The organism is Cohnella rhizoplanae, assembly GCF_948329515.1.
Taxonomy (GTDB): domain Bacteria; phylum Bacillota; class Bacilli; order Paenibacillales; family Paenibacillaceae; genus Cohnella; species Cohnella rhizoplanae.
On sequence record NZ_CAOJCN010000003.1, the window covers coordinates 288,357 to 345,041 of the forward strand.

Consider the following 56,685-nt stretch of genomic DNA (forward strand, 5'->3'; position numbering starts at 1 on the left):
ATCGACCGGCACGCCGCGAAGCTGATCGAAGCTTACGACGTGCGGACGCCGGATATTCATAACAAGACCCGTTCGCTCTCCGGCGGCAACCAGCAGAAGGCGATCATCGCGCGCGAGATGGAACGCGACCCGCAGCTGCTCATCGCCGTACAGCCGACTCGCGGACTCGACATCGGCGCGATCTCGTTCGTTCACGACCGGCTCCTGCAGGCGAGAGCGGAGGGGAAGGCCGTCCTGCTGATCTCCTACGAGCTGGACGAGCTTCACCGCCTGTCGGACCGCATCCAGGTTATCTTCGACGGGCGGATCATGGGCGAGGTCGATCCCGACAAGGCAGAGGACGACGAGATCGGCCTCATGATGGCGGGCAAAATGCAGGCTGGCAAAGGAGCGTCGGCATGAATAAAGCGGCTGAAATATTCAATAAACCGTCCACTTACATCCCGTTCATCGCGATCGTGCTCGGTCTGTTGTGCGGCGGGATCGTCATGTGGATCGGAGGCTACGACCCGCTCGAGGCTTACGGCGCGCTCTGGCAGACGGTGTTCGGCACCAAGTACGACTTCGGCGAGACGATCGTCGCCATCACGCCGATCCTGTTCACCGGCCTGGCGGTCGGTTTTGCCTTCCGCGCGGGCATCTTCAACATCGGTGCGGACGGCCAGTATATCATCGGCATGACGGCAGCCACCTTTATCGGGCTCAAGGTGCATCTGCCCGCGTTCATCCACGCGCCGCTGGCGCTGATCGTGGGCATGCTATGCGGCGCGCTGTGGGGCGCGTTGGTAGGCTGGCTCAAGGCTTACCGCGGCGTGAACGAGGTCATCTCGGCGATCATGCTGAACTGGATCGCGCTGTATTTGTCCAACTATATCCTCAGCGATTTTCTCGTCAAGAAGGGCGAGCAGAAGACGCCGAACATCGACGAGTCCGCCTCGCTGTCCATCGGCTGGCTCAAAGACTTCATGGAGGGCGCGCGGATGGACTGGGGCATCTGGATCGGCCTGCTGTGCGTCGCGATCTTCTACGTGCTGCTGTGGCGCACGAAGCAGGGCTACGAGCTGCGCGCCGTCGGACACAACGCCGACGCGGCCAAGGCGGCCGGCATCAACATCAAGGCCAGCTTCATCAAGACGATGATGATCTCCGGCGCGTTCGCCGGGCTCGGCGGCGTCTTCTCGGTCCTCGGCGTGTTCCACTACCAGGTCGTTCAGGCGGCATCGGCGGGCTACGGCTTCGACGGCATCGCGGTCGCGCTGCTCGGCGGCAACCATCCGGTAGGCATCCTGCTGGGCGCGATCCTGTTCGGCGGGCTCACCTACGGCTCGGCGGGCATGAACTTCGAAGCCGACGTGCCGTCCGAGATCGTCCGGATCGTCATCGGCAGCATCATTTTCTTCGTCGCCTCCCACGGCCTGATCCGCACCGTGATTCAGCCGTTGTTCAAAAAGCGCAAATCGCGCGAGCGGAAAGGGGCTGACATGAATGGGAACGTTGGCTGATCTGATCAGTTCTACGCTTGTATTCTCCGTCGCGCTGATCTTCGCCGCGCTCGGCGGCGTATTCAGCGAACGCTCGGGCGTATTCAACATCGGCCTCGAAGGCATGATGACGGCAGGCGCGTTCGGCGCGGCCATCGCCAGCTTCTATATGGAGACCGACGGCGGCGCGACGACCTCCTCTCCATGGGTAGGTCTGATCGCGGGCGTGGCGTGCGGCCTCGTGTTCGCGCTGCTGCACGCCTACGCGACCGTGTCGCTCAAGGCGGACCAGACGATCGTCGGCGTCGTCATCAACATTCTGGCCGTCGCCGTCACGCTGTATCTCGTCAAGATCATCTTCGAAGGCGCGGGCGACACGGCGCAGCTGCAGCAGGTATTCGCCAAGTGGCCGATCCCGCTCCTGTCCGACATTCCGTTCCTCGGGAGAGCCTTTTTCAACAGCTATCCGACGACGTATATCGCGTATATTCTCGTGCCGGTCAGCTCCTACCTGCTGTTCAGGACGCCGTTCGGACTGCGCCTGCGGTCGGTGGGCGAGCATCCGGGCGCAGCCGACACGGTCGGCATCAACGTCACCAAGTACCGCTATATCGGCGTGCTGATCAGCGGCGCGCTAGCCGGACTCGGCGGCGCTACGATCACGCTCACGACGACGAGCAATTTCTCGCACAGCACGATCTCGGGCCAAGGCTTCATCGCGATCGCGGCGCTGATCTTCGGCAGGTGGAATCCGTACGGCGTATTCGGCGCCGCCTTCTTCTTCGGCATGGCGCAGGCGCTGCGGAATTTCCTGACGCGGTTCGAGTTCTCCCAGTCGATCCCGACCGAGTTCCTGTACATGCTGCCTTACATTCTGACGCTGATCGTGCTCGCGGGCGCGGTAGGCAAGTCGGTTCGCGGTCCGGCGGCGGCAGGGGAAGCTTACGACCCTTCCAAGCGCTAGCGCTTGCGCCCTGCGCGGCGAATTCAATCCCATAACCGGCATCCGGCCGAACGCCGCCTGTATCCCTTAGGATCAGGCGGCGTTTCTGCGTCGCCGACAGCATGCAGACTGCCCCGTTGTGACATGTCCCCGCGATATCGGGTATAATCGGCATTAGCGATCGCCGATCGCAGGCGCAGCCGTACAGCCGCATCGGCAAACCTTTTGAATCGAAGCTAGGAGCGTACGCCCATATGATTAACCGCAAGGTCACCCCCTCGGAGAGCGGCAAGCGACTGCACCGTTATCTTCGCAACATGCTGCCGAATCTGCCGCTCGGCCAGATCTACAAGATGATCGACTCGGGCAAGGTCAGAGTGAACGGCAAGCGCAAAAAGCAGGACTACGAGATGGCCGCCGGAGACGAGCTGGCGATCTATATGGAGGAAGCGCAGTACAGCGAGGCGTCGATCGGCCAGCAGAAGACGAAGTACGTCGGGGTGAACGCCGATATCCACGTCGTATTCGAGGACGATCAGCTCCTCGTCGTCCTGAAGCCGGTCGGCATGCTCACGCATCCGGATCAGACCGATCAGCGGGACACGCTCATTAACCGGGTGCATGCCTACCTGTACCGCAAGGGTCAGCTGGACAGCCCGATGTTCATGCCGGCGACCGCGAACCGGCTCGACCGCAACACGAGCGGGCTCGTGCTCGTCGGCAAGACGGCGGGGATGCTGCACCAGCTCAATCAATGGATTCAGAAGCACGAACTGCAGAAGTATTACGTGACGATCGTCGAAGGCAAGCTCGAGGGCGAGGGGGAGCTGACGGACGAGCTCGTGCGCGACGAGAAAAGCAATCGCACGCGCGTCGCGACGGGCGAGAGCAAGCCCGAGGAGAAACGGCTGTCCGCGACGACGCGCTACCGCGCGCTGTCCCAAGGGGATGGCTATAGCCTCGTCGAGATCGAGCTCGTCAGCGGGCGCACGCATCAGATCCGCACGCACTTCCTGAGCATCGGCCACCCGCTGCTAGGCGACGTGAAGTACGGCGGACGGATCTACGCGGGCATCAACCATCAGCTGCTCCATGCCTGGCGGATCGTGCTGCCCGACGGGAGAGAGTTCCGGGCGCCGGCTCCGCCGGTTCTGAAGCGTACGGCGGACCAACTGCGGCTGGAGGGCCTCTAAGGCCTTGGACGAACGAGAGCTGCTGATGCTCGTCCAGGCCGACCAAGAGATGATGGCGGCGCTGCGAGCCGCCCGCTCGCTGCGCTTGCCCGACTGGTGGATCGCCGCCGGCTTCGTGCGGAGCAAGCTATGGGACGCCCTGACCGGCGCCGCGAGGCCTACGCATCCCCCGGATGTCGACGTGATCTACTTCGACGCGTCCGATCTCGACGAGTCCCGCGAGAAAAAGTACGAGGCAGCGCTCCGCCGGTTCATGCCGGAGGTGCCTTGGTCGGTCAAAAATCAGGCGCGCATGCATGTCGTTAACGGCCGTGGGCCTTACCGGTCGTCAATGGACGCCGTCGCGAACTACCCGGAGACCGCGACCTCGCTCGCGCTGACGCTGGACCGCGCCGGTATGCCGAGGCTCGGCGCGCCGCACGGGCTGACAGACGCCGTGGCCCTGCGGATCCGCCCGACGCCTGCCTTCGCGGCCGATCCCGTGCTTAAGGCCATCTATCAGCGGAGAATCGAGGCCAAGCGTTGGGATCGAATATGGCCGGGCGTGCGTTATGAGGAATAAAAAGGGTACAGCCCCTTCGAAATATCAAGGGCGCTGTACCTTTTTGTTTGCGGAGTTCTTGCGTTCATTGCTGTTAGAACAGAAACTTCTCCGGATCGGACCCGAACCGTTGGTCGCGGTTCAGGTCGTCGATGAGCGCCATCTCGTCCTCGCTCAACTCGAAGTCGAACACGTTCGCGTTCTCGGCGATCCTCGCCGGCGTCACCGACTTCGGTATCGTCACGACGCCGTGCTGGATATCCCACCGGAGCACGACCTGCGCAGGCGATTTGCCGTGCTTGGCGCCGATCGTGCGCAGCGCTTCATGATCCAGGTTGCCCTGCATGAGCGGGCTCCACGCCTCGAGCTGAATGCGGTTCTCGCGGCAATAGGCGAGCAGTTCGCGCTGGGCCAGCAGCGGATGGTATTCGACTTGGTTGACCATCGGGACGAGATCGCTGACGCGCTTGAGCGCCTCCAGATGCCGGACGTTGAAGTTGCTGACGCCGATCGCTTTGACGCGTCCGTCCGCATACAGCTTTTCGAACGCGCGCCACGTATCCGTGAACTTGTCCTTGCCCGGCCAATGAATGAGCAGCAGGTCGACATCGTCGATTCCCAGACGTTCCAGCGATTCATCGTAGGCGGCGAGCGCCCGATCGTAGCCCTGGTCGTCGTTCCAGATCTTAGTGGTCACGAATATCTCGGACCGCGGCACACGGGATTCGCGAAGCGCCCGGCCGACGCCGATCTCGTTTTTATAGATCGCGGCGGTGTCGATGCTGCGGTAGCCTGCGTCCAGCGCGGCGCGCACGGCGGAGACGACCTGCTCGTCGTTGTCCATTTTCCAGACGCCGAGTCCGAGCCAGGGCATGCGTACGCCGTTGTGCAGCGTGGCGCAGGATTGAAGGGAATGGGTCATTTGGGATGGCCTCCAGTCATTGATGTTGTAATTCGGTCGCAGCCGAAAACGAACAGGTAGCGTTCTTGTCAGATCAGCAGATCGAGCCATTCCTCCGGCGTGATCGCGCCGAAATAATAGGTCAGGTCGACGCCTTCGAACGCGGCGGCGAGCGACTCGCGGTCGTAGCGCAACCCTTGCAGCATCTCGGCGATGTCGCCGATCTCTCCGCGGCCGAAGAAGTCGCCGTAGACGGCGGCCTCCGAAATCCGCCCCTCCTGCACGTTCATCCGGATATCGTAGGTGCCGGACGCGAGGCGCTTGCGCTGCTGGACGTTGAATGCCGGCGACAGGCCGTAGTTCCAGTCCCAGCTCCGGTAACGTTCGTCGGCAAGCTTGCGCACCGCTTCCCAGTCCGCTTCCGTCAGTGTGTACTCGGGAATCTCGGAGGCGCCGCCGAAGATCGACGAGAGGATGCGGCTCCGGAAGTCCTCGATCGTCATCGGCTCGGACAGGAACTCCGAGATGTTGGCGACGCGCGCGCGGATGGACTTGGTCGCCTTGGACTCGAACTTGAGCGGATTGGGCTTCAGCGCCGCGGATACGTCCTCCATATGAGAGTCGAACAGCAGCGTGCCGTGGCAGAACATCCGGCCGCCCGTCGCGAACATCGCGTTGCCCGATATTTTGCGTTCGCCTACCTGAATATCGTTGCGGCCGGACAGCTCCGCCTCGACGCCCATGTCCCGCAGCGCCTTGACGACCGGCTCCGTGAACTTGCGGAAGTTGTGGAACGAGTTGCCGTCGTCCCTAGTGATGAAGCTGAAGTTCAGATTGCCCAGGTCATGGTACACGGCGCCCCCGCCGGACAGCCTGCGCACCACGTCGATGCCGTGCGTCTCGGTGTACGCCGAGTTGACTTCCTCCGCGGTGTTCTGGTTTTTTCCGATGATGATGGACGGCCTGTTGATATAGAAAAGAAGGATGGGCTCGTCCCCGGACAGCTTGCGAAGGGCGTATTCCTCCAGCGCCAGATTCAGGGCGGGATCGTTGTCTCCGCCGTTGTCGATAAATAGCAAAGCCGTCTGCCTCCTTACGTTTGTGCGTCTCGTTCATTTTATTCCATTTGAGACTTGCGGACAAACTCGCTTTGGTTCATATTGAATTCATAATTGAAGGATAGGGTAGGGGTATCTTTTTGTTCAAAATCCATAAACCCCGGAAACGGAGAGGATGACGTCCATGTTAAAGCTGTTCAGACTGCTCGCGCCTTACCGGGCTCTCGTTATCCTGGTCATGGCGCTGATCCTGCTGCAGTCGCTGTCCGAGCTGTACCTGCCGACCCTGATGGCTGACATCGTCGACGAAGGCATCGTCAGGCGCGGCGGCGATACCGCTTACATCATGCGCATCGGCGGCTTCATGCTCGCCGTGGCGCTCGTCGGCACCGGAGTATCGATTCTGGCAAGCTATTACTCGTCGCGCATCTCCGCGGGCTTCGGCCGGCTCGTCCGCGGCCGGATATTCTCCCGCGTCGAACAGTATTCGCTTCAGGAGTTCGACAAGATCGGCACCGCGTCACTGATCACCCGCACGACCAACGATATCAACCAGGTACAGCAGGTGCTCATGATGATGCTGCGGATGATGGTTATGGCGCCGATGATGAGCATCGGCGGCATCATCATGGCCGTATCCAAGGACGCCCGGCTGTCGCTCGTGCTCGTGGTGGCGGTTCCCGTGCTCGTGCTGACGATCGTTCTGGTCGCTCGCAAGGGCATCCCGCTTTTCCGCGTGATCCAGAAAAAGCTCGACAAGCTAAACCTGGTGCTGCGCGAAGGATTAACGGGCATCCGCGTCGTACGCTCCTTCGGTCGCATCGGGCACGAGCAGGCGCGGTTCGTCGAGGCGAACCGCGACCTGACCGACACGTCGGTCAAGGTCAATCAGATCATGGCCGTTCTGTGGCCGCTCATGATGCTCATCATGAACTTCTCCAGCGTCGCGATCATCTGGTTCGGCGGCCTGCGGGTCAGCCACGGGCATATGGAGGTCGGCGACCTGATGGCGTTTCTACAGTACGCGATGCAGATCATGTTCTCGATGCTCATGCTGTCCATGATGTTCGTCATGGTGCCTCGCGCGTCCGCGTCCGCGGTCCGGATCAACGAGGTGCTCGACATGTCTCCCGTCGTGAACGACGCGCCCCACGCGCTCGCGGGCCGGAGCGGATCGAAGGGCGTCGTCGAATTCGACGACGTGACGTTCAGCTACCCCGGCGCGGAGCAGCCGGCGCTTAAGAACGTCAGCTTCCGCGCGGAGCCGGGCGAGGTGACCGCTATCATCGGCGGCACGGGCTCGGGCAAGTCGACGCTCGTGAACCTGATTCCCCGCTTCTACGACGTGGACTCCGGCAGCGTCCGGGTCGGCGGGACGGACGTGAGGGAGCGTACGCAGGCCGAGCTTCGGGCGCAGATCGGTCTGGTGCCGCAGAAGGCGGTGCTCTTCACCGGATCGATCGCGGACAATATCCGCTACGGCAAGGAAGACGCGACCGACGAGGAGCTGCTTCACGCGGCGGAGGTGGCCCAGGCAGCGGACTTCATCTCGGGGATGGAAGGCGGCTTCTCCGCGCACATCGCGCAGGGCGGCACCAACGTGTCCGGCGGGCAGAAGCAGCGTCTGTCAATCGCCCGCGCGCTCGTAAGGCGGCCGGATATATACATTTTCGACGACAGCTTCTCCGCGCTCGATTTCAAGACGGACGCCAAGCTGCGAGACGCGCTGAAGGGCGAGACGACCGAAGCGACCGTATTGATCGTCGCGCAGCGCGTGAGCACGGTCATGGACGCCGACCGGATCGTCGTGCTCGACGACGGCGAGATCACGGCCATAGGCACGCACAAGGAACTGCTGCAGACCAGCGAGATCTATAAGGAAATCGTATCGTCGCAGCTGTCGGAGGAGGAGATCGCATGAGCAAGCAACCTAGCGCAGGCAGAGGGTCGCCGCCGGGCCAGGGCGGCGGCGGTCCCGGTCCCTTCGGCGGCCATCCCGGCGGCAGGCCGGGCATGCCGGTCCAGAAAGCCAAGGACTTCAAGGGTACTTTCCGCAGACTCGTCGGCTATCTGAAGCCGTTCCGCTTCACGCTCATTACCGTGTTCGCGGCGGCGATCGCGAGCACGATATTTTCCATCCTGAGCCCCAAGATTCTCGGACACGCGACGACCAAGCTGTTCACGGGCGTCATGGGGAAGATGAACGGGGATCCGAACGCCAAGATCGACTGGCACGGCATAGAGATGATCATTTTTTGGCTGATCGGACTGTATGTGTTGAGCGCCGTATTCAGCTATATTCAGCAATATCTGATGGCGGGCGTCGCCCAGCGTACCGTATACAAGCTGCGCAACGACGTGAACGAGAAGCTCTCCCGGCTGCCGCTCAAGTTCTTCGATTCGCGCACGCACGGGGAGATCCTGAGCCGCGTCGTCAACGACGTGGACAATATCAGCAACACGCTGCAGCAGAGCCTGACGCAGCTGATCACGTCCGTCGTCACGATCATAGGCGTCATCGTCATGATGCTCACGATCAGCCCGCTGCTGACGGTCATCGTCCTTCTCACGCTGCCGCTCAGCTTCTATGTCATTAAGATCATCGCGGGCAAATCGCAGGGCTACTTCATCGGCCAGCAGAAAAATCTCGGCGAGCTGAACGGCCATGTCGAAGAGATGTATACCGGACACCAGGTCGTCAAGGCATACGGGCACGAGCGGAAGGCGGTCGAGCAGTTCGGCACGATCAACGACCGACTCTACGAGGCCGGCTGGCGCGCGCAGTTCGTATCCGGCATCATGATGCCGCTCATGAGCTTCATCGGCAATATCGGCTATGTCGCGATCAGCGTCGTGGGCGGCGTGCTCGTCACGCGGCAGTCGATCAACATTGGGGATATTCAAGCATTCATCCAGTACGCGCGCCAGTTCACGATGCCAATCACCCAGACCGCCAACATCGCCAACATCATCCAATCGACGATCGCCTCCGCGGAGCGGGTGTTCGAGCTGCTGGACGAGAAGGAAGAGATCCCCGAGGAAAAGCGGGAGCTCGATCCGTCCCGCGTAGAGGGGCATGTCGCGTTCAAGCGCGTGGACTTCAGCTACAAGGAAGATACGCCGCTAATCGCCGATATGAACATCGACGTCCAAGCCGGCCAGACCGTCGCGATCGTCGGTCCGACGGGCGCGGGCAAGACGACGATGGTCAATCTGCTCATGCGCTTTTATGAAGTGAACGGCGGGACGATCACGGTGGACGGAACGGACATCGCGAGCCTGAAGCGCGGCAACCTGCGCAGTCTGTTCGGCATGGTGCTGCAGGATACGTGGCTGTTCGGCGGAACGATCCGCGACAATATCGCCTACGGACGCGCCGGCGCGTCCGAGGCGGAGGTGGTGGACGCGGCGAAGGCGGCGTTCGCGGACCACTTCATCCGCACGCTGCCCGACGGCTACGACACCGTGCTCAACGAAGAAGCCTCCAACCTGTCGCAGGGTCAGAAGCAGCTGCTCACGATCGCGCGGGCGATCCTCGCCGATCCGGCCATCCTGATCCTGGACGAGGCGACGAGCAGCGTCGACACGCGCACCGAGGCCAACATCCAGAAAGCCATGAACCGGCTCATGGAAGGACGCACGAGCTTCGTCATCGCGCACCGGCTGTCCACGATCCGGGAAGCCGACCTGATCCTCGTAATGAACCAGGGCTCCGTGATCGAGCAGGGCACGCACGAAGCGCTGCTCGCGCAGAACGGATTTTACGCGGATCTGTACAACAGCCAGTTCTCGGGCGGCAGGCTCGCTTCGGACGCAGGCTGATCGGAGGGCTATTTCAGATCTCAACTTGTTCACGATGCATTCATCTGACCGTGGTACCTTGCTGGTAGGACACGGGAGGAGATGAAGGGCCGATGAACAAAAAATGGACGATGCTCGCGGGGGCGGCGCTCTCGGTGGCTCTGCTCGCAGGCTGCGGCTCCAAGGCGGGGAATAACGATGCCGGGGCCGCACCTGCGCAGGCTGCGGCAGCCGAACAATCGGGAGCGGGAGGCGCTGGCGATCAGGCCGGCGCGGCGGGTACGGGCGTCGGCCGCGGCGGCATGCAAGCGATGGGGACGCTTGGCAAGATCAAGAGCGTGAGCGGCGGCACGATTACGATCTACAAGTCTGCGTTCCAGCCGGGCCAGGGCGGCGGACGCCAGGGCGGCAACCGGCAGAGCGCAGGCGGGCAAGCGGACGGCCAAGCCGGGGGACAAGATAGTGGACAAACCGGCGGTCAAGCCAGCGGGCAAGCCGGCGGTCAAGGGAGGCAGGACGGCCAGCGAGCTGATATGGCGAACCTGTTCACCGAGGAGACGGAAGAGATCAAGGTGACGGACGCGACCAAGATTTACAAATCCGAGACCGCGGACGGCGAGCGGACCGAGACCGAGATCGCGCTCGGCGATCTGAAGGCGGACGACGTCATCACCGTGACGCTCAAGGAAGGCACGCAAGAGGCGGAATCGATCCGGCTCGGCGGATTCGGCGGCGGCGGGTTCGGCGGCATGCGCGGCGGTCAGGGTCAGGGTCTGGAGCAGGGTCAAGGTCAAGAGCAGGAGTAGCGGCAGTCGGGCGGCCAGCAGACCGGAAGCAGCTCAACTACCGGAGCCTGACGTGCATATGGACGGCGATGTTCGCCTTAGATGGAGAGAATAAACCGCATTTCCGTTTATAATGGCGGAAATGCGGTTTATTTGCGTTTGTTTAAGTTTATTTATGTGGCCTACATAACTTTAACTTGTCCGATGATGGTGATAAACTGTTTTCATCGGCGTTTCGAATCGCTTGGGAGGAGAGCTTGGATATGACGAAAAAGCTGTTGGAGGAACTGTCCCGCGAAAAAATCGTGGCGATTATCCGGGGAATCGACGAAGCCGGCGGCGACCGTACGGCCAAGGCGCTGGCGGACGGGGGCATCGTTTTCCTGGAAGTTACGCTGAACACGGACGGCGCGCTGGGGATGATCTCCCGCTTCCGCGCCGATTATGCGGGCAAGCTACGCATCGGAGCCGGCACGGTGCTCGATATCGGCCAGGCCAAGGAAGCGGTCGCGGCGGGAGCCGAGTATCTGATCTCGCCCAACTTGGACGAAGAGATCGTGTATTACGGCGCAGAGAACGGCATCGAGGTATGGCCGGGCACGATGACGCCGACCGAGATCGTCCGGGCCTACAAGGCAGGCGCATCGGCAGTCAAGGTGTTTCCTTTCGCATCGCTCGGGGCGGGATATCTCAAGGAGATTCGGGCGCCGCTTAACCATATTCCGATGATCGCGACGGGCGGCGTGAACCTGGGCAACATCCGGTCCGTTTTCGAAGCGGGAGCGGTGGCGGTCGGCCTGGGCGGCAATCTCGTGGACAAGCAGCTCATCGCTGAAGGCAAATTCGACGAGCTGACTGCGCGCGCGCGCGCGTTCACGGACGCGGTCCGCGAGGGAGCCCAAGCATGAGCGGCAGTTGGGCAGACGTCGTTACGATCGGCGAGAGCATGGTGCTGATGCAGCCGATCCACGACGGACCGCTGGCGTACGCGCCGCTGTTCACGCGCTCCGTCGCGGGCGCCGAGTCGAACGTATCGATCGGGTTGTCACGCATGGGCTTGAAGGTCCGGTGGATTAGCCGGCTCGGCAGAGACCCGTTCGGCGACCTGATTCTCTCGACGCTTGCAGGCGAGGGCGTCGACACGAGCCTCGCAGAGCGGGACGACAGCCATCCGACGGCGGTTTATTTCAAGGAATTCAAGGGCTACGGCGATCCGAACGTTTACTACTACCGCCGCGGCTCCGCGGCCAGCATGCTGACGCAGGAGCATGTCCGTCCCGAGTGGTTCGCGAACGCCGGGCATCTGCACGTGACGGGCATTACGCCTGCGCTCAGCGACGGCGCCGAGGATGCGATCCGCGCCGCGATGATTGCCGCCAAGAAAGAGGGGCTGTCCGTATCCTTCGATCCGAACCTGCGCCGCAAGCTCTGGTCGGAAGAAAAGGCGCGTCGGACGCTGCTGTCTCTCATCCCGCTATGCGACGTGTTCATGCCGGGCATCGAGGAGGCCGAGTTCCTGCTCGGAGCGAAGAGCGAGGCCGAGTACGGCGCGGACTTCCTGGGCATGGGGCCCAAGACAGTCGTGCTTAAACTGGGCGAGCAGGGCTCGATCGCCTTTTCCGCGCAGGCGGCCGTCATGGCCGAACCGCATGTCGTGAAGCGCGTGATCGATACGGTCGGCGCCGGCGACGCGTTCGCAGCGGGCTTCCTCTCCGCATGGCTAGAGAACGATCGGCAGAGCGAGAGCGACTACCTGAAGGCTGCGCTCGAGCGCGCCAACCTGCTAGGCGCGCTCGCCACGCAGTTCAAGGGCGACTGGGAAGGCATGCCCCGCCGTGAGGAGATGCTGCGTCTGCTCAGCGGCGGCAGCGAAGTAACGCGCTGATCCCGAATTCGGGAAGGGCGACAGCAGACCTCGATACCCGGCACGAAATAGCGATGCTCTACATCGCTATTTCCCCAGACCACGGCTCACGACTCGTAATAGCGATGTGCGACATCGCTATTCTCCCAGACCTTGGCTCACGACTCGAAATAACGATGCGCGGCATCACTATTTTCCCAAACCTCGGCTTGCGGCACGAAATAGCGATGCGCGACATCGCTATTTCCCCAAACCTCGGCTTGCGGTACGAAATAGCGATGCGCGGCATCGCTATTTCCCCAAACCTTGGCTCGCGGCACGAAATAGCGATGCGCGACATCGTTATTCCCGCACGCTGGCTCGCAACACAATTTGAAGCTTTGCGACAACGTTGCCTCTACATATCTACCAGCCAGCGTATTCACACGCTATTCAACCCTTGCGCGGTATCCCCATGACTCAGGTTCGGTTTTATCCTGAGCGAGAGGGATGCCGCTTTTATTCATACAGCTGCCTGAACTTGTCGGGCGTCAATCCGGCCTTGCGCCGGAACGTAGCGACGAAGTGACTGGCATCGCGGAAGCCCGCAAGGCTCGCGATCCTGGACACGGTCTCTTGCGGGCGCCCGATGAGCATCTCCTTGGCTTTGCGGATGCGCAGATCGATCAGATAGTTGTAAGGCGATTGACCGAATGCGCGGCGGAACAGCTCGTTCATCGTACTGGCGGGCATGCCGAGCACCTCTCGCATCTCGGTCAGGCCGGCGTCGGGATCCGGATAACGGCGTTCCATCCATTCGATGAGCGGACGCAGCTTCTCCGACGCGCGAGCCGCCGAGTCCTGCCTCCCCGATCGGCCATGACGCCGGAGCGTGAGCAGGAAGCGATACGCGTCGGCGGACGCCTCCAGCCCGAACAGATCGTCGTCCGCCTCGATGCGGTCCAGCATTCCCTGGAGGTAGCCGTCCGGCGGAGAGGCCGTCTCCCAGCGGATCGGCGCCGGCTCGATCAGCCCGAGCGCCAGCAGCATCGTCCCTGCTGCGGCTCCGCCGAACGTCAGGTAAGCCGTTTCCCACAAGTCCGTCACCGGTTCGTAGACATGCGGCACGCCGGGCGCGATCATCATGCCGGAGCCCGCAGGGAGGCTATGCCTTCGGCCGTCCACAATAAATGCGCCTTCTCCGCTCAGCGTCTGAAGCCAGTGGTAATAGGGATATCCGGTCGACCTGGCGATCCTGCCGGCTTCTCGTACCGTGCCGATCGTCTCCACGTAGAGCGGGAGCTGTCCCGCCTGACCGGAGGGGATCGCGAATCGTCTGTAAGGCTTCATGTCGCCCGCACCTCCGTTGTTTTATTATATCGATCCGGGCGATGATTATATTTTACGGGCCGTTAGGCTGCGTTAAGATGAAGATATAATTATAGGATAAGGATGTGCGTGCGCATGATCAACGATAAGCTGCCGAAGATCTGGTACGGAGGAGACTATAATCCGGAGCAGTGGGACGCGGAAACCTGGGCCGAGGACGACCGGATGTTCAAGCTGGCGGGCATCGACGTGGCGACCGTCAACGTTTTCTCCTGGGCGCTCATCCAACCCGACGAAGATACGTACGACTTCGCTTGGTTGGACGAGACGATCGACCGCTTGTATAACAATGGCGTATACGTCTGCCTCGCGACCGGCACGGGCGCGCATCCCGCCTGGATGGCGCGCAAGTATCCCGAGGTGACGCGCGTCGATTACCAAGGGCGCAAGCGCAAGTTCGGCGGCCGGCACAACTCCAATCCGCACAGCCCGGTATACCGCCGCTTCGCCCAGGCGCTCGCGGGCAAGCTTGCCGAGCGATACAAAGACCATCCGGCCGTGCTGATCTGGCACGTGTCCAACGAATACGGCGGCTACGATTACAGCGAACAATCCGAGGCGGCTTTCCGCGTCTGGCTGAGGGAGCGCTACGGCTCGCTGGACGCGTTGAACCAAGCATGGAACACGCGCTTTTGGGGTCATACTTTCTACGACTGGGAAGAGATCGTACTGCCCAACGCGCTTAGCGAGGAGTGGGACGGCAACCGGACGAACTTCCAGGGTATCTCGCTCGACTTTCGCCGCTTCATGTCGGACAGCCTGCTCGAATGCTACAAGCTCGAATACGACGAGATCAAGAAGCATACGCCGCATTTGCCGATTACGACGAATCTGATGGGGCTGTATCCAGAGCTCGATTATTTCAAATGGGCGCCTTATCTCGACGTCATCTCGTGGGATAACTATCCGTCGCTCGATACGCCGGTCAGCCTGACCGCGATGACGCACGATCTGATGCGCGGCCTGCGGCAGGGTCAGCCGTTCATGCTGATGGAGCAGACGCCGAGCCAGCAGAATTGGCAGCCGGTCAATACGCTCAAGCGACCGGGCGTCATGCGGCTGTGGAGCTACCAGGCGGTCGCGCGAGGCGCGGACACCGTGATGTTCTTCCAGCTTCGCCGTTCGGTGGGCGCATGCGAGAAATATCACGGCGCGGTCATCGAACACGTCGGCCATGAGCATACGCGCGTATTCCGCGAATGCGCGGAGCTCGGAGCGGAGCTGGGCCAGCTCGGCGACCGGCTGCTGGGCGCTCGCAGCGGCGCCAGCGTAGCGATCTTGTTCGACTGGGAGAATCGTTGGGCGATCGATCTGTCGAGCGGTCCTACCGTGCATTTGAAGTACGTCGACGAGGTTCACAAATACTACGACGCGCTGTTCAAACAGCATATCCCGGTCGACATGATCGGCGTGGAGGACGATCTCGGCCCGTATGACGTCGTCATCGCGCCGGTGCTTTACATGGTCAAGCCTGGCTTCGCCAAGCGCGCTGAAGCGTATACGGCCGCTGGCGGCACGTTCGTCACGACCTTCTTCAGCGGCATCGTCAACGAAAACGACAGGGTCACGCTGGGCGGGTATCCGGGCGAGCTGCGCAAGCTGCTCGGCGTATGGGCGGAGGAGATCGACGCGCTGTTCCCGGACATGACCAATTCCATCGTGGTCAAGGACGACGGTCAGGGCCGACTGGCTGGCCGTTATTCTTGCGGCGTGCTGTGCGACCTGATTCACGCGGAGGGCGCCGAAGTAATCGCCGAGTACGGCAGCGAATTCTATGCCGGCATGCCGTGCGTGACAGTCAACCGGTTCGGAGAAGGCGAAGCCTGGTATGTAGCCACGAGTCCGGAGGCTTCCTTTCTCGAGGCGTTGCTGGGCCAGCTGTGCGAAGACAAGGGCATCCTGCCGCTCGTCGGCGCGCCGGCAGGCCTCGAAGCGACCGTCCGCGTCAAGGACGGCGAACGGTTCCTGTTCCTGCTGAACCATAACGCCGAGCCTGTCGTCGCCCGGTTCGATACGGCCGGCCGCGACCTGCTCAGCGGAGCCGAGCTCGCGGGACGCGCGGAAGTGCCCGCACGAGGCGTCATGATCGTCGCATTGGGCGACTGAGCGACGCTCAAGCCGGCTGCTGCCGGAATAGGCGGCCCCGGGACGGGGCACGCTATCTCCGACAGGAGGTGGGAAGACATGGCGGATCGTCAACAAGTCGTCGGCGTGCGCAAGAACGGCGACGGCGACATCGTGGAGCTGAAGCTGTCTTCGGGCCAGGTCGTCGGCTACAAGGAAGCGCAGCAGATGGCCAAAAACGATCAAATCGAGAACGTCAACGTGTTCCGCGGCCGCGACGGCGACGAGCATCTTCGCTCGAATCCGGACGGACGGGAAGACAACAATCTGGACAACCTGCCCGGTTTCTGACGCATAGCGCGGCATCTCGAAGCCGCCGGCGCCGCCTAGAGCGGTCCGGCGGCTTTTTGATGAACCTAACCAAAATCGGGACGGCTGTTCTGTTGCCGACGGGTGCGAGCAAATAAAAAACATGTACATACAACTGATTGAATAATTTGCATGAATTCGCTATTATATTGGTGAGGATGTACGTACAAGTTATGGACACAGAAATGTTTTGAATCGCATTTATTCGAGGAGGTTCCAGCATGCTCCAAATTAAGCCTTATACGTTCTGGTTCATTACCGGCAGTCAGCATTTGTACGGACCGGAGACGCTGGAGGAGGTCGCTGCGCATTCGCGCGAGATCGTCCAAGGATTGGCAGGAGGCTTATCTTACCCGGTGGTCTTCAAGCCGGTCGTCACGACGCCGGAGGAAATCCGCCGCGTACTGAACGATGCGAACGCCGACGAGGACTGCGCGGGCGTCATCACCTGGATGCATACGTTTTCCCCGGCCAAGATGTGGATCGCGGGGTTGACCGAGCTGCGCAAGCCCCTGTTGCATCTGCACACGCAGTACAACCGCGACATTCCATGGGATACGATCGACATGGACTTCATGAATACGAATCAGGCCGCGCACGGGGACCGCGAATACGGCTTTATCGGCGCGCGGCTCGGCATCGCCCGCAAGGTCGTCGTTGGTCACTGGGCGGATGGGGCCGTTCAAGGGCGCATCGGCTCCTGGCAGCGCACGGCGGTCGCCTTTAACGAGAGCAGGCGCCTCAAGGTCGTCCGCTTCGGCGACAACATGCGTCAAGTCGCGGTGACCGAAGGAGACAAGGTCGAGGCGCAGATCAAGTTTGGCTGGTCGGTGAACACGCACGGCGTGGGCGACCTGGTCCGGTACGTCGAGGCGGTAACCGCCGGCGAGGTCGAAGCGCTGCTCGGCGAATACGCCGAGCGCTACGAGATTGAGGAAGCTGGCCGGACCGCCGGCGCCGTGCGCGACGCGATCGCGTATCAAGCCCGGCTGGAGATCGCGATCAAGCGGTTCTTGGACGAAGGGGGCTTCACCGCGTTCACGACGACGTTCGAGGATCTTCACGGTCTTGAGCAGCTGCCGGGCCTCGCCGTCCAGCGTCTGATGGAGCAGGGCTACGGCTTCGCGGGCGAAGGCGACTGGAAGACCGCCGCGCTCACGCGTCTGATGAAAATCATCGCGGACGGCAAGGACACCTCCTTCATGGAGGATTATACGTACCACTTCGAGCCGGGCAACGAGCTCGTGCTGGGCGCCCATATGCTGGAGGTGTGCCCGACGCTCGCGGCATCGAAGCCGCGCATCGAGGTGCATCCGCTCGGCATCGGCGGCAAGGCGGATCCGGCGCGGATCGTATTCGACGGCAAGGGCGGCAAAGCGCTGAACGCCTCGATCATCGATCTCGGCACCCGCTTCCGTTTGATCGTGAACGAGGTGAACGGCGTCGAGGTCGAACGCGCGATGCCGAGGCTCCCGGTCGCCCGCGTCCTGTGGAAGCCGGAGCCGTCGCTCGCCGAAGGCGCCGAAGCTTGGATTCTGGCCGGCGGCGCGCATCATACCGTCTACTCGTTCGTCGTGACGACCGAGCAGCTGCTCGATTTTGCAGAGCTCTTCGGCATCGAGGCCATCGTCATCGACGCGAATACGAACGCGAGGCAGCTCAAAAACGAGCTTCGGTTCGGCCAGGTCGCCTGGAACCGTTAATGGCGTGAATTCCCGATAAGCAACATGAACCCGCCGGTCGAACGGCGGGTTTTTGAGTTGGCGATTTTCACCACATTTTCAAGATCGCACTTTCGACACGGTTTGGCCACATTCCCGACACATCCGGCTTGTCGAATGTCATGAAATGGACAAGAGGAGGCCGCCGGCCGAAGTCGAATTTTGTCTACTAGACAGTTGGAGCGGGAGGGAAAACGTTGAACGCAAAAATGGGGATCGTGGCGAAAATGGTCGTCGGCATTACGTTGGTATCGGGCGTTACGTATGCGACCAGCGCGTTCGTGCTGCTGGAGATGAAAAAGACGTTCGACTTTCTGCCGTTTTGGGCATTCGTGCTAATGACGCTGGCGCTCGGCGTTTTCTGGACGGGGCTGTTCGGATTTTTTGCGGCGAAATGGCTGCTGAAGCCTCTGCTATCTCTGACTGCCGCAGCCGGCGAAGCGGAGCGCGGCAACCTTGGCGCGCAAGTGCACGTCAGCGGTTCGGGAGACGAGCTGTCGCAGCTCGGCACGGCTTTTCAGGGCATGCTCGACCGGCTGAAGGCGATCACGGGCGGCATCACGGACAATACCGCGCAGACCGACCGGCATATCGCGGAGCTGCAGGGCGCGATCTCCGAGGCGGCGCTGCGGATCGAGGAGATGTCTCGTGACGCCGAACGGATCACGGCGGGTACGGAGCGCCAGTTCGCTTCGGCCGAGGCGATGCAGGTGTCCGTCGAGCAGCTCGCGGCCGCCGCGCGCCAGGCGGATGAGCAGGCCTCCGTCGCGCGGGACAAGGCCGATCGAATGAACGGCACGGTCGTCCGCAGCGAGGCCGTATTCAGCTCGCTCGTGTCCGGCATGGAGCAGCTCGCGGAGCAGAACCGCGCGGCGCTCGACATCGTGCGGCGCCTCAGCGTCAACGCCGACAAGATCGGGGCCATCTCGAACGTCGTCGGCGACTTCGCCGAGCAGACCCATCTGCTCGCGCTCAATGCGTCCATCGAGGCGGCGCGCGCCGGCGAGGAAGGCAGGGGCTTCGTCGTCGTCGCCCAGGCCGTCAAGACGCTGGCCGGCCAGAGCGCCGGCGCGGTCAAGGACATCCGGCAGCTGATCGGACAGATTCAGCACGAGGTGGCCGATTGCGTCCGCCACATCCAGCGCCAGGCCCAGGTCGCGGAGCGCGAATGGGAGCAGGGCAAGGTCTCCGCCGAGGCGTTCGGCATCGTCGCCCGGGAGGCGGCCGAGGTCGGCGCGATCGTCGAGCAGATCGCCCTGCGGATGTCGGAGCAAGCCGGGCAGGTCGGGCAGGCGCTCGGAGAAGCGCGCAGGGTGGCCGAGGTGGCGGGCGCCATCCGCGAGGGCGCTGAGCGGGTATCGTCCGCTTCGCAGGAGCAGACGGCCGTCATGGAGGAGCTCGCGGCATCGTCCGAGTCGCTTCGCGGCAAGTCGCTGACGCTCAAGGCGTCGGCTTCTTACTTTAACGGTTGATGCGCCTGACAGGCATTTCCGCTGCGGCCTCCTGTGCCGGTCCTATGTATGGGACTGACGCAGGAGGTTATTTTATGGACCGCGTCGAAATTATTTTAGAAGTTCCGGATGAAAAGGAGGGTATATTCCTCTATAATAGACGTAAAGTACGACCCGAATGTGAGGAAAAGTAACAAAATAATGACGCGATCAGGCGATTCCGCCGCGTCGTACGCAGAGGAGGTCTGGAGATGACGACGGGTACGGCATCGGTATCGCAGCATGATTTGTATCTATACAACAACGGAGAGCTGTTCCGCGCTTATCGCGCATTCGGCGCTCACGCTGCGCAGCGGGAAAGCGAGCAGGGCACAAGGTTCGCTGTATGGGCGCCGCACGCCCGCGAAGTCCGGGTCGCGGGAGACTTCAACGGTTGGCGCGGCGCCGCCCACCCCCTGGAGCCCGCGGGCTCGACCGGCGTATGGCAGGGCTTCGTGCCGGGCATCGGCGAGGGGGCCGCGTACAAGTACGAGATCGTCGACGCCTCCGGCCATGTCTGCCTCAAGTCCGATCCGTTTGCCTTTCGCTCGGAGCTGCGGCCGGGAACCGCTTCCATCGTCGCGAATTTGGATAATTACTCTTGGGAGGACCATTCGTGGCAGGAAAGGAGGAGCCGACGCAAGCCCTACGAACGGCCGATGCTCATCTACGAAGTTCATCTGGGCTCCTGGCGCATCGACGGCCCCGAGCAGTTCTGGTCCTACGACCGGCTGGCCGGAGAGCTCGTCGATTACGTCGCGGATAACGGGTATACGCATATCGAGATATTGCCGCTGACCGAGCATCCGTTCGACCGATCCTGGGGGTACCAGACGACGGGCTACTTTTCGGCCACCAGCAGGTACGGACATCCCGACGGACTCAAAAAACTGGTGGACCGGTGCCATCAGCGCGGAATCGGGGTACTTTTGGATTGGGTGCCCGGTCATTTTTGCAAGGACGATCACGGCCTTCGCCGCTTTGACGGTCAGCCTCTCTATGAACCGGACGACTGGCGCGTAGCGGAGAAGCCGCTGTGGGGCACCCTGGCCTTCGACTTCGGCAAGCCAGAGGTGCAGAGCTTTCTCATCTCGAACGCGCTGTTCTGGATGGACGTGTACCATATCGACGGCATTCGGGTCGACGCCGTGGCCAGCATGATCGACCTCAACTTCGACAAGCCTCCGGAGATGCACACGAAGAACAAGCGCGGCGGCTTCGAGAACCTCGACGCGCTCGCCTGGATCCGCAAGCTGAACGAGGTCGTGTTCCGCTACTACCCGGACGCGCTCGTCATCGCGGAGGATTCCTCGGCCTGGCCCGGGGTCACCTCTCCCGTTTACTTGGGCGGGCTGGGCTTCAACTACAAGTGGAACATGGGCTGGATGAACGACATGCTCAAGTACATGGAGACCGAGCCCTCCGGACGGCCGGAACGCCACAATCTCGCCACTTTCTCCTTGATGTACGCCTATGCCGAGAACTACGTGCTTCCGTTGTCCCACGACGAGGTCGTGCACGGCAAGCGGTCGCTCCTGAACAAGATGCCGGGCGCTTACGAGCAGAAGTTCGCGAATCTCCGGCTGTTCTACGGTTACTGGATGACCCATCCGGGCAAAAAGCTGCTTTTCATGGGCGGCGAGTTCGGCCAGTACGACGAATGGAAGGATCTGGGCGAGCTCGACTGGCCGGTTCTCCGGTATCCGCTGCACGACTCGATGCGGCGGTTTACGCGGGACCTGGGCTCGCTCTACAAGACGGAGCCCGCGCTGTGGGAGCAGGATCACTCGCCCGAAGGCTTCAGGTGGATCGACGCGGATAACGCCGCCCAGAGCGTGCTTTCCTATATCCGGTTCGGCAAAAAGAAGAAAACGCATCTCGTGGTCGTGTGCAACTTCTCGGCTTCGGCGTATCCGGTATTCCGCCTCGGCGTTCCCGAGGGCTCCGCGTACCGACTGGCCCTGAACAGCGACGCCGCCGATTACGGCGGGTCCGGCGCCGCCATGCCCCGCAGGTTCAAGGCGGAGCGGATCGCGCGGCATAGCCAGCCCTTCAGCATGGAGATCATACTGCCCCCGCTGACGTTCCTGCTCTTCGAGCCGGATACGTCGGTGGAGGACTAGCAAGCCTGGCACATATTTAAGGAGAGCGGGGAGAGCACGATGCATAAAAGCGAATGCATTGCCATGCTGCTGGCCGGCGGCGAAGGCCGTCGTCTCGGCGTATTGACCAAGGACCTTGCGAAGCCCGCCGTTCACTTCGGCGGGAAGTACAGAATCATCGATTTTACGCTCAGCAACTGCGTGAATTCAGGGATCGATACGGTGGGCGTCCTTACCCAATACCAACCGCTCGTGCTCAATCAATATCTCGGCATCGGCAGCCCCTGGGGGCTCGACCGGCGCGGCGGCGGCATGCACGTCCTCCCGCCCTACGTCCGCTCCAAAGGGGGAACGTGGTATAAAGGCACCGCCAACGCGATCTACCAGAACATCGGCTTTATCGAGAATTACGACCCCGAATACGTGCTCATCATCTCCGGCGACCATATTTACAAAATGGATTATGACGAGCTGCTGGAGTCTCATAAGCGCAATCGCGCGGACGCGACGATCGCGGTCATCACCGTGCCGTGGGCGGAGGCGAGCCGCTTCGGCATTCTGAGCGTCGACGAGGACGACCGGGTCGTCGAGTTCGCCGAGAAACCCAAACAGCCCAGCAGCAATCTGGCTTCGATGGGCGTTTACATTTTCTCGTGGAAGGTGCTCAAGGAAGCGCTCGTCCGGGACGAGGCGACGTCAGGCTCCTCGAACGACTTCGGTAAGGACATTATCCCAACCATGCTCCAAGACGGAGCGCGCCTGTTCACGCACCGGTTCGACGGCTATTGGAAGGACGTCGGGACGATCGACTCGCTCTGGGAGGCCAACATGGACCTGCTCGAGGATGAGCCCGCGCTCAATCTCAACGACCGCTCCTGGCGCATCTATTCCGTCAATCCGAACATGCCTGCGCACTATCTGTCGCCCGAGTCGAGCGTCCAGAGCTCGCTCATCAACGAGGGCTGCGTCGTGAAGGGAACCGTGAACCGCTCGGTGCTGTTCCAGTGCGTCACGGTCGGCGAAGGCAGCTTCATCGAGGACTCGGTCATCATGCCGAACGCGAAGATCGGCAAAAACGCGCGTATCGTGCGCGCGATCGTCGGGGACGGCGCCGTCGTCGGGGACGGCTGCGTCATCGGCGGCGTGGACGCGGCCGAGATCGCAGTCGTAGGCAGCGGAGACCGCATCGAAGCGGAGACAGAGCTTGAGGAGGCGAAGTCCGTATGAAACTGCCGCTGATGGGCGTCATCAACCTCATTCACGAGACGGAGGACATGGGTCCGCTCACGAGCGCCCGCTGTCTCGCTACGGTGCCGTTCGGCGCCCGCTACCGTCTCATCGACTTCGTCCTGTCGTCCATGGTCAACTCGGGCATCCAGAAGGTTGCCGTGTTCGCCCACACCAAGTACCGGTCCCTGATGGACCATCTGGGTTCGGGCAGCAACTGGGACCTGCACAGCAAGCAGAGCGGACTGTTCGTGCTGCCGCCGTCGATGGAGGACCAGTCCGACTTCGGCAAGGGCGATCTTTATCAATTTTACCGTCATCGGGATTACTTCGCGCGCAGTCCGCTCGATTACGTCGTCATCGCGCGCAGCCATATGGTGTGCAACATCGACTTCGCCAAGGTGCTCGAGCAGCACCGCGCCCGCGGCTCGGACATCACGGTCGTCTGCAAGGAGTGGCCGGACGCGGAGACGGGGCTGACGCGCAAGGCGAAGCTGGACGCGGACGGGCGGATCGTCGACATGCAGGATCACTTCGGCAGGCTCGCCAGCGACATCGTCTCCATGGAGATGTACGTGCTGCGCAAGGAGCTGCTGCTCGATCTGGTCGATACCTCGCTCGCGCAAGGCAAGGACCACTTCGTCCGTCATGCCGTCATGCCGAGGCTCGGCGAGCTGAAGGTCGACGCCTACATGCACGATGGCGTGCTGGGCGTCGTGAACAACATCCCGTCCTACTACAAACATAGTCTCGAACTGCTGGATCCGAAAGTATGGAGCGAGCTGTTCTTCGAGCCCGCCCCGATCTTCACCAAGGTCAAGGACGAACCGCCGACCCGCTATCGGGCAGGCTCCTCGGTCACCGGCTCGCTCGTCGCGAACGGCTGCGACATCGAGGGCACCGTGGAGGGCAGCATTCTGTTCCGCGGGGTCAAGGTACACAAGAACGCGATCGTGCGCAATTCGATCGTCATGCAGAACGGGATCATCGGCGAGCACGGCCTGCTGTCGAACTGCATTTTGGACAAAGAAGTGGAGATCCGGAGCGACCAGCAGCTGATGGGCGCGGCCGACATGCCTTATATCGCGCTTAAACGCAAAATCATCTAATCATCTGAGCGGGCAACCGCCATTCAATAAACTGCAGTCGGAGGTGTTCCATGAACGTCTGGTTCGTGGCATCGGAGGGCGTCCCTCTCGTGAAAACGGGGGGGCTCGCCGATGTCATCGGGGCGTTGCCCAAGGCGCTCGCGCGGCGCGGCGTCGACGTAACCGTCGTCCTGCCCAAGTACGGGAGCATTCCCGGCGCCTATCTAGAAAATGCGGAATTCAAAGGCTACTTCTACATTACGATGGGCTGGCGCAGGGAATACTGCGGCCTCCTCGAGGTCGTGGCGGACGGCGTCCGCTTCCTGCTCATCGACAACGAGTTTTACTTCAGGCGCGAATCGCCTTACGGTTATGGAGACGATGCGGAGCGGTTCGTGTTCTTCAGCTTCGCCGCCGCCGAAGCGATGCTGCGGGAGCCGAGCCTGCCTGACGTCGTGCATTGCCACGACTGGCAGACCGGGCTCGTGCCCTTCCTGCTGCGTACGCGCTATGCCAACGTGCCCGGCATGGATCGCGTGCGCACGGTATTCACGATACACAATCTGCAGTATCAAGGCGTATTCTCGCGCCATCTGCTGCAGGATCTGCTCTCCGTCGGAGACGATGCGTTCACGGACGACAGTCTGGAGTTCTACGGGGCCGCGAATTGCATGAAGGCCGGTCTGCGATTCGCGGACAAGCTGACGACGGTGAGCCCGACTTACGCGCGCGAGATTCAGACGGTCGAGTACGGCGAAAAGCTCGACGGCGTCCTGCGCCAGCGCGCGGGCGACCTTGTCGGCATCCTGAACGGGATCGACACGGAGTCGTACGATACGATGAAGGATGCGGCGTTGCAGGTCCGTTACCGGGATTCGCTCGCGAAAAAGCGGCTCAACAAGCCGGCGCTTCAGCGCGAGCTCGGGCTCGCGGAGGATGCCGCGGCTCCGCTGATCGGCGTCGTCTCGCGGATGGTCGGGCAGAAGGGCTTCGACCTGATCCTGGACAGCCTCGCGCAGCTGATGGACGAAGGCGTCCAGCTCGCCGTGCTCGGCTCCGGGGATCCGCACTTCGAGCATCTGCTGGGCGAAGCGATCCATCGGTATCCCGGCCGGCTTGCCGTATGGTTCGGCTTCAATGAAGGGCTGGCGAGGCGGATCTACGCCGCGTCGGACATGTTCTTAATGCCTTCGCGCTTCGAGCCTTGCGGCCTCAGCCAGCTCATCTCGCTGCGCTACCGGACGGTGCCGATCGTGCGGGAGACCGGCGGGCTCAAGGACACGGTCGAGCCGTTCAACGAATTCACGGGCGAGGGGACGGGCTTCACGTTCGGTCCCGCGAGCGCGCACGATCTGATGTACACGGTACGCAGGGCGCTGCGCTTCTACCGGGACGAGCCGGAGGCGTGGAAGCGCCTCGTGAACAACGGCGCGAAACGGGACTATGGCTGGGGTAGCTCGGCCAAGCAATACGAACTACTATATAGAGAGCTCGGTAAATAGAGGACGGTCCGCGGCAGGGCGGTCCAATAGGAGAGGGGAATGCTGGCATGGCCCGACATCTCGTGATCGGCAACGGCAAGATGCTCATCAATCTCGACGATCATTGTTTTATCCGCGATCTCTACTTCCCGTTCGTAGGCCAGCTCAACCATATCGGCGGACAGCAATGCCGGTTCGGCGTCTGGTGCAACGGCTCGTTCGTCTGGCTGGACGATCCGTCCTGGCGGATCGAGCTCGGCTACATCGAAAACTCGCTCGTCACCAACGTGGTCGCCAGGCATGACGGACTGGGCATTGAGCTGTACGTCAACGACGGGATTCACCAGCGGGAGAGCATCTATATGAAGCGCGTCGTCGTTCGCAATCTGACCGGGGAGCCGAAGGACGTCCGCGTGTTCTTCCACCAGGATCTGATGATCGACGGCAACGAGGTCGGCGATACGGCGGCTTACTATCCGATGAACCGTACCGTGTTCCATTACAAGCGTTCCTCCTACTTCATGTTCAACGGCCGCTCCCAGACCGGCGGCATCTACCAGTTCACGACCGGCATCAAGCGGTTCCACTCGGCCGAAGGGACCTGGCGGGACGCCGAGGACGGCGAGCTGATGGGCAACGCCATCGCCCAAGGCTCGGTCGACAGCACGATCAGCTTCAGGCTGGAGCTTCAAGGAAACGCCGAGAGCTCGTTGTATTATTGGATGTCGGTCGGCAGCGATCTGGAGGAGGTCAAGCGGCTCGACCAGTATGTGCTGGAGAGTCATCCGGAAAAGCTGCTCAGCCGCATCGTCATCTACTGGAACCACTGGCTGACGAAGGTCGGCTCGCAGTACCACTTCGGCGATCTGCCGCCGGAGGTGGTGCAGCTGTTCAAGCACAGCCTGCTTATCGTGCGGACGCAGATCGACGAACGCGGCGCCATTCTGGCGGCCAACGATACCGACATCCTGCAGTACAACCGCGACCACTATAGCTACATGTGGCCGCGCGACGGCGCGCTCATCGCCGACGCGATGTCGCTGGCGGGTTACCACGGCACGATCGCGCCGTTTTTCCACTTCTGCAACGACGCGCTCGCGCCCGAAGGATATCTGTATCACAAGTACAATCCGGACGGCACCGTCGGCTCCAGCTGGCATCCGTACGTCGTGCACGGACTGCCCCGGCTGCCGATCCAGGAGGATGAGACCGCCCTGGTCCTGTTCGCGCTCTGGAAGGATTATGAGCGCCACGGCGAGATCGAGCTGCCCCAGTCGCTGTATCCGAGCCTCGTTCGCAAAGCCGCTTCGTTCCTGTGCGACTATATCGAACCCTCGCTCGGACTGCCGCTTCCCAGCTACGATCTATGGGAGGAGCGCTATGGCATCTGGACGTACACTTCCGCCTCCGTCTACGGCGGTCTGATGGGCGCTGCCTACTTTGCGGACCTGTTCGGCGACTACGAGCGCAGCGACCGTTACCGCAACGTGGCCGAGCGGATCAAGCTCGGCATGATGACGCATCTGTGGGACGAGGAAACGGGGCGCTTCGCGCGCGGGCTCGCGCTCCGCGACGGCAAATGGGAGAAGGACATGACGATCGAGAGCAGCGTGTTCGGCCTGTTCGAGTTCGGCGTGCTGCCCGCGAGCGACGACCGCGTCGTCCGCACGATGCAGGCGATCCAGCAGGGGCTGTCGATCAAGACGGACATCGGCGGCATCGCCAGGTATACCAACGATTATTACTTTCAGCAGTCGGACGATCTCGAGCGCGTGCCGGGCAACCCGTGGATCATCTGCACGCTGTGGGTCGCGTACTTCCAGATCGAGACCGCGCAGCGGCTCTCGGACCTCGAGGCGCCGCGCATCACGCTCGAGAAGATCGTGAACTCGACGCTAGAGGGCGGCAACATGCCCGAGCAGATCCATCCGACCCAGGGCACCCCGCTCTCCGTAGCGCCGCTGACTTGGTCGCACGCGACTTATATCAAGACCGTATGCCTCTACGCCCGCAAGCACGAAGAACTGGCGGGCAAGGAATAAGGCGGAGCCGCCGGTTAATCCGCCGCGCGCGCAGAGCGAGACCATCGACAGCCATCCCGAGGCGCGAGCCGGCAGGGTGGCTGTTTGATTTTGCTGCGCGCGTCCGCAACTTTTGCCGGCTCGCCGGTGTAAGTATTACTGTGACACGCATGGGAGGAGAAACCGCATATGAACCCGAGTCTTTCTCAATCGAAAACCGAACCGCTCTTCACGCCGGCTTTTATCGTCCTTTGTCTGACGTCGCTGCTGTGCCTGTCGATGCTCGTCGTACGGGAAGCGCAGGTGGGAGACAGCCGCTACCGGTTCCTGGTGTGGAACCTGTTCCTGGCCTGGCTCCCGCTGCTCGTGTCGATGGCGGCGACCGGCGCCGATCGCCTGCTGTCGGGGGCGCCTGCCGTACTGCGCAAGGTGGCGCTGCCCGTCCTCGGCACCGGGTGGCTGCTACTCTATCCGAACGCGCCGTATCTGACGACGGACTTGATCCATCTGATCGTGAACCCGGCGTATGGCTGGCGGCAAGCCTCCGATTCGCTGCTCGTTTGGTACGATCTCATCGTCTTTTTCTTGTTCGCCTGGTGCGGCCTGCTGCTGGGCTACGTATCGATGCGGCAGTTCCACCGGCTGGTCGGTCTTCATCTCGGCGCTTCGGCAGGCTGGCTGTTTATCGTGGCGGTGTCGTTCCTCGGCGGCTTCGGCGTCTATCTGGGACGCGTGATCCGTCTCAACAGCTGGGATGTGCTCTTCAGTCCGTTCAGGCTGGTCGACAGCGTCATCGGCGGCATCAACGCGAATGGCGCGATACTGACGATCTTGTTCGGCATGCTGATCCTTATGGTGTATTTGTCGCTGTATTGTCTCGGTTTCCGGCGCGGACCGGGGGTCGGCGGCGTTGCCCGGGACGGGTCCGGCGGGTTATCATAGTACATAGCCATAGTTGCTCGAGTCTAGGAGGCGGAATTCATGAGTTTCTTCAAAAAGTTAACGGAAACAGTCAGCAAAGGGGTGAGCACGGCTACGGAGAAGGCCCAACAGACCGTCGAGATCACCAAGCTTCACTCGCAGATCGCGGGCAAACGCAAGGAGATCGAGCGTCAATATAACGAGATCGGCGAGGCCGTCTATAAGGCATTTGTCGACGGCGACTTGTCCAAGGCCGAGGTCGAGGTCATCCCGGCCTGCCAGCTGATCGCCGACAAAGGCCGCGAGATCGATGTCCTCGAAGACCGGATCCGCGAGCTTCGCAACGAGAAAGAATGCGAGTGCGGGCAGCGCGTGCCGTTCCAGACCCGCTTCTGTCCCGCCTGCGGCAAGCCGTTCCCGGAGCCCGCGCCGGTGACCGAGACGCCGGTCGAGGGCGAGCTGTCCGTGCTGTCCGAAGGCGGAACGCCCGAGCGGGCGGAGCAGGCCATCGACGTCTACCCCGAGGACGAGTCGGTCGCGAGCGTATGGGATGAGCCTCATGCCGCCGAGCCGTCGCCGGTGCCGGCGACGGCCCCTGAAGTTCGGCAGCCCGACAAGCCGGCGGTCCACGCGTGCACGGCTTGCGGTTCGGAGATGCCGGAAGAAGCGCGTTTCTGCCAGGATTGCGGGAACCCGATGTACCCTTAATCGGTTTGGATGCGCTTTAAGAACTGCGAGAGTCTGATATCGGACGGCGTTGATGCCGGTCGATGTCAGACTCTTTTATTTATGGCATCATTTATTTAGAATCACCCTAATCTGCGTCATTATAATTAACGTATCTTCATAGAGTTTGTAAAATAAAAATATTTTTAATCGAAAACCAGAAGACTTTTGGTTTCTAATGTTATAAAATATAACATAATAACGACATTCCGCATGAAGTACGAGCACGCGTGCGTGGCGAGGAGGGGTTCCGTGTCTGCAATGTCCCGCAAAGATGCCAAGCCGGAGAACAGAACGGCACGTTTGAGTTTCCCGTTAACGGAGCCTAAGGATGAACCGTCCGCGAGGACGGGCGAGGAACGCGCGGCGCTCGACAGGCTGCCCGCCGATGAATATAGCCAGCTCGCCGAGCTGAAGTCCTCGATCGGGCGAATATCGCGACTGATGCTAAGCGGCGGCAGCCTGGAGCAGGCGCTGGACGCGATGGAGGAAGTGCTGGGCAATCCGGTCGCCGTCATCCACGGCAAGGACAGCTCGCTGCGCTCGTCCGGCTTCGGGGCTGCCGCGGCGGAGCAAGCCGCGGCCGCTGCGGCCGCGCACGTCGGGCGCGAGGGCGGCCGCCGCTCCGGCACGGATGGCTTCCTCGCCTTCGGCGAAGCGCATCGCGCGTATTATTATTGGATCGCGGGGAGCGGCGAGCGGCAGACGGCGATCGCGCTCTACGAGCTGAACCGCGCGATCGCGCCGATCGACACGCTGACGCTGGCGCGCATGTCCGCCTTCGTGGACCTGGAGATGGCCAATCGGATGGCGGTCCAGGAGGTCGAAGGGAAGTATCTGGACCTGTTCCTGCAGGACTGGCTCTCCGGCAAGATCGTCTCCGAGCGGGACTGGTCCGTGCGAACGGAAGTGTGCGGCTGCGAACTTCGCTCCGCGGATCGGCTCTGCGCGATCTTGGTCGGTCTGCCGGAAGCGGGGGCCGAGCATGCGGAAGGCAGGCTGGCCGTACTGTGCCGCAGCCTGCGGTCCGGATCGCGGACGCCGGGAAGAGAGATGCTGGCGGCACCCTTCGGAAGCGAGCTCGTCCTCATTCTGTCCGAAGGAAAGGCGGAAGGACAGGAGCCGGCAGAGGGCGCGGCAGAGGCGTCGCTGCAGCGGCTGCTGGACGAACTGCGCGCGGAGCTCGGCATGCCGGCGCTGCGGCTATTCGCCGGACGGCCGGTCGCGCAGCCCGAACTGATTCCCGCGAGCCTCTCGCAGGCGCGCAGGGCGAGGCAGGTCGCCGAGGTATGCGGGTTGGCCGGAGACGTGGTCACGTACGACAAGCTGGGCGTGTATTCGCTCCTGTACTTAATACCGGGCGGCGAGGAGCGCGAGCAATTTTTGCGCCGCTACATGGTGCCGCTCCAGCAGGCCGACCGCAAGGGCGGAGGACGGCTCGCGGAGACGCTGGAGATGTTTTTCCGGTGCAACGGCAATATCAAGCTCACCTCCGAGAAGCTGTATGCCCATTACAACACGATCGTGTATCGGCTGGATAAAATCCAGAGCATCCTCGGCGTATCTCTGGACGATCCCGAAGACAGACTCCAGCTGCAGCTCTCGCTGAAGCTCGGACAGATCTCGCCGGGCAGCTTCTGACCGCTATCCGCAGATTCGTCCGGCATCTCCTAATACGCCAAAAACCTCCGGCCCGCACGCATGCGGACCGGAGGTTTTTTACGCAATCAGATCGCAGCCATCGCCGTTAGGCGATTAGATCCAGCCGGCTCTGAGGATGATGACGAGCAGTATGAACAGTACCAGCGCGAACGCTGCTCCACCCATGCCGCCGTATCCGCCGCAACCTGCGCCGCCTGCTACTCCGTATCCCATAGTAACAACCTCCCGATTAGAGTTATGTGATGAGCGATCACACAGTCATCATATGCGGAGGCCGGCGGGCGGCTTGTGCGTTCGCCCGTATTTCGACGGAGACGATCATTTGAATTCGACTTCCACCGGCGGATCGATGCCCGGCAGCGCGTTGCGAATATTCACGATCCGAGTCTCCGCAGTCTCCGGACCCCCGCAGCCGATCCGGAAATGGGAGCCCGCGGAGAGGCCGACAACGTTCACCTCGCCGACCTCGATCGGCGCGCATTCGGAGCGGAAAACGGCGCGGGGGCCGGCGGGTGCCGGCGAGACGGGAAGCGGACGGGCGAACAGCGCGTATGATTCGTATCGGAATTCGTCGCTTCCGAAGGCGGCCAGCGTGCGTTGAACCGCCAGCACGCGCGATTTCAGGTTGGCGCCGTCCCGATTGTCTCCGAAATGAAGGATGGCGGCGTTGGAGATCGTGTTGACAAATACGCTGCCGACTTGGGACAAGCGGCACCGCATCGCTATTCACCCTCCTCCGGCAGTTCCGGCAGGGGAGCCAGCGGACCGACGATGACAGACTCCGGCGGCGTGTCGAAATAGGAGTAAAGCGTCATGCTCTGCGTATCCCCGATCAGCAGCGAGGAGGAGCTCGAAACGCCGAGAATGCGTATCGAGCCGATTTTAACCGGTTCGTTGTATACGTTCATCTGATCGAATAAAGCCATGTCAGCGACCCTCCTCTTCGGCTGATTGCGCCACGCGTCTCTGGACGTAATTTTCGAAGGCGGTCCGGATGTCCTTTTTTACTTTTTCCATCACGCTCCGGCGCCACGCCGCGAGCTCCTGATCGGTTTTTTGCTCGGGCAGCGGCATCGTGCGGGCGTAATATTGGATCCTCGCGCCGAGCTGCGCCTTGACGTCGTCCGTCACCGCGCGCAGCTCGGAGGGCTGGAAGGTCAATCCGTTCTGCGCCGCGAGCGCCGACAGGTCGGCCGGCGCGTCGTCGTTCATAAATTGAGCGCCTTGCTGCACGAGACCGGGAATCATCGGCTCCGGACCTTCTTGCGAGACGGCGGGCGTCTGCCACATCCCGGGCGCGGGCACATCGAAAGCGTCTACGCCGGATTGGGCGTTCGGGCTGAGCCCGATATTCAGCGTGCCGTCGAGCCGGCTTACCTTGAGCTGGTCGAAATGGTACTCCACGTGCACGGGAGGCTTGCGCTGCAGGTCCTCGACTCGTGTCTGAAGCTCGGCGATCTTGGCTTGCATCTGCTCCAGCTGCCGCGTGAGCGCGGCGACCTGCTGCTCGTACCCGGCGAGCTTCGCGTTGCCGGCCTCGGCCTGCGTCTCGAGCGCGTGCAGTCTCCGCGCGATATCGTCGCACGCCTGCCCGTGCGGGGGATAGTACCACACCGAATTCACGATTCATGCCTCCTCTGGGAGCGCGGGTTGACGTGCGGAACGCCGGTCCGCAGGTTTCAGGTCGGATTCGGCAGGGGGACGAGCGCCAGCGGAGAGACGGCATTCGTTACCAATGCGCCGGTAAGATCCGGCGCCGGCTCGGTGAAGCCGCCCGTATTATACAGCTGGGACAGCGATTGAATGCTCCCTGCGCTCCCGATCTGCAGGACGCTCGAGTTGGATACGGCGTCCACGCGCAGCTGGCCGATGTTGATGTGCTGATAGATCGTCCAGGACATTTAGATGACCCCCGAGTTGCCGCCGATTTGCGTTTCCGAGGCGTCTGCCACGTCTTGATCGTTGGTATTGGTTGAACTTATGCTATTCGTTCTAGGAAAATCCCCGGTGACGAAAGAACCTGCGCCAGCAAAGGTTTTCGTAGAGCTGGTAGGCGAGATTTGTAGACAGTCTCCGAATTGTACGACGCCGCTGGAGCCGACGCTTAGAATCTTGACGGCGCCTACGATGCTGGGCATAGCGCAACGACTCCTTCAGCGATTAGTCATGCCCTATCCTATGAAGGCTGGAGCCCAGAGGTTCCGGTGATGGCGGCGTTCTCGCACTCCGGATCGCCCGCCGGCATAAGCTGTTGTTGACCTGGAGCCGCGGTTTGGTTTGGAGGAGGAATGCAGGCATGTCTTTTTTCGACGATGGTCCGCTGCCGAATTGGGACGCGATCCGCACGATGATCGGCAGGGACCTGCCGTGGGACCTAATCAAGCAGTGGGACAATAAAGACGATTCGTGGTTGAACGATTATATAAGCAAACTTGGCCTAGGCGCGCTTGCAGGCCAAGCCGGCCGAGCCGGACAAGGAAAAGGCGCCGAATCGGGGCAGTCGGCTACCGTATCGGCCAAGCCGCAGATGGAAGCGCGCAAGGAAGCCAGACGCGTCGTCGCGACGATCAAGCCGCCCGCCGGCGCGGATCGTCGCGATATCCGGCTCTACGCGACAGCGGACCGGCTTCGCGTATCGGGGTTGACGGGCGCCGAAGCCGCTACGCTCAAGCTGCCTTGCCTGGTCGTGCCGAAGTCGGGCCGCGTAACCTGGAAAAACGGCAAGTGGGTCGTCGTATTCCGCCGAAGGCCGGCGAGTCTTGGGGAAGTGGAGTTATTTATCGGGGAATAGACGCCCCAAGCGTGTTCAATCCTTCCCGGATTCGCTATAATGCAATAAAGCGGCACTCGCGCATAGATAGAATGCGCGGATGCGCCACGAGGATGGGGAGGAAGCGTTTTTGGAACTGGTCGACGTATCTGAGGTTTCCGCTGGTTTATTTATCGTAGGCGTTATATTCATTTTGCTGGTCGGAGGGCTGCTCAGCATGGGCATACTCCGTTTTTTTCAGACGAAAAAAGGACAAGGCTGGGCCTATATGGTCGGCTCGGCCGTATCGCTCGTCGCTTTTATTCTGATCGTGAACCGGTGGTTCGATTGACGCAAGCGCTAATTTGACAGAAGCCCCTGGCTTCCGGCATGATGAAGATATCGTAAACAGGCTTACGGGAGGCGGACGGAATGGGAAACAAGGTCGTCGCGGCGATGCGGCTGCCGATCGTATTCTATCGCCGGTTCATCTCGCCGCTCAAGCCGCCGACCTGCCGGTTCGCGCCGACCTGCTCGGCCTATGCGCTCGAGGCGATCGAGGTTCACGGGCCGATCAAGGGGGCGGGGCTCGCCGCGGTCCGGATCTGCAAGTGCCATCCGTTTCACCCCGGCGGATTCGACCCGGTGCCTCCGCCCAAGGGCAAGCGCGCGGAGGGCCGGCCCTCCGCTTGACATCGGCCTCCCCGCTGCGTTATATTTTGGCCAATACAATCTCATAACGATCCGATGAAGCGATGAGTACGAAGCCGTCGGTCTATCCCAGAGAGCCGGATGAGCTGCGAGCCGGCATAGACCGCCTTCGGAAGATGGTCATGGAGGATTCGTCTTCGAGCGCCCCCGCCGCCGCGGCCGGCGACGAGGGGACGACGCGCGATCCGGCGTTAACGGAGCTGCCGGTCCATGCGATCGGCGCGAATGAGCCTTCGACCGCGCGAGCGGCGGAGGGAATTTGGGTGGTACCACGTGAGCGCAGACTCTCGTCCCATAGCGGACGGGAGTCTTTTTGCGTTCCCGCGCACCGTTCTGCGCCAACCTTACCCAGGAGATGATGAAGATGACCGAAGCGGGCAAAACCTTCTATATTACGACCCCGATCTATTATCCGAGCGACAAGCTGCACATCGGACATGCGTACACGACCGTGGCCGGCGACGCCATATCCAGGTACAAGCGACTGCGCGGCTATGAGGTGCGCTATCTGACCGGTACCGACGAGCACGGGCAAAAAATCGAGCGCAAGGCCCAGGACGCCGGCAAAACCCCGCAGCAATTCGTGGACGATATCGTCGTGGGCATCAAGGAGCTGTGGAAGAAGCTCGAGATTTCGAACGACGATTTTATCCGCACGACGGAGCCGAGACATACGCGGGTCGTCGAAGAGATTTTCGAGAAGCTGCTCGCCAAGGGCGACATCTACAAAGGCGAATACGAGGGCTGGTACAGCATTCCGGACGAGACTTTCTACACGGAGACGCAGCTCGTCGAAGTCGTGAAGGACGAGAAAGGAAATGTCATAGCCGGCAAAAGTCCGGACAGCGGGCATCCGGTCGAGCTGGTCAAGGAAGAATCGTATTTTTTCAAAATGAGCCGCTACGTGGACCGGCTGCTCGCCCATTACGAGGCGAACCCGGACTTCATCCAGCCCGAGTCGCGCAAGACCGAGATGATCAACAACTTCATCAAGCCCGGCCTCGAGGACTTGGCGGTGTCCCGGACGACGTACAACTGGGGCATTCCGGTGCGCTCGGATCCCAAGCACGTCATCTACGTGTGGATCGACGCGTTGTGCAACTACATCACGGCGCTCGGCTACGGTACGGACGACGACTCGCTCATGCGCAAGTTCTGGCCGGCGGACGTGCACCTAATGAGCAAGGAAATCGTACGCTTCCATACGATCTACTGGCCGATCATGCTCATGGCGCTCGACCTGCCGCTGCCGAAAAAAGTGTTCGCGCACGGCTGGCTGCTCATGAAGGACGGCAAAATGTCCAAATCCAAGGGCAACGTAGTGGATCCGGTCAAGCTCATCGACAGGTACGGGCTCGATCCGGTTCGCTACTATCTGCTGCGCGAGGTGCCGTTCGGCTCGGACGGCACATTCACGCCTGAGAACTTCGCGGAGCGGCTGAATTATGACTTGGCGAACGATCTCGGCAACCTGCTGAGCCGCACCGTCGCCATGATCGGCAAGTATTTCGAAGGCGTCGTGCCGGAGACGACGGGCGCCACGGCGTTCGACGCGGATCTGGAGAGCGTGGCGGCCGCCGCCGTCCGCAAGACCGAGGAAGCGGTCGAGGCGATGGAGTTCTCCGTCGCGCTGACGGCGATCTGGACGCTCGTCAGCCGGACGAACAAGTACATCGACGAAACGCAGCCGTGGGTGCTGGCCAAGGACGAGGCCGACCGCGGCGCGCTGGCTTCGGTGATGGCGCATCTGGCGGAGAGCCTGCGGATCGTATCGATCCTGCTGCAGCCGTTCATGACGCACGCGCCGGCCCGCATCTGGGCGCAGCTCGGCATCGCTGCGGGTCCCGCGACCGCGTGGGACAGCCTCGGGACGTGGAGCGGACTTGCTGCAGGCGCACGGGTGGAGAAGGGGGAGGCGCTGTTCCCCCGGCTGGATCTGGAGAGCGAAGTCGCCTGGATCGTGGATATGATGGGCGGCGGAGCCAAGGCGGCAGCGCCGGCGGAGACGCCCGCGGCCGCCGCGAGTGCGCCTGCGACGGAAGCGAAGGCGGAGATCTCCATCGACGACTTCGCCAAGATCGAGCTGCGCGTGGCGCAGGTCACCGCCTGCGCGCCGATCCCCAAGGCCGACAAGCTGCTGAAGCTGCAGCTCGACCTCGGCGGCGAGTCGCGTCAGGTCGTATCCGGCATCGCCCAATACTACAAGCCTGAGGAGCTCGTCGGCGCCAAGGTCATCTGCGTCGCCAACCTGAAGCCGGTCAAGCTGCGCGGCGAATGGTCGCACGGCATGATCCTGGCCGCGTCCGAGGGCGGGCAGCTGAAGCTGGCGACGGTGCCCGAGGGCATGCCGAACGGCGCATTGGTCAAATAATGTTTGAATTTAAGCCTGCGAAATCCACGATTTCGCAGGTTTTTTAGGTTCCATTGGTCATAGAACTCCGGTATGATAGAATCTATGAGAGCACGGGGACAGGAGGGGCAAGTCTTGTACAGCCAAGCAATTCGCAAGAAAAAAATATCGATCCGCACGAAAATATTGTCCGGCAATATCATCGTGATGATCTGTCTTGGCATCGCGATCGGCGCGCTGTCCATGCGAATCGCTTCGTTGCAGGAAGAGATTGAATTTATAAGCGCCCATGACATCCAAGTGCACGAGACGGTGAACCAGATTCAAAAGGATCTGTTGGACATGGAAACGGGCATGCGGGGCTTCATCATCAGCGGAGACGAGTCGTACCTCGATCCGTACAATACGGGCAGGGCGCGATGGGAGGCCGACCTTAACAAGCTAAAGTCGCTTATCATCGACAACCAGGCCCAGCTGCGCAACGCGGACAGCATCAAGGAGGGATTGACGGACTGGATTACCAATGCCAGCGAGAACGCGATCTCCTACAAGCGCAGCGGGGATGCCGCCAGCCTGAACAAGTTCTTCGCCGAGAAGAAGGGCAAAGACCGGACGGACGCGCTGCGGCAGCAGCTTCAGAGCTTCAAGGAAACCGAGTTCGGTTTGACGGAGGCCCGGGCGGAGTCGCTTAAGGAACGCAACGAATCGCTGATCGGCCTTTTATATCTTCTATGGATCATCGTGGCGGCGATTTCGATATCCACGACATGGCTCATATCGAATACCGTCATCCGCACGATCAGGACGGTCGGCTCGACCATCCGGCAGATCGCCGTCGAAGGCGAGAGCCTTCACCGCAGAATCGAGGTCAACACGCGTGACGAGATGATGGAGCTGGGAGACTCGACCAATATGCTGCTCGAGACGATCGAGCGCCAGAATATCCGCAAGGATCAGGTGGCCCAGATCGCGACGCTGCTGCAGGAGCAAAGCGACATCGACGCGGTCGGGAAGCAGTTCCTGAACCAGCTGGTTCAGGTATTCAACATTCCTTACGGCGTCCTCTACGTTCGCGGGCAATCGAATCATCTCGTCAAGGCGGCTTCCTATGCCGAGTCGACCGAGAACTTCGGCCGCAAGGAGTTCCAGATCGGCGAAGGCCTGGTCGGACAGTGCGCGGCGGAGAACCGCACGTTGATCATCGGCGACGTGCCCGGCGGGTACGTGTCGATCCAGTCTGGGATCGGCGAGGCATCGCCTGCCGTTCTCGCGCTGCTGCCGGTATGCTTCGAGCGGAACATCGTCGGCGTCATCGAGATCGCTTCGTTCTCTAAGCTGGACAGGAGCGACGTCGAACTGCTCGAGCAGCTCGCGGGCATGCTCGGCGTAACGATCCAGTCGGTCAAGAGCCGGATGGAGATGGAGCAGCTCTATACCGAGACCCAAGCCGCGAACGAAGAGCTGCAGGTACAATCCGAGGAGCTCAACGCCCAGTCGCTGGAGCTGCTCACCATGAACGACGAGCTCAAGCGCAGCTCCAACTTCAAGAGCGAGTTCCTCGCCAACATGTCGCACGAACTGCGCACGCCGCTCAACAGCATGCTGATCCTCTCGCAGATGCTCGCCGAGAACAGGCAAGGCCACTTAAGCGAAGATGACATCAGCTACGTCAATACGATTTACAGCGCGGGCAACGATCTGCTTAACCTGATCAACGACATACTCGATCTGTCCAAGGTCGAGGCGGGCAAGCTCGACATCGAGATGGGCAACATCATCCTGGCGGACCTGCAGTTGAACATCCAGAGCAACTTCCAGGAAGTGGCCGCCAAGAAGAACCTGGACTTCACCGTGCGGATCTCGCCGGAGACGCCGGCATGGCTGGAGACCGACGGATTCCGCCTCCAGCAGATTCTCAAGAACTTGTTGTCCAACGCCTTCAAGTTTACGGACTCGGGTAAGGTCGAGCTGAACGTAGGCGTCCGGTCGAACAATTCGTGGGGTCAGCAGGAAGTGGCGTTTACGGTCACCGATACGGGCAGGGGAATCGCCAGAGACAAGCTGGGGCTCATCTTCGAAGCCTTCACCCAAGCCGACAGCGGTACGGCCCGCAAGTTCGGCGGGACCGGTCTCGGGCTCACGATCTCCGCGTCCCTCGCGAACTTGCTCGGCGGTCGGATCGAAGTCCAGAGCGACGAGGGCAAGGGCAGCGAGTTTACGCTGTACTTGCCGGCGCAGCGCTCGATCGCCCTGATGGACGAAGCGATGGCCTCCAAGCAAGTGGCGACGTCGCATGCCTCGCTGTCCGCAGCCGATCCGGTATCGATCGCGGTATCGGAGATGCCGCTCAGCACGGCGGAACTGAAGGGACGCCACGTCCTGCTCGTCGACGACGACGCCCGGAACCTGTTCGCGCTGTCTCATGTGCTGGAGTCGCTGGACATGACGTTCACGATCGCGCACGACGGTCTTGAGTGTATGGACCGTCTGCGCGGGGGCGACACTTACGACTGTATTCTCATGGATATCATGATGCCGGATATGGACGGATTCCAGGCGATCCGCGAGATCCGCCATACGCTGCAGCTGAGCACGCCGATCATCGCGGTCACGGCCAAGGCGATGAAGGAAGACCGGGACAAGTGTCTCGAAGCCGGCGCGAACGCGTACATCAGCAAGCCCGTCCAGGTACAGCAGCTGGTGTCCATCATGGTGGCGCAGATCAAAGTCGAAGCATAAAACGCGTGGGGCCGGTTCGCCGGCCCCACTTTCATCGTTAGGAGGAGACTATGAGTCAACTAAATCTCGGGATCGCTTTTGCGGGGGGACTCGCTTCCTTTATCTCGCCTTGCTGCCTTCCTCTATATCCCTCATACCTCTCGTACATAACCGGTATATCCGTAAGTCGCCTCAAGACGGAGTCCGGCAAGGAGATTCGCTCGAAAACGATGGCCCATACGTTTTTCTTTATTTTGGGCTTTTCGGCGGTGTTTTTTACGCTTAGCTACACGGCCAACACGTTCGCTTATACGTTCCGCGAATACCAAGACTTGATTCGCCAGATATCCGCCATCTTAATCGTGCTGATGGGCCTCTTTCTGCTGGGCGTATTCCAGCCGCAGCTGCTCCTCAAAGAGCGCAAAATGAACGTGGGCTGGCGTCCTGCGGGCTATGTCGGTTCCTTTATTTTCGGAATCGGCTTCTCTGCAGGATGGTCGCCTTGCGTCGGTCCGATCCTAACCGCGATTCTGGCGCTGGCTGCGAGCGAACCGGGCACTTGGGCCGGGATGACGGCCGCTTATTCGCTCGGCTTCGGCGTACCGTTTTTCGTGCTCGCGTTTTTCATCGGATCGGCCCGTTGGATTCTGAAGTATTCGGATAAGCTGATGAAAATCGGCGGCGCCCTGATGATCTTGATGGGCATCCTGCTCTTCACGGACCGTATGACCGCCATTACGATTTGGCTCAACCGCATTACGCCTGACTGGCTTCTTTTCTAAGCGCAGGCTTACGTAAAGTATTCGATTTTCGCGCCGGGAAAAGCCTCGAAGATTCGTTCGGTAATAAATACGCGCAACGCGTCGGCCTGCTCGTCGGGGTATACGTATTTGTTCTGACCCCACCGGCCCCACTTCTTTTTTCGTTTCGCCTCGTCCATCTCAAGCTTCGTCTTCGGATACCGCTTTTCGATGATCGTCTTGGCTGTCCTGGTGAAGCGATGCTGGATCAGCTCGAAGGTCAAGTCGCGCTCCGCCTCCGGCGGCAGCTCGGCTGCCAGGCGCTTCAGCAGCTCGGCGTAGCCCGCTTCCCAGCCGTCGAACCAGATAATCGGCGCGATGATGAATCCGAGCGGATAACCTGCTCTCGCGATCTTGCCTGCCGCCTCGATCCGCTCTGCGAAGCACGAGGTGGCGGGCTCGAAGCTGCGGATCACATAGTCCGCGTTCACGCTGAAGCGCACCCGCGTATGGCCGCCGTGTTCGATGCCGAGCAGCGGGTCTACGTGGTGGAACTTCGTGACGAATCGCAGCCTGCCGAGCGGCTGCTTGGCCATGAAGGCGATCGATTCGGCGAGCGAGCCGGTAATGTGCTCGAGACCTAGCGGATCCGACGTACAGGCGGCTTCGAACCGGGTGATCTCCGGGGCGCGCGCCTCGATATAGCCTTTGGCCGCGGCGAGGATCTCGTCCGTATTGACGTATACGCGTATATAAGGCTTGGCGCCTAGCGTCGTCTGGAGATAACAGTAATGACAGTGGCCCATGCATCCCGTCGCCAGCGGGATCGCATACTCCGCTGACGGTTTGGACGTATCGAACTTCAGCGTCTTCCGCAATCCGACGACCAGCGTGCGCTTGGCGATTTTGTATTGCTCGGTCTCGGTTTCCCCCGGCAGATTGGTGATTCGGTTATGCGATGTCGTCATTCTGTGGGGGATGCCCTCGCGCAGCGCCCAATCGCGGATACGGACCCCCATCGGATAGTTCAGCGATTCGGGCTCGAAGTAGACGAGCTCGGGAACGAACGGCTTGGTGCTTACGATTTTGCGAGGTACTTCGGTTACGTCCGCGCTCATGGATTCGCCGCCCCCTTGATTCTTTATTATGCTGCTTCCGGGCGCGGGAGACACCGGTCAATATCTGGATATCGGGCCGGGTCGCCCGGGGCGGCTTGCCCTTGTCCTGCGCGCGTTGTATGATACAAGGAACGAATTAACCGTCGGGAAAGGGGACAGTTCGGTGCCGACGCCAAGCATGGAAGATTATCTCGAACGCATCTACAGGCTCATCGACGAGAAGGGTTACGCCCGCGTATCCGATATCGCCGAAGGGCTGGAAGTGCACCCCTCGTCCGTGACCAAGATGATTCAGAAGCTGGACAAGGATCAATACCTGATTTACGAGAAATACCGGGGACTCATCCTCACGAGCAAAGGAAAAAAGATCGGAAAGCGGCTCGTCGACCGACACCATCTGCTCGAATCGTTCCTGAGCGTGATCGGCGTGCAGCATGAGAATATTTACCGCGACGTGGAAGGAATCGAGCACCATCTGAGCTGGGACTCCATCACTTGCATCGAGACGCTGGTCGAATATTTCAATCGCGACGATGCGCGCCGCGAAGAACTGCTGCGCATTCGAGCTGAATTGGATACGGAATGAGCGAAGGGGACGCATGCGCGTCCCTTTTTGTTTTACGATCTACTTCCGCAGGGCCTAACCGCCGGACCTCTCCGGTCTGCGATTCTTGGGCGCCGCATATGCTTGCTGTAACTGGCATCCAGCGGACGGAGGCGTGCGTATGACGCAGCTGAAAATGATCAACGCGGTATTCGAGGGAGGCGGGGTGAAAGGAATCTCGCTGGCGGGGGCGGTCCGTGCGGCCGAGTTGAACGGCTATGGATTCCACCAGGTCGCGGGGACGTCGGCGGGCAGCATCGTGGCGGCATTGCTTGCGGCGGGCTACAGCGCCTCCGAGATGAAGCTGATCATCGACGGCACGCCTTTTTCCGATTTTTTGAAACGCGCGCCTGTCTTTAACGTCAAGCTGATCGGACCTGCCGCGAGACTGTTGATCTTCAAAGGTTTATACAGCGGCGACGCGCTGGAGGCATGGATTCAGAAGCTGCTCGCGGCGAGGGGAATTCATACGTTCCGGGACTTGCCGCCGGGAAGGCTGCGGATCATCGCATCGGACATTACGAACGGCAGGCTGCTCGTATTGCCGGACGATATCGCCGATTACGGGATGGATCCGCGCGATCTGAACGTCGCCCAGGCGATCCGCATGAGCGTGAGCATTCCTTACTTCTTCGATCCGGTCATCATACGGAGCGCCGCGGCCGTTCGGCCGATCAAGCGGGAGAAACGTCCTGTGAGGCGCCGCTTGGCCATGACCGGTTCGTACATCGTGGACGGCGGACTGCTGAGCAACTTTCCGTTGTGGCTTTTCGAGGAAAATGATCCGCAGAAGCCGGCGCTGCCTGTCGTGGGATTCCAGATGGTCGGCAGGCCCAAGCCCAAAGGACACCGGATTAGCGGGCCGTTCACGATGTTCTATGCCATGTTCGAAACGATGCTGAGCGCGCACGACGAACGTTATATTGAAAAAAACAATCGCGTGCGTACGATAAAAATACCGACGCTGGGCGTGCGGACGACGGATTTCCACTTGACTTCGGAGCAGAGCGAGGGCTTATATCAGTCAGGAATGCTTGCAGGCGGCGAATTTTTCGATCTGTTTGATTATCGTATCGGGATGTGTCCGCCCGAAACTGCAGGCGTTCAGTCTAAACCTTTTCATCGCGAGCCAGGCCCGCCGAAGATTCGCTACGGGTATGCGAAACCGCCGGAAGCGCCACATAAAAAGGATTGAGGCGTTGGCCTCAATCCTTTTTATTGCGTCCCGCGGCTTGTCAGTGGTACGTAGGCGGCTCGTCGTCCCGGTTTTTGCTGCCTTCGATGACGCGGAAAGGCGAAGGGCCGCGGCGCGGCTTTGCCGAGGTATCCTTGGCTTGCTGGCGTTTTTTGCTCTGCGCAGCCGCCTGTTGGTAACCCGAGCGGGGAGAGCCGCCGCGGCTCCATCGGGTCGGCGGGAACTTATATAAGATCCAGACGATCGCGATGATGACGACGGGCACGATGAGCGCCTGGCCGCCGTTCAAGATAGAGGAAACGACGCCGATGGCGATGAGCGCCAGGAACACGGCAAACCAAGTTGGCATACGGTTGCGTTTGCGCATTTGCGTTCCTCCCGGTGAATGGTAGTTTAAACGGGCCGAATCTCGCGGTCGAGCTCCCGCATGCGATTGAACGAGGCGATGGATACGGCCACCTGGTCGTCGTTCGGTTCCTTCGTGGTCAGCAGCTGGAGCCACAGCCCCGGATAGCCGAGAATGCGGAGCCCCGGAATGTCGCGGGCCGCGTTGGTCCAACGCAGCACCTCGTAGGAGATTCCGATCACGACGGGCAGCAGGGCGATACGGATCCATACCCGCTCCCAGATCGTATCCCAGTGAAAAATCGGGAACGAATAAAGGACGACCCCGACGATGACCGTAAACACGAGGAAGCTGCTCCCGCAGCGGTAATGCAGGCGCGTGAAGCGCTGCACGTTTTCGACCGTCAGCTCGACGCCTGCCTCGTAGGCGCTGATCACCTTATGCTCCGCGCCGTGATACTGGAACAGACGCTTGATCAGAGGCGTCTTGGAGATAAACCAAAGATAAAAGAGCAACAGCGCGATCTTGATGACGCCTTCCAAAATGTTATGCAAAATCATGCTGCTAAATACGCCGTCGAACAGAAAGCCTTCGAGCAGGGCCGGAACGGTCGTAAACACCAGCTTGCCGAAGACAAAGGACAGCACGCCAACGACGGCTACGCCGAGCACCATGGAAAGGCTCCATTTTTCTTTCTCCTTGGGCTTCGCCGCTTCGTCTGCGGGCGTCTCGTCCTCCGCGTAGGCCTCCGCCGAAAAGTTCAGATGCTGCGAGCCTTTGGCCGAGGACTCGATGATGCCGACGATGCCCCGGATAAAAGGAATCCGCTTCAGCACGGCGAGCGCGCGGCTCTGCTGCTGCTTGCGGGGGACCTCGAAAAAAGCGATCTCTTGGTTCTTGCGCCGCACCGCGGTCACGTGGACGTTCCGTCCGGCGAACATGACGCCTTCGATCACGGCTTGTCCCCCGTATATGGAGTTCGGTTGTTCTGCCAAACCATTTCACCATCTCTCGCTGAATCTCTTGAAGCTTAGGGCTCCGAGTATCTTCTTATTTTACAGGATAAGGACCTGTATTGCCACAGGGAAGGGAGACGACGCGACTAGCGTCCGGGCCGGTTGTCCATACTAGGCCCAAACGGGCGGAGAGCGATGGAAAGGACGATTGAGCGATGGACGAGGATACGAAAAAGGCGAGCGGCCAAGATACAGGTAAAACGAAGCACCCGGCTCTATTTAGCCTAATCAACGGATTTTTCGCGGGAGCGATCTGGGGTTTGATTCGCTGGCTCTCGATCGCGATGAACTTCACGAAAGTACCGCAGGCGTTTTTGGCCGATCCGTTCGTGAAACGCGGGCGCCTCGATACGATCATGTGGCATAGCGTCGGACTTGCGCTGTTTATCGCGATGTCGATCGTGGCCGCCTATGTATACTGGCTGATTCTCGGCAGGCTAAAAGGGCCTTGGCCGGGACTGTTTTTCGGATTGGCCTGGTGGCTGTCGCTCTTCCTATGGATCGGGCCCGTCACGGGCGCCGTCGCCCCGTACCGGGAGGTCGGGCTCGGCAGCATGTGCACGGAGTGCGCGCTGTTCGTGCTCTGGGGGCTGTTCATCGGCTATACGTACGCGTTCGAGTATCATAACGAAGCGGCGCGCGAGCCGAAAAAAGCGGATGCGGGGAACGAGAGCGGCCCGAGCGACCCCCAGCCGGCTTAAACGCAGGTGGTCCGGCGCTTATAGCCTGGTTTATGCCGGTTATGATACAATGACTGGTGAATTTATAGCCTGAAAAACCAGGAAGGAGTGCCGGACTTGCCCAGCATTCTCGTTTTGAACGGACCGAATTTGAACATGCTCGGCGTCAGGGAGCCGGGCGTATACGGCACCGCCTCGCTCGCCGACATCGAGCGTAACCTTCGGGAGGCCGGCGCGCGCGCAGGGGCGTCTCTTTCCTTTTACCAATCGAACCACGAAGGCGGTCTGCTCGACCAGATCCATGCCGCCTACGGCGTTCACGACGGCATCGTGATCAATCCCGGCGCATATACGCATACGAGCATCGCGCTGAGGGACGGGATCGCCGCGGTAGGCCTCCCGGTCGTCGAAGTCCATCTGTCCAACATTCATAAGAGAGAGTCGTTCCGTCATACGTCCATGCTGGCGCCCGTATGCGTAGGGCAGATCGCGGGCTTCGGCGCATACGGCTACGAACTCGGGCTGCTGGCGCTCCTGCGTCACTTGCAGGCGGAACGCGCATAGGGAACAAGAGAGGAGCGGCGTGAGATGAGCGAGTCAAGAATCGCGAAGCTGAGGGAAGAATTGGCCGGGCTAGGCGGCGATGCCATGTTGGTGACGAGCGATCTGAACCGGCGTTACCTGACCGGGTTCACCGGTACGGCGGGGGTTCTGCTGGTGACGGCTGCGGGCGCCGTACTACTGACCGATTTCCGTTATACCGAGCAAGCGACGGCCCAGGCCGGCGGCGTCGAGATCGCGGAGCACTCGCCGGCTGGGTATCATGCGATGGTGGCCGAGCGTCTGCGCGGCGAGGGCGTACGCCGTCTGCTGTTCGAGGACGGCTCCGTGAGCTATGCCGCTTATACGGTGCTCAAGGAGCGGCTCGCTCCGGCAGAGCTCGTGCCGGCCGGCAGGGTGCTCGAGAGGCTCAGGGCCGTGAAGGAAGCGTCCGAGCTTGCTGTCATCCAGGAGGCCGCGGACATCGCGGACCGGACGTTTGCGCACATCTTGGATTTCATCAAACCGGGCGTTAAGGAATCCGACATCGCCCTCGAGATGGAGTTCTACATGAGGAAGCTCGGCGCCTCCGGCACGTCGTTCGACACGATCGTCGCCTCGGGCGAGCGCTCGGCGATGCCCCACGGCGTGGCGAGCGACCGCGCGATCGGCGCCGGCGAATTCGTTACGCTGGACTTTGGCGCCTATTACAAAGGATACTGCTCGGATCTGACCCGGACGGTCGTCGTCGGACCGGCGACCGATCGTCACAGGGAGATCTACGATATCGTGCTCGAGGCCCAGCTGCACGCGCTCGAACGCCTCAAGCCGGGAATGTCAGGACGCGAAGCCGACGCCTTGACGAGAGATATCATCACGCGGTATGGTTATGGAGATCAATACGGCCACAGCACCGGCCACGGTATCGGACTCGACATTCACGAGGAGCCGCGGCTGAGCTACTCGGCGCCGGATACGATTTTACTCCCGGGTCATGTCGTCACGGTCGAACCGGGCATTTACGTTCCGGGCTTCGGCGGCGTACGGATCGAAGACGACGTCGTTCTGACGGATGACGGGATTAAAATACTTACGCGTTCCCCGAAGGAACTCATCGTTCTGGGATAAGGGAGCCACGTTCCTACAGGAGGGAATTATAGCAGTGATTTCCGTAAACGATTTTAAGACAGGCCTTACCATTGAAGTGGACAACGATCTGTGCACCGTCATCGACTTCCAGCACGTCAAGCCGGGTAAAGGCGCCGCGTTCGTCCGCTCGAAGCTGAAGAACCTGCGCAACGGCAACGTCATCGAGAAGACGTTCCGCGCCGGCGAGAACGTGGTCCGCGCCCATATCGAGAACCGCGCCGTGCAGTATCTGTACAACTCCGGCAGCGAGTACACGTTCATGGACAACGAGACTTACGACCAGTTCAACCTGGACAAGAAGCAGCTCGAATGGGAGATCAACTTCCTGAAGGAAAACATGACGGTTAATATTACGAGCTATCAGGGCGAGATTCTCGGCATCAACCTGCCGAACAACGTCGATCTGAAGGTCATCGAGACCGAGCCGGGCATCAAGGGCAATACGGCGACGGGCGCGACGAAAAACGCGAAGCTCGAGACCGGTCACAACGTGCAGGTGCCGCTCTTTATTAACGAAGGCGACGTGCTGCTCATCAATACCACCGAAGGCAAGTATATCTCTCGCGCGTAATTTCGACGAAAATCCTCCGCGTTCCGCATGGAACGTTGGAGGATTTTTTTCGTTCCTGGGCCGCCGGCCTTATGCTATAATATATTGCTGTATGCAAGTTTGTGATGAGGAGTGGAACCGCGTTGTCCTTAATCGTGATGAAATTCGGCGGCAGCTCCGTCGGGACCACGGAGCGGATGGAGCGCGTGGCTCGGCGGATTATCGACAAAAAGCTGCAGGGCCATCGCGTCGTCGTCGTCGTGTCCGCCATGGGCGATACGACGGACGATCTAATCGACAAGTCTAAGGAATTGACCGACACCCCCCCGTCCAGGGAAATGGATATGCTGCTGACCACCGGCGAGCAGATCTCGGTCGCGTTGCTCGCGATGACCATTCATAAACTCGGCCATGAAGCCAAATCGTTCACGGGCTGGCAGGCCGGCATCGTGACCGAAGCGGTGCACGGCAAGGCGCGCATCTCGGAGATTACGCCGACTCGCCTGCTGACCGCGCTCGACGCAGGCGCGATCGCGGTCGTCGCCGGCTTCCAAGGCATGACGGAAGACGGAGAGATTACGACCCTCGGCCGCGGCGGCTCCGATACGACGGCCGTCGCGCTCGCCGCCGCGATCAAGGCGGACGTGTGCGAGATCTACACCGACGTAGACGGCATCTACTCGACCGATCCCCGCGTCGTCAAGAACGCGCGCAAGCTGGACGTCATCTCTTACGACGAGATGCTCGAGCTGGCGCATCTGGGCGCGGCGGTACTGCATCCCCGCGCGGTCGAATACGCGAAGCACTACAACGTTCATCTCGTGGTGCGTTCGAGCTTTACCCAAAATGAAGGAACGCTCGTGAGGGAGGAAGCGGCAATGGAACAAGGCGTCGTCGTCAGCGGCATCGCTTTTGATAAAAACGTGGCTCGCATCAGCATCGTAGGCGTCGCGGACATTCCCGGCGTGCTGGCGAGGATCTTCGGGGCGCTCGCCGACGAGTCGATCGATGTCGATATCATCGTGCAGAGCGGCATCTCGAACGGCAAGGCCGACTTCTCGTTCACGGTGTCGCTGGGCGACCGCGCCCGCGCGCTCGGCGTGATCGAGCGCGTACGCGGCGAAGTGCCGTACGACGAAGCGACCTACGAGGAAAATCTCGTAAAGGTATCGATCGTCGGTGCCGGTATGGTATCCAATCCGGGCGTAGCCGCCAAGATGTTCGACGTGATCTCGAGAGCCGGCGTCAGCATCAAGATGGTCAGCACGTCGGAGATCAAGTGCTCTTGCGTCATCGCGGCCGAGCCGCTGAACGACGTCGTGCGCGCGCTCCATACGGCCTACGGCCTGGACACGGCGGACGCCGCGTTCGTCGGCGGGCCGCAGGACCGTCGCTGATACGCATTTCGCTCGTTAGATATATAAGACGCCTTCCGCCCCGGGAAGCGGTTTTGGTAGAGTTAAAGGGGATGCACTAATAGCATCATGAGATTGGACCCGTCCGGACTCCGGACGGGTCTTTTTGTTTTCCCCGCAAATCTCTCATTTTTGCTCCGCGCAGGCAAGTTGTCCGCATCGGCCGCATAGCGTATACCACGGGCATGATTCGTACATTTGAAAGGAGGAATGAGCGACTTGGATAAATCGGTATTCAGCATGGCGCTGCTCCGTATGTTGTCGGGAAGCATCGAGCTCACCGCAGCGCTCGTCATGCTGAAAATGAACGACGTGACCAAAGCGCTGAGCATCAACGCGATGCTGGCGTTGGTCGGACCGTTGATCCTGATCTCTACGACGACCATCGGGCTCGTCGGTCTGTCGGACAAGCTGTCTCCCGTCAAGCTGCTATGGGTGGCGGCCGGCGTAGCCTGCCTGCTGATCGGCATTCTCAAAAAGTAAAGCCGGTCTCCGCCCGTCATTCTATTAACGAAAAAAGAGATTGGTCTGGCATAAAAGAGAGGCGTCCAAGCATAAGCATGGAAGAGCAAAGGACAACTTGCCGGAGAGGGGGAGACCGCTTGCCGCTGCCATTGCTCGAACTGTTCCCTGCCGGTCTCCGGGGCAGGCTCGAGAAGCTGCCGGAGACGCTGCTGACGTCGCTCGAGGAGATTCGCGTGAGAGAAGGAAGACCGCTTGAGATCGGATACGGGGGAGGCGCAACGTTCGTAGCGCCGGACGGACGGACCGCCGCGGACAGCGCGGACGCCTACCGCCCCACGAGAGAAGATTGCAGGGCGCTGCTGGAGCGCGTGACGAATCATTCGCTGTACGCGGTGGAGGAAGAGCTCAGGCGCGGCTACGTGACCGTCGCAGGGGGACATCGGATCGGACTGGCGGGCAGAACCGTGCTGGAGGGCGGGCATGTGCGCCACCTGCGGGATGTGGCCAGCTTCAATATTCGGATCGCCAGGGCGAGGACGGGCTGCGCCGCCGGACTGCTGCCGGAGCTGCTCGATCCCGCGGCCCGGACCGTCAAGCATACGCTGATCGTATCCGCGCCGCAGCAGGGCAAGACCACGTTGCTGAGAGATCTCGCGCGATCGATCAGCGCGGGACAATGGTACCATCCCCAGGCGCAGCGCTGGGGCGGCCGGAAGGTCGGCGTCGTGGACGAGCGCTCGGAGATCGCGGCTTGCGACCGGGGCGTCCCCGCTTTCGATCTCGGCCCGCGCACCGACGTGCTCGACGCCTGTCCGAAGGCCGAAGGGCTCATGATGCTCGTGCGGTCGATGTCGCCCGAGGTCGTCGTGGCCGACGAGATCGGCCGGCCCGAGGACGCCTACGCGCTCAAAGAAGCGCTTCATGCGGGCGTTCGCGTCGTCGCCACCGCGCACGCGCTCGACCTGCGCGACGTCTTCGCCCGGCCCGTACTGGCCGAGCTGGCCGCGGAGGGCATGTTCGGCGCTTACGTACTATTGTCCAGATCGGGCGGCGTCGTGAGACACCGGGTCGTCGGCGCGGAGGAAGCGGAGGCCGAAGCGCGCAAGTCCGCCGGTTGCCGGTCCGTGCCGGTCATCCGCTCGCCGAACGGGGAGGGCGTGCGCCATGCTTAAGCTCGCGGGCGCCGCGCTCATCCTGTTCGCGGGTACCATGATCGGATTCATGCAGGCCGCCAAGTTCGCGCAGAGGCCTCGGCAGATCAGGCAGCTGCTGCACGCGCTTCAGCGGCTGGAGACGGAGATCGGCTACGGTCAGACGCCGCTGGTCGAGGCGCTCTCCCGTATCGCGGCAGCGCTCGCGGCGCCGGTGTCCGCGCTGTTCGCCGAAGCGTCCGCGCAGCTCGCGTCGGGCTCGGGAGAGACGGTGGCGGCATGCTGGGAGCGCGCCATCAAGGCAGGGTGGCCCGCCACCTCGATGCGCCCGCCGGAGCGCGATACGATGCTGAGGCTCGGAGAGACGCTCGGCGCGAGCGGGGCCGAAGACCAGCTGAAGCATCTGAAGCTGGCGATGCACCAGCTGCAGGCGGAGGAGCAGGCGGCGCGGGAGGATCAGCAGCGTTACGAGAAGCTGTGCAGAAGTTTGGGGGTGCTCACGGCCGCCCTGGTCGTCATTCTCATGATGTAGTAGGGGGCCGTATCCATGAATATCGACGTGAGCACGATTTTCCAGATAGCGGGCATCGGAATCATCGTCGCGATGATTCACACCGTGCTCAAGCAGATGAACAAGGAAGATATGGCGCACTGGGTAACGGTGATCGGGTTCGTAGTGGTGCTGTTCATGGTCGTCCGACTGCTGAACGATCTGTTCCAGGAGATCAAGACGATCTTCCTGTTCCAATAGGCGGCCGCCATGGATATCCTGCAGATTGTCGGTATCGGATTGTTGACCGCCGTCCTGATTCTTGTCATCCGCGAGCAGAAGCCGATGTTCGCGTTTCTGCTGGCGACGTTTTTCGGCATCGCGATATTCCTGGCGCTGATCGGCAAGATCGGGGGCGTCGTCACGATGATCGAGGAGCTGGCCGACCGCTCCGGGATCCAGTCGGTGTACCTGAAGACGATGCTGAAGATCATCGGCATCGCGTATATTGCCGAATTCGGCGCCCAGATCGTGCGGGATGCGGGACTCGACAGCATCGCCTCGAAGATTGAATTCGCGGGAAAAATGCTGATTCTCGTCATGGCGGTACCGATCATCAGCATTATCATCGAGACGGTGCTCGGATTGCTGCCGGCGGGGGGAGGCGCTTGAACATGGGAGGTCCGGGATTGCTCGACCGGCGGACAGGCTGGATTCCCTTCACGCTGCTGATGTGCGCGATGCTGCTGTCGTTCTGGCCGCGCCCGGCGTGGGCAGCGGGAGATGAGCGTCAGCTAGCCTCCGCGCCGGGGACGGAAGCCGTCATCGCGCCGGACAAGGACGGCACCTACGGCACGGACCCCGGCGCGCTGTCCGGCGAATTGGCGGAATCGCAGACGGAGGATCTCAGCTTGAGTCAGATCGAGCAGTTCTGGAACAAGCTGAAGGACGATTACGGCGGTTTCTTTCCCGAAGGCGAGGCGCCTTCCCTGCGCCAACTCATGTTTCCGGCGGACGGCGAAGGCTGGAGCGTGAAGGATGTCCTGCTCGGTCTGGCCCGGTTTTTCCTCCACGAGGTACTCTACAGCGGCAAGTTGATCGTCACCATCGTCATGCTTGCCATTTTTACGATGCTGCTGGAGACGATGCAGAGCGCCTTCGAGCGCCAGGCCGTCAGTCAGGTAGCGTATGCCGTCGCTTACATGGTGCTGCTCATCATCGCCGTCAACAGCTTCCGCACGGGAGCCGGCTACGCGGCCGACGCGATCGCGGGCATGGTGCAGTTCATGCTGGCGATGGTGCCGCTCCTGCTGACGCTGCTGGCGAGCACGGGGGGCCTAACGACGGTTGCCGTGCTTCATCCGGTTATCGTGTTCATGGTTCATTCCATCGGCACGATCATCCACGTCGTCGTGTTCCCGCTCCTGTTTTTCTCCGCGGTGCTTCACTTGGCCAGCACGATGTCCGAGCGGTTCAAGGTGACGCAGCTGGCCAACCTGCTCCGCACGGCGGCCGTCGGATTGCTCGGCGCGATGCTCACGTTGTTCCTGGGCGTGCTGTCGATCCAGGGCGCCACGGGGGCCGTGGCGGACGGCGTCGCCTTGCGGACGGCCAAGTTCGTCACCGGCAACTTCGTGCCCGTCGTCGGCCGGTTGTTCTCGGATGCAGCGGACACGGTGCTGTCGGCGAGCCTGCTGGTCAAGAACGCGGTCGGTCTCGCGGGCGTCGTCATCCTGATCTTCCTCTGCGCCTTCCCGGCGGTCAAGATTCTGACGCTCGCCTTGATCTACAGGGTGTCCGCGGCCGTGCTCCAACCGCTCGGCGACACGCCGATCGTACAATGCCTGCAAGTCATCGGGACGACGCTCATCTACGTATTCGCAGCGCTGGCGTCCGTGGGCTTGATGTTTTTCCTCGCCGTGACGATCGTGATTACGGCAGGCAACGCATCCATATTGATGAGATGAGCCGGCGACGGCTCCGTCCGGGGAGGCGGTACGCGTGATGGAAGCGCTCGGCGGCTGGCTCCGCCAGGTCGTAGCCGCGGTCCTGCTGGCCGCGCTCATCGATCTGCTGCTCCCGAACCGCACGATGCAGCGCTATGTCAGGCTCGTGGCCGGCCTGTTCATCCTGCTGACGCTCGCCGCGCCGCTGCTCACCTGGATTCAGGGAGACATGGATGCCAAGCTGGCGGCCGGCATCGAGTGGGCGGAGCGCGAGCCGGGCATGGAGGAGGACGAAGGCGAGCTCGCATGGATCATGGCCGAGGCGAAGCGCATCGGCGACGGCAGGAACGATCAGGCGGCCGAACTCGCGGCGACCGGACTGGAGGCTCAGATTCGTTCGGCCGTCGAGCAGGAAGAGGGCGTGACGGTCGACGGCGTCGACGTTCAGGCAGCCTGGTCGGCGGATGGGACGCTGGAGGTCGGCGCGGTGACCGTGAGGCTTAAGCCGAGCGGACGGGCGGAGCGAACCGCGGACGCGAGCGACGCGCCGATTGCCGCAGTCGACCCGGTTGAGCCGGTGACCGTCGATATCGACGTCGGCGAAGCGAGGGGTCCGGACGGACCGGCTGTCCGTGCGGACGCGGAGGTGGACGGAGAGCCGGATGCCGTCGACGAGGCGGCCGCCGCCAGAGCCGGACGGATCGCGGCGTTGATCGCCGGACGCTTCGGCATCGCCACGGCCCGGATCGACGTCGTCCCGGCGGGGCGTCAGGGCGGATGACAGGAGGGAAACTGGCAAATGGCCAAATGGCTGCAAAAGCTGGAAACGTACATCGGAGGCGGTCCGGGCGGCCCGAAGCGAGTGAAGACGTTCCGCTGGCTGATCCTGATCGGGCTGGTGGGCGCTGCGCTTATTCTGGCCTCCTCGTTCATCAAGATGAAACCCGTGACGCCGCCCGGCGCGGAAGATCCCTTGCCGTCCGGGGACGGAGACAAGCCGGCGCAGCAGGAGACGTTCCTCGGATCCTCCGAGAGCAAGGACGACCCGTTCTCCGACATCGAGACCCAGCTCGACATCAGGCTCAAGGAGATGCTGGAGAAGATCGCGGGCGTCGGGACGGCGGACGTCATGGTGACCGTGGACTCGACGGAGGAGACGGTCGTACAGCTCAACGAAAAAAAATCGCAGCAGATCACCGACGAGACGGACAAGAACGGAGCGAAGCGCCATATTACGGACGTCACGCAGGACGGCCAGGTCGTGCTCTACGAAGTATCGGGCGGGAAGTCGCCCATCGTCGTGAAGAAAATCAAACCCCGGCTGAGAGGCGTACTGATCGTGGCGAAGGGCGCGGGGAGCGCGACCGTTCGCCGGATGATCGCCGAAGCCGTCGCGTCCGGCATGGACGTGCCGATCCACCGCGTATCGGTCATGCCGCGCACGGCCGAGCAATAAAGGTTACGGGCAATACCCATCCCCTAATTATTCAGGAGGTCATAATCAAATGAACAACAAACGGCAAACGATTTGGCTCGTCTCGATGCTCTCGCTCATGGTCATCCTCTCCGCGTACTACCTTTTCACGGAGGACGTCACCCAGCCCGACCGCACGGCGCAGGAGCAGCAGGTGGGCACCGACGCGACGGGCGTGACCGGCAAGGCCGAGGACGACGGCATCGAGATTACTTCGGTTGACGGCGCCGGCGGGTTGACCGACGACGGGGCCGCCGCGCCGAGTCAGGAGGCCGCGGCTTCGCCCGAGGCGTCCGCAGGCACGGATAAGCAGACCTCGGCATCGCCGGACGCGTCCGACGGCACCGACAAGGAGGCGGCGGCTTCGCCGGATGCGGGCAAGACCGGGGACGGCGCGGTGTCGCCCGAGGATCAGGAAGTGCTGAAGGGCATGAGCAACCTGACCGCCCGCGAACAGTTCGACCAGATCCAGCTGGAGCGCGAGCAAGCGGCGTCCAAGGCATGGGAAGACCTGAACAAGGTAATCGGGGACAGCTCCAAGTCGCAGGAGGAAGCCGCGTCGGCGGTAGAGGAGCAAAGCCGGATCACCGCGACCGAAGAGCGCATCGCGAGCCTCCAAGACAAGCTGGTGGCCGACTACGAGAACGCCGTCGTCAAGCAGGAGGGCGACAAGTTCGAGATCATCGTGCAGGCCGACGCGCTCGATTCCAAGCAGGCCGTCAAGATCGTCAAGCTCGCGACCAAGGAGCTGAGCGTGACGCCGGACGCCCTCTCGGTGCAGTTCATTCAGTAACGCGACGATAGCGAGCCGGTCCTGCCGGCAGAGAGCCGGCCGGCGGGCCGGCTCTTTCCATTTCTTTCGATTATGTTATAATGAGTCCGTTATGGGTACGTACAGGCTTTGCTATTCATACGTACATGCGATCGGGTCCGTCAGACGGCCCCACGTATGAACGGCGGCTTGCTGAATTGCCCTTTGGACGAGGGCGGCCAAGCCGCTTGGATTTCATACGGCAAATGCGACAGCCAAGGAGTGTAGGGCGAATATGTTCAAACTTAGCGAAATCAAAGAATTGATCAAACTCGTGGATCAAACGACCGTGCATGAGCTCGAAATCGAGAACGAAGGCGCTAGAATCTCCATCCGCAAACCGGGGCGCACGGAGGTCGTGAACGTTCAGACCGCTCCCGTGTCCCATACATACGCACCGGCTCCGGCACAGACGACCGCTGCCGCTCAGCCGCCTGCGGAGACGCAGCAGCCCGCGGGCCGCGACATGACCGGCCTGCATCAGATCCTTTCCCCGATGGTGGGCACGTTCTACCGCGCGCCTTCTCCGGACGCGCCGTCGTTCGTGAACGAAGGCGACAAGGTTCATGACAAGACGGTCGTGTGCATCCTCGAAGCGATGAAGCTGATGAACCCTCTCGAAGCCGAAGTGAAGGGCGAGATCGTCGAAGTACTGGCGCAGAACGGCCAACTCGTCGAGTTCGGGCAGCCGCTGTTCCTCGTCAAACCGGAATAAAGCGCGCTTTTTCCGGCGGCCCTCCGGCCGCCGGAACTACGAAGGGGGACTTGTAACTTGAACATCCATAAGATTCTGGTGGCCAACCGGGGCGAGATCGCCGTGCGCATCATTCGCGCCTGCCGCGAGCTTGGCATCTCTACGGTGGCCGTATATTCCGAAGGCGATCGCGAGTCTCTCCATCTGAAGCTCGCGGACGAGGCCTATTGCATCGGGCCGATCGCTTCCAAGGACAGCTATCTGAATCTAACCAATATCATGAGCGTCGCTACGCTTACCGAGTGCGACGCCATCCATCCCGGCTACGGGTTCCTTTCCGAAAACGCCGATTTCGCCGAAATATGCGAGACGTGCAATATTGTATTCATCGGCCCTTCGGCCGAAGCGATCAGCCGCATGGGCGACAAATCCGTGGCCAAGCAGACGATGAAGGACGCGGACGTGCCTGTCATTCCGGGGTCCGACGGGCTTGTCGAGGATCTCGACGAGGCCATTCGCGTCGCACGGGAGATCGGCTACCCCGTCATCATTAAGGCGACGGCGGGCGGCGGCGGCCGGGGCATTCGCCTCGCCGACGACGAAGAGATGCTCGTCCGCGAGATCTCGACCGCGCAGCAGGAAGCGCAAAAGGCATTCGGCAACTCCGGCGTCTATCTCGAAAAGTACTTGACGGGCATGAAGCACGTCGAGATTCAGATCATCGCCGACAAGCACGGCAACGTCTGCCATCTCGGCGAACGCGACTGCTCCGTGCAGCGCCGCCGCCAGAAGCTCGTCGAGGAAGCGCCTTGCCCGGTTATGACGCCGGAGCTGCGCGAGCGCATGGGCCAGGCCGCCGTGCGCGCCGCGCGCGCCGTGGACTATTCCGGCGCGGGGACGATCGAGTTTCTGCTCGGTCCGGACGGGAACTTCTACTTCATGGAGATGAATACCCGGATCCAGGTG

Annotated in this window: 59 protein-coding genes (2 of these 59 running past the window's edge); 46 read left to right on the forward strand and 13 right to left on the reverse strand. The window is 61.4% G+C overall.

Annotated features, from left to right (window positions below):
- From PQG80_RS07985 to PQG80_RS08005, 5 genes are all read left to right on the forward strand, one after another.
- Positions 1–402, forward strand: the 3' end of a protein-coding gene (locus PQG80_RS07985; protein ID WP_271750732.1) for an ABC transporter ATP-binding protein. The gene continues 1,140 nt to the left of window position 1, outside the view; only the last 402 of its 1,542 coding nucleotides appear in the window; its start codon lies beyond the left edge, outside the window; the stop codon is at positions 400–402.
- Positions 399–1,502, forward strand: coding sequence for an ABC transporter permease (locus PQG80_RS07990; protein ID WP_271750733.1), 1,104 nt, complete (start codon positions 399–401; stop codon positions 1,500–1,502). The genes PQG80_RS07985 and PQG80_RS07990 overlap by 4 nt, the downstream gene beginning before the upstream one ends.
- On the forward strand, positions 1,486–2,445 hold the full coding sequence (locus PQG80_RS07995) for an ABC transporter permease (RefSeq protein WP_271750734.1): 960 nt from the start codon (positions 1,486–1,488) through the stop codon (positions 2,443–2,445). The genes PQG80_RS07990 and PQG80_RS07995 overlap by 17 nt, the downstream gene beginning before the upstream one ends.
- Before the next feature lie 233 nt (positions 2,446–2,678).
- On the forward strand, positions 2,679–3,617 hold the full coding sequence (locus PQG80_RS08000) for an RluA family pseudouridine synthase (RefSeq protein ID WP_271750735.1): 939 nt from the start codon (positions 2,679–2,681) through the stop codon (positions 3,615–3,617).
- 4 nt (positions 3,618–3,621) lie between these two features.
- Complete coding sequence (locus PQG80_RS08005; RefSeq protein ID WP_271750736.1) at positions 3,622–4,179, forward strand: nucleotidyltransferase family protein; 558 nt, start codon at positions 3,622–3,624, stop codon at positions 4,177–4,179.
- 73 nt (positions 4,180–4,252) lie between these two features.
- Here PQG80_RS08005 and PQG80_RS08010 read toward each other — a convergent pair whose 3' ends face one another.
- On the reverse strand, positions 4,253–5,080 hold the full coding sequence (locus PQG80_RS08010) for an aldo/keto reductase (RefSeq protein WP_271750737.1): 828 nt from the start codon (positions 5,078–5,080) through the stop codon (positions 4,253–4,255).
- Between the two features lie 68 nt (positions 5,081–5,148).
- On the reverse strand, positions 5,149–6,138 hold the full coding sequence (gene lplA / locus PQG80_RS08015; protein ID WP_271750738.1) for a lipoate--protein ligase: 990 nt from the start codon (positions 6,136–6,138) through the stop codon (positions 5,149–5,151).
- A 163-nt stretch (positions 6,139–6,301) separates the two neighbouring features.
- Here lplA and PQG80_RS08020 point away from each other — a divergent pair, with 163 nt between their 5' ends.
- The 5 genes from PQG80_RS08020 (at position 6,302) to PQG80_RS08040 (ending at position 12,588) form a co-directional block, all read left to right on the forward strand.
- Positions 6,302–8,038 (forward strand): ABC transporter ATP-binding protein, encoded by a 1,737-nt coding sequence (locus tag PQG80_RS08020; RefSeq protein WP_271750739.1) that lies wholly within the window; start codon positions 6,302–6,304, stop codon positions 8,036–8,038.
- Positions 8,035–9,939 carry an ABC transporter ATP-binding protein gene (locus PQG80_RS08025; protein WP_271750740.1) on the forward strand — a complete coding sequence of 635 codons (1,905 nt, stop codon included), beginning with the start codon at positions 8,035–8,037 and terminating at the stop codon, positions 9,937–9,939. The genes PQG80_RS08020 and PQG80_RS08025 overlap by 4 nt, the downstream gene beginning before the upstream one ends.
- Positions 9,940–10,031: 92 nt before the next feature.
- Complete coding sequence (locus tag PQG80_RS08030; protein WP_271750742.1) at positions 10,032–10,724, forward strand: hypothetical protein; 693 nt, start codon at positions 10,032–10,034, stop codon at positions 10,722–10,724.
- 242 nt (positions 10,725–10,966) lie between these two features.
- Positions 10,967–11,611: a bifunctional 4-hydroxy-2-oxoglutarate aldolase/2-dehydro-3-deoxy-phosphogluconate aldolase gene (locus PQG80_RS08035; RefSeq protein WP_271750743.1), complete on the forward strand. Its 645-nt coding sequence runs from the start codon at positions 10,967–10,969 to the stop codon at positions 11,609–11,611.
- Positions 11,608–12,588 carry a sugar kinase gene (locus PQG80_RS08040; RefSeq protein ID WP_271750744.1) on the forward strand — a complete coding sequence of 327 codons (981 nt, stop codon included), beginning with the start codon at positions 11,608–11,610 and terminating at the stop codon, positions 12,586–12,588. The genes PQG80_RS08035 and PQG80_RS08040 overlap by 4 nt, the downstream gene beginning before the upstream one ends.
- Positions 12,589–12,725: 137 nt before the next feature.
- Here the strand turns inward: PQG80_RS08040 and PQG80_RS08045 are convergent, their stop codons facing one another.
- Both PQG80_RS08045 and PQG80_RS08050 read right to left on the reverse strand, forming a co-directional pair.
- Complete coding sequence (locus PQG80_RS08045) at positions 12,726–12,992, reverse strand: hypothetical protein (RefSeq protein WP_271750745.1); 267 nt, start codon at positions 12,990–12,992, stop codon at positions 12,726–12,728.
- Positions 12,993–13,065: 73 nt separating this feature from the next.
- Complete coding sequence (locus PQG80_RS08050; RefSeq protein WP_271750746.1) at positions 13,066–13,896, reverse strand: AraC family transcriptional regulator; 831 nt, start codon at positions 13,894–13,896, stop codon at positions 13,066–13,068.
- 114 nt (positions 13,897–14,010) lie between these two features.
- Between PQG80_RS08050 and PQG80_RS08055 the strand changes: the two genes are divergently transcribed.
- The 12 genes from PQG80_RS08055 (at position 14,011) to PQG80_RS08110 (ending at position 30,786) form a co-directional block, all read left to right on the forward strand.
- Positions 14,011–16,041, forward strand: a complete 2,031-nt coding sequence (locus tag PQG80_RS08055) for a beta-galactosidase (RefSeq protein ID WP_271750747.1) — start codon at positions 14,011–14,013, stop codon at positions 16,039–16,041.
- Positions 16,042–16,119: 78 nt separating this feature from the next.
- On the forward strand, positions 16,120–16,350 hold the full coding sequence (locus PQG80_RS08060; RefSeq protein WP_271750749.1) for a DUF3892 domain-containing protein: 231 nt from the start codon (positions 16,120–16,122) through the stop codon (positions 16,348–16,350).
- A gap of 239 nt (positions 16,351–16,589) precedes the next feature.
- Positions 16,590–18,071 (forward strand): L-arabinose isomerase, encoded by a 1,482-nt coding sequence (gene araA, locus PQG80_RS08065; RefSeq protein ID WP_271750750.1) that lies wholly within the window; start codon positions 16,590–16,592, stop codon positions 18,069–18,071.
- A gap of 215 nt (positions 18,072–18,286) precedes the next feature.
- A complete protein-coding gene (locus PQG80_RS08070) occupies positions 18,287–19,561 on the forward strand; it encodes a methyl-accepting chemotaxis protein (protein ID WP_271750751.1) in 1,275 nt (424 codons plus the stop codon).
- Positions 19,562–19,791: 230 nt separating this feature from the next.
- Complete coding sequence (glgB, locus tag PQG80_RS08075; RefSeq protein WP_271750752.1) at positions 19,792–21,702, forward strand: 1,4-alpha-glucan branching protein GlgB; 1,911 nt, start codon at positions 19,792–19,794, stop codon at positions 21,700–21,702.
- Between the two features lie 39 nt (positions 21,703–21,741).
- The gene (locus tag PQG80_RS08080; protein WP_271750753.1) at positions 21,742–22,908 is read left to right on the forward strand and encodes a glucose-1-phosphate adenylyltransferase; all 1,167 of its coding nucleotides are present in this window, start codon (positions 21,742–21,744) and stop codon (positions 22,906–22,908) included.
- Positions 22,905–24,017, forward strand: a complete 1,113-nt coding sequence (gene glgD / locus PQG80_RS08085) for a glucose-1-phosphate adenylyltransferase subunit GlgD (protein ID WP_271750754.1) — start codon at positions 22,905–22,907, stop codon at positions 24,015–24,017. Before PQG80_RS08080 ends, glgD begins: the two co-directional genes overlap by 4 nt.
- Positions 24,018–24,067: 50 nt before the next feature.
- Entirely contained in the window at positions 24,068–25,498 is a 1,431-nt protein-coding gene (gene glgA, locus PQG80_RS08090; RefSeq protein ID WP_271750756.1) for a glycogen synthase GlgA, read from the forward strand.
- Positions 25,499–25,545: 47 nt separating this feature from the next.
- Complete coding sequence (locus PQG80_RS08095; protein WP_271750757.1) at positions 25,546–27,519, forward strand: glycoside hydrolase family 15 protein; 1,974 nt, start codon at positions 25,546–25,548, stop codon at positions 27,517–27,519.
- 168 nt (positions 27,520–27,687) lie between these two features.
- Positions 27,688–28,440: a DUF1361 domain-containing protein gene (locus PQG80_RS08100; protein WP_271750758.1), complete on the forward strand. Its 753-nt coding sequence runs from the start codon at positions 27,688–27,690 to the stop codon at positions 28,438–28,440.
- A 39-nt stretch (positions 28,441–28,479) separates the two neighbouring features.
- Entirely contained in the window at positions 28,480–29,127 is a 648-nt protein-coding gene (locus tag PQG80_RS08105) for a zinc ribbon domain-containing protein (protein WP_271750760.1), read from the forward strand.
- 279 nt (positions 29,128–29,406) lie between these two features.
- Positions 29,407–30,786 (forward strand): PucR family transcriptional regulator, encoded by a 1,380-nt coding sequence (locus PQG80_RS08110; RefSeq protein ID WP_271750913.1) that lies wholly within the window; start codon positions 29,407–29,409, stop codon positions 30,784–30,786.
- A 114-nt stretch (positions 30,787–30,900) separates the two neighbouring features.
- On the opposite strand, the gene PQG80_RS08115 is transcribed toward PQG80_RS08110, so the two are convergent.
- The 6 genes from PQG80_RS08115 to PQG80_RS08140 all read right to left on the reverse strand — a co-directional run bounded on the left by PQG80_RS08115 (position 30,901) and on the right by PQG80_RS08140 (position 32,945).
- Positions 30,901–31,020 carry a sporulation protein YjcZ gene (locus PQG80_RS08115; protein ID WP_271750761.1) on the reverse strand — a complete coding sequence of 40 codons (120 nt, stop codon included), beginning with the start codon at positions 31,018–31,020 and terminating at the stop codon, positions 30,901–30,903.
- Positions 31,021–31,125: 105 nt separating this feature from the next.
- Complete coding sequence (locus tag PQG80_RS08120; protein WP_271750762.1) at positions 31,126–31,527, reverse strand: spore germination protein GerPE; 402 nt, start codon at positions 31,525–31,527, stop codon at positions 31,126–31,128.
- Between the two features lie 2 nt (positions 31,528–31,529).
- Positions 31,530–31,733: a spore gernimation protein GerPD gene (locus PQG80_RS08125; RefSeq protein WP_271750763.1), complete on the reverse strand. Its 204-nt coding sequence runs from the start codon at positions 31,731–31,733 to the stop codon at positions 31,530–31,532.
- 1 nt (position 31,734) lies between these two features.
- Positions 31,735–32,430 carry a spore germination protein GerPC gene (gene gerPC, locus PQG80_RS08130; RefSeq protein ID WP_271750764.1) on the reverse strand — a complete coding sequence of 232 codons (696 nt, stop codon included), beginning with the start codon at positions 32,428–32,430 and terminating at the stop codon, positions 31,735–31,737.
- Positions 32,431–32,486: 56 nt separating this feature from the next.
- The gene (locus tag PQG80_RS08135; protein ID WP_271750765.1) at positions 32,487–32,708 is read right to left on the reverse strand and encodes a spore germination protein GerPB; all 222 of its coding nucleotides are present in this window, start codon (positions 32,706–32,708) and stop codon (positions 32,487–32,489) included.
- Complete coding sequence (locus PQG80_RS08140; protein WP_271750766.1) at positions 32,709–32,945, reverse strand: spore germination protein; 237 nt, start codon at positions 32,943–32,945, stop codon at positions 32,709–32,711.
- Between the two features lie 158 nt (positions 32,946–33,103).
- On the opposite strand from PQG80_RS08140, the gene PQG80_RS08145 reads away from it, so the two are divergent.
- The 6 genes from PQG80_RS08145 (at position 33,104) to PQG80_RS08170 (ending at position 40,117) form a co-directional block, all read left to right on the forward strand.
- A complete protein-coding gene (locus PQG80_RS08145; protein WP_271750767.1) occupies positions 33,104–33,598 on the forward strand; it encodes a hypothetical protein in 495 nt (164 codons plus the stop codon).
- Positions 33,599–33,707: 109 nt separating this feature from the next.
- Positions 33,708–33,908 (forward strand): hypothetical protein, encoded by a 201-nt coding sequence (locus PQG80_RS08150; RefSeq protein ID WP_271750768.1) that lies wholly within the window; start codon positions 33,708–33,710, stop codon positions 33,906–33,908.
- Between the two features lie 80 nt (positions 33,909–33,988).
- Positions 33,989–34,249, forward strand: coding sequence for a membrane protein insertion efficiency factor YidD (gene yidD, locus PQG80_RS08155; protein WP_271750769.1), 261 nt, complete (start codon positions 33,989–33,991; stop codon positions 34,247–34,249).
- Positions 34,250–34,625: 376 nt separating this feature from the next.
- A complete protein-coding gene (gene metG, locus PQG80_RS08160) occupies positions 34,626–36,638 on the forward strand; it encodes a methionine--tRNA ligase (protein WP_271750770.1) in 2,013 nt (670 codons plus the stop codon).
- A gap of 114 nt (positions 36,639–36,752) precedes the next feature.
- A complete protein-coding gene (locus tag PQG80_RS08165) occupies positions 36,753–39,356 on the forward strand; it encodes a CHASE3 domain-containing protein (RefSeq protein ID WP_271750771.1) in 2,604 nt (867 codons plus the stop codon).
- 50 nt (positions 39,357–39,406) lie between these two features.
- Positions 39,407–40,117 carry a cytochrome c biogenesis CcdA family protein gene (locus tag PQG80_RS08170; RefSeq protein WP_271750772.1) on the forward strand — a complete coding sequence of 237 codons (711 nt, stop codon included), beginning with the start codon at positions 39,407–39,409 and terminating at the stop codon, positions 40,115–40,117.
- Positions 40,118–40,125: 8 nt separating this feature from the next.
- Here the strand turns inward: PQG80_RS08170 and splB are convergent, their stop codons facing one another.
- Positions 40,126–41,193 carry a spore photoproduct lyase gene (gene splB / locus PQG80_RS08175; protein ID WP_271750773.1) on the reverse strand — a complete coding sequence of 356 codons (1,068 nt, stop codon included), beginning with the start codon at positions 41,191–41,193 and terminating at the stop codon, positions 40,126–40,128.
- Between the two features lie 163 nt (positions 41,194–41,356).
- On the opposite strand from splB, the gene mntR reads away from it, so the two are divergent.
- Entirely contained in the window at positions 41,357–41,779 is a 423-nt protein-coding gene (gene mntR, locus PQG80_RS08180; RefSeq protein ID WP_271750774.1) for a transcriptional regulator MntR, read from the forward strand.
- 139 nt (positions 41,780–41,918) lie between these two features.
- A complete protein-coding gene (locus tag PQG80_RS08185) occupies positions 41,919–42,992 on the forward strand; it encodes a patatin-like phospholipase family protein (protein ID WP_271750775.1) in 1,074 nt (357 codons plus the stop codon).
- Between the two features lie 40 nt (positions 42,993–43,032).
- On the opposite strand, the gene PQG80_RS08190 is transcribed toward PQG80_RS08185, so the two are convergent.
- Positions 43,033–43,359: a hypothetical protein gene (locus PQG80_RS08190; RefSeq protein WP_271750776.1), complete on the reverse strand. Its 327-nt coding sequence runs from the start codon at positions 43,357–43,359 to the stop codon at positions 43,033–43,035.
- Between the two features lie 26 nt (positions 43,360–43,385).
- The gene (locus PQG80_RS08195) at positions 43,386–44,279 is read right to left on the reverse strand and encodes a DUF1385 domain-containing protein (RefSeq protein WP_432432736.1); all 894 of its coding nucleotides are present in this window, start codon (positions 44,277–44,279) and stop codon (positions 43,386–43,388) included.
- A 230-nt stretch (positions 44,280–44,509) separates the two neighbouring features.
- On the opposite strand from PQG80_RS08195, the gene PQG80_RS08200 reads away from it, so the two are divergent.
- From PQG80_RS08200 to accC, 16 genes are all read left to right on the forward strand, one after another.
- Positions 44,510–45,055, forward strand: coding sequence for a YqhR family membrane protein (locus tag PQG80_RS08200; RefSeq protein ID WP_271750778.1), 546 nt, complete (start codon positions 44,510–44,512; stop codon positions 45,053–45,055).
- Positions 45,056–45,151: 96 nt separating this feature from the next.
- Positions 45,152–45,598, forward strand: coding sequence for a type II 3-dehydroquinate dehydratase (gene aroQ / locus PQG80_RS08205; RefSeq protein ID WP_271750779.1), 447 nt, complete (start codon positions 45,152–45,154; stop codon positions 45,596–45,598).
- Between the two features lie 24 nt (positions 45,599–45,622).
- Complete coding sequence (locus PQG80_RS08210) at positions 45,623–46,702, forward strand: M24 family metallopeptidase (protein WP_271750780.1); 1,080 nt, start codon at positions 45,623–45,625, stop codon at positions 46,700–46,702.
- 34 nt (positions 46,703–46,736) lie between these two features.
- Positions 46,737–47,294 carry an elongation factor P gene (gene efp / locus PQG80_RS08215; RefSeq protein ID WP_271750781.1) on the forward strand — a complete coding sequence of 186 codons (558 nt, stop codon included), beginning with the start codon at positions 46,737–46,739 and terminating at the stop codon, positions 47,292–47,294.
- 122 nt (positions 47,295–47,416) lie between these two features.
- Positions 47,417–48,670: an aspartate kinase gene (locus PQG80_RS08220; RefSeq protein WP_271750782.1), complete on the forward strand. Its 1,254-nt coding sequence runs from the start codon at positions 47,417–47,419 to the stop codon at positions 48,668–48,670.
- A 228-nt stretch (positions 48,671–48,898) separates the two neighbouring features.
- On the forward strand, positions 48,899–49,171 hold the full coding sequence (locus tag PQG80_RS08225; protein ID WP_271750783.1) for a YqhV family protein: 273 nt from the start codon (positions 48,899–48,901) through the stop codon (positions 49,169–49,171).
- Between the two features lie 119 nt (positions 49,172–49,290).
- On the forward strand, positions 49,291–50,325 hold the full coding sequence (gene spoIIIAA, locus PQG80_RS08230; protein ID WP_271750784.1) for a stage III sporulation protein AA: 1,035 nt from the start codon (positions 49,291–49,293) through the stop codon (positions 50,323–50,325).
- Positions 50,318–50,836, forward strand: coding sequence for a stage III sporulation protein SpoIIIAB (gene spoIIIAB / locus PQG80_RS08235; RefSeq protein WP_271750785.1), 519 nt, complete (start codon positions 50,318–50,320; stop codon positions 50,834–50,836). Before spoIIIAA ends, spoIIIAB begins: the two co-directional genes overlap by 8 nt.
- 15 nt (positions 50,837–50,851) lie before the next feature.
- Positions 50,852–51,055 carry a stage III sporulation protein AC gene (gene spoIIIAC / locus PQG80_RS08240; RefSeq protein WP_090113099.1) on the forward strand — a complete coding sequence of 68 codons (204 nt, stop codon included), beginning with the start codon at positions 50,852–50,854 and terminating at the stop codon, positions 51,053–51,055.
- A gap of 9 nt (positions 51,056–51,064) precedes the next feature.
- Positions 51,065–51,466, forward strand: coding sequence for a stage III sporulation protein AD (spoIIIAD, locus tag PQG80_RS08245; protein ID WP_271750786.1), 402 nt, complete (start codon positions 51,065–51,067; stop codon positions 51,464–51,466).
- Between the two features lie 2 nt (positions 51,467–51,468).
- Entirely contained in the window at positions 51,469–52,761 is a 1,293-nt protein-coding gene (gene spoIIIAE, locus PQG80_RS08250; RefSeq protein WP_271750787.1) for a stage III sporulation protein AE, read from the forward strand.
- Between the two features lie 37 nt (positions 52,762–52,798).
- Positions 52,799–53,521, forward strand: a complete 723-nt coding sequence (locus PQG80_RS08255) for a stage III sporulation protein AF (protein WP_271750914.1) — start codon at positions 52,799–52,801, stop codon at positions 53,519–53,521.
- Positions 53,522–53,539: 18 nt separating this feature from the next.
- On the forward strand, positions 53,540–54,196 hold the full coding sequence (spoIIIAG, locus tag PQG80_RS08260; RefSeq protein WP_271750788.1) for a stage III sporulation protein AG: 657 nt from the start codon (positions 53,540–53,542) through the stop codon (positions 54,194–54,196).
- A gap of 49 nt (positions 54,197–54,245) precedes the next feature.
- Positions 54,246–55,007, forward strand: coding sequence for a SpoIIIAH-like family protein (locus PQG80_RS08265; protein WP_271750789.1), 762 nt, complete (start codon positions 54,246–54,248; stop codon positions 55,005–55,007).
- Positions 55,008–55,260: 253 nt separating this feature from the next.
- Positions 55,261–55,740 (forward strand): acetyl-CoA carboxylase biotin carboxyl carrier protein, encoded by a 480-nt coding sequence (gene accB / locus PQG80_RS08270; protein ID WP_271750790.1) that lies wholly within the window; start codon positions 55,261–55,263, stop codon positions 55,738–55,740.
- 57 nt (positions 55,741–55,797) lie between these two features.
- Positions 55,798–56,685, forward strand: partial view of an acetyl-CoA carboxylase biotin carboxylase subunit gene (accC, locus tag PQG80_RS08275; RefSeq protein ID WP_271750792.1) — the 5' portion only. Its footprint extends 480 nt past the window's final position; only the first 888 of its 1,368 coding nucleotides appear in the window; the start codon lies at positions 55,798–55,800; the stop codon falls past the right edge of the window.

Excerpts from the sequence above, each read along its gene's own strand:
- PQG80_RS07990 (WP_271750733.1), top strand. The coding sequence starts at position 399 with ATGAATAAAGCGGCTGAAATATTCAATAAACCGTCCACTTACATCCCG.
- PQG80_RS07995 (WP_271750734.1), top strand. The coding sequence starts at position 1,486 with ATGGGAACGTTGGCTGATCTGATCAGTTCTACGCTTGTATTCTCCGTC.
- PQG80_RS08000 (WP_271750735.1), top strand. The coding sequence starts at position 2,679 with ATGATTAACCGCAAGGTCACCCCCTCGGAGAGCGGCAAGCGACTGCAC.
- PQG80_RS08010 (WP_271750737.1), bottom strand. The coding sequence starts at position 5,080 with ATGACCCATTCCCTTCAATCCTGCGCCACGCTGCACAACGGCGTACGC.
- PQG80_RS08020 (WP_271750739.1), top strand. The coding sequence starts at position 6,302 with ATGTTAAAGCTGTTCAGACTGCTCGCGCCTTACCGGGCTCTCGTTATC.
- PQG80_RS08025 (WP_271750740.1), top strand. The coding sequence starts at position 8,035 with ATGAGCAAGCAACCTAGCGCAGGCAGAGGGTCGCCGCCGGGCCAGGGC.
- PQG80_RS08030 (WP_271750742.1), top strand. The coding sequence starts at position 10,032 with ATGAACAAAAAATGGACGATGCTCGCGGGGGCGGCGCTCTCGGTGGCT.
- PQG80_RS08035 (WP_271750743.1), top strand. The coding sequence starts at position 10,967 with ATGACGAAAAAGCTGTTGGAGGAACTGTCCCGCGAAAAAATCGTGGCG.
- PQG80_RS08040 (WP_271750744.1), top strand. The coding sequence starts at position 11,608 with ATGAGCGGCAGTTGGGCAGACGTCGTTACGATCGGCGAGAGCATGGTG.
- PQG80_RS08050 (WP_271750746.1), bottom strand. The coding sequence starts at position 13,896 with ATGAAGCCTTACAGACGATTCGCGATCCCCTCCGGTCAGGCGGGACAG.
- PQG80_RS08055 (WP_271750747.1), top strand. The coding sequence starts at position 14,011 with ATGATCAACGATAAGCTGCCGAAGATCTGGTACGGAGGAGACTATAAT.
- PQG80_RS08060 (WP_271750749.1), top strand. The coding sequence starts at position 16,120 with ATGGCGGATCGTCAACAAGTCGTCGGCGTGCGCAAGAACGGCGACGGC.
- araA (WP_271750750.1), top strand. The coding sequence starts at position 16,590 with ATGCTCCAAATTAAGCCTTATACGTTCTGGTTCATTACCGGCAGTCAG.
- glgB (WP_271750752.1), top strand. The coding sequence starts at position 19,792 with ATGACGACGGGTACGGCATCGGTATCGCAGCATGATTTGTATCTATAC.
- PQG80_RS08080 (WP_271750753.1), top strand. The coding sequence starts at position 21,742 with ATGCATAAAAGCGAATGCATTGCCATGCTGCTGGCCGGCGGCGAAGGC.
- glgD (WP_271750754.1), top strand. The coding sequence starts at position 22,905 with ATGAAACTGCCGCTGATGGGCGTCATCAACCTCATTCACGAGACGGAG.
- glgA (WP_271750756.1), top strand. The coding sequence starts at position 24,068 with ATGAACGTCTGGTTCGTGGCATCGGAGGGCGTCCCTCTCGTGAAAACG.
- PQG80_RS08095 (WP_271750757.1), top strand. The coding sequence starts at position 25,546 with ATGGCCCGACATCTCGTGATCGGCAACGGCAAGATGCTCATCAATCTC.
- PQG80_RS08100 (WP_271750758.1), top strand. The coding sequence starts at position 27,688 with ATGAACCCGAGTCTTTCTCAATCGAAAACCGAACCGCTCTTCACGCCG.
- PQG80_RS08105 (WP_271750760.1), top strand. The coding sequence starts at position 28,480 with ATGAGTTTCTTCAAAAAGTTAACGGAAACAGTCAGCAAAGGGGTGAGC.
- PQG80_RS08110 (WP_271750913.1), top strand. The coding sequence starts at position 29,407 with ATGTCCCGCAAAGATGCCAAGCCGGAGAACAGAACGGCACGTTTGAGT.
- PQG80_RS08115 (WP_271750761.1), bottom strand. The coding sequence starts at position 31,020 with ATGGGATACGGAGTAGCAGGCGGCGCAGGTTGCGGCGGATACGGCGGC.
- PQG80_RS08120 (WP_271750762.1), bottom strand. The coding sequence starts at position 31,527 with ATGCGGTGCCGCTTGTCCCAAGTCGGCAGCGTATTTGTCAACACGATC.
- PQG80_RS08125 (WP_271750763.1), bottom strand. The coding sequence starts at position 31,733 with ATGGCTTTATTCGATCAGATGAACGTATACAACGAACCGGTTAAAATC.
- PQG80_RS08135 (WP_271750765.1), bottom strand. The coding sequence starts at position 32,708 with ATGTCCTGGACGATCTATCAGCACATCAACATCGGCCAGCTGCGCGTG.
- PQG80_RS08140 (WP_271750766.1), bottom strand. The coding sequence starts at position 32,945 with ATGCCCAGCATCGTAGGCGCCGTCAAGATTCTAAGCGTCGGCTCCAGC.
- PQG80_RS08145 (WP_271750767.1), top strand. The coding sequence starts at position 33,104 with ATGTCTTTTTTCGACGATGGTCCGCTGCCGAATTGGGACGCGATCCGC.
- yidD (WP_271750769.1), top strand. The coding sequence starts at position 33,989 with ATGGGAAACAAGGTCGTCGCGGCGATGCGGCTGCCGATCGTATTCTAT.
- metG (WP_271750770.1), top strand. The coding sequence starts at position 34,626 with ATGAAGATGACCGAAGCGGGCAAAACCTTCTATATTACGACCCCGATC.
- PQG80_RS08170 (WP_271750772.1), top strand. The coding sequence starts at position 39,407 with ATGAGTCAACTAAATCTCGGGATCGCTTTTGCGGGGGGACTCGCTTCC.
- splB (WP_271750773.1), bottom strand. The coding sequence starts at position 41,193 with ATGAGCGCGGACGTAACCGAAGTACCTCGCAAAATCGTAAGCACCAAG.
- PQG80_RS08185 (WP_271750775.1), top strand. The coding sequence starts at position 41,919 with ATGACGCAGCTGAAAATGATCAACGCGGTATTCGAGGGAGGCGGGGTG.
- PQG80_RS08190 (WP_271750776.1), bottom strand. The coding sequence starts at position 43,359 with ATGCGCAAACGCAACCGTATGCCAACTTGGTTTGCCGTGTTCCTGGCG.
- PQG80_RS08195 (WP_432432736.1), bottom strand. The coding sequence starts at position 44,279 with ATGTTCGCCGGACGGAACGTCCACGTGACCGCGGTGCGGCGCAAGAAC.
- PQG80_RS08200 (WP_271750778.1), top strand. The coding sequence starts at position 44,510 with ATGGACGAGGATACGAAAAAGGCGAGCGGCCAAGATACAGGTAAAACG.
- PQG80_RS08210 (WP_271750780.1), top strand. The coding sequence starts at position 45,623 with ATGAGCGAGTCAAGAATCGCGAAGCTGAGGGAAGAATTGGCCGGGCTA.
- PQG80_RS08225 (WP_271750783.1), top strand. The coding sequence starts at position 48,899 with ATGAGCGACTTGGATAAATCGGTATTCAGCATGGCGCTGCTCCGTATG.
- spoIIIAB (WP_271750785.1), top strand. The coding sequence starts at position 50,318 with ATGCTTAAGCTCGCGGGCGCCGCGCTCATCCTGTTCGCGGGTACCATG.
- spoIIIAC (WP_090113099.1), top strand. The coding sequence starts at position 50,852 with ATGAATATCGACGTGAGCACGATTTTCCAGATAGCGGGCATCGGAATC.
- spoIIIAD (WP_271750786.1), top strand. The coding sequence starts at position 51,065 with ATGGATATCCTGCAGATTGTCGGTATCGGATTGTTGACCGCCGTCCTG.
- spoIIIAE (WP_271750787.1), top strand. The coding sequence starts at position 51,469 with ATGGGAGGTCCGGGATTGCTCGACCGGCGGACAGGCTGGATTCCCTTC.
- PQG80_RS08255 (WP_271750914.1), top strand. The coding sequence starts at position 52,799 with ATGGAAGCGCTCGGCGGCTGGCTCCGCCAGGTCGTAGCCGCGGTCCTG.
- spoIIIAG (WP_271750788.1), top strand. The coding sequence starts at position 53,540 with ATGGCCAAATGGCTGCAAAAGCTGGAAACGTACATCGGAGGCGGTCCG.
- PQG80_RS08265 (WP_271750789.1), top strand. The coding sequence starts at position 54,246 with ATGAACAACAAACGGCAAACGATTTGGCTCGTCTCGATGCTCTCGCTC.
- accB (WP_271750790.1), top strand. The coding sequence starts at position 55,261 with ATGTTCAAACTTAGCGAAATCAAAGAATTGATCAAACTCGTGGATCAA.